This window comes from Rhodococcus sp. FW305-130, assembly GCF_058788335.1.
Genome location: NZ_JBYTAP010000002.1, coordinates 342,616 through 400,286, shown reverse-complemented (window position 1 = coordinate 400,286; position 57,671 = coordinate 342,616). Strand labels below are relative to the sequence as shown.

General features: G+C 63.4%; 52 protein-coding genes and 1 tRNA gene (2 of these 53 only partly in view). 22 read left to right on the top strand and 31 right to left on the bottom strand.

Annotated elements, in window-relative coordinates; all coding sequences use genetic code 11:
• Positions 1-1,044, bottom strand: the 5' portion of a protein-coding gene (locus AC3WQS_RS08000) for an SDR family oxidoreductase (RefSeq protein ID WP_020969261.1). 495 nt of this gene lie to the left of the window's left edge; only the first 1,044 of its 1,539 coding nucleotides appear in the window; its start codon is at positions 1,042-1,044; the stop codon falls past the left edge of the window.
• Positions 1,045-1,064: 20 nt separating this feature from the next.
• Positions 1,065-2,012, bottom strand: coding sequence for an NAD(P)/FAD-dependent oxidoreductase (locus tag AC3WQS_RS07995; protein ID WP_492712697.1), 948 nt, complete (start codon positions 2,010-2,012; stop codon positions 1,065-1,067).
• Between the two features lie 65 nt (positions 2,013-2,077).
• Here AC3WQS_RS07995 and AC3WQS_RS07990 point away from each other — a divergent pair, with 65 nt between their 5' ends.
• Positions 2,078-2,662: a helix-turn-helix domain-containing protein gene (locus AC3WQS_RS07990; RefSeq protein WP_007731290.1), complete on the top strand. Its 585-nt coding sequence runs from the start codon at positions 2,078-2,080 to the stop codon at positions 2,660-2,662.
• Between the two features lie 36 nt (positions 2,663-2,698).
• On the opposite strand, the gene AC3WQS_RS07985 is transcribed toward AC3WQS_RS07990, so the two are convergent.
• The 7 genes from AC3WQS_RS07985 to prfB all read right to left on the bottom strand — a co-directional run bounded on the left by AC3WQS_RS07985 (position 2,699) and on the right by prfB (position 8,346).
• The gene (locus tag AC3WQS_RS07985) at positions 2,699-3,568 is read right to left on the bottom strand and encodes an EamA family transporter (RefSeq protein WP_483407283.1); all 870 of its coding nucleotides are present in this window, start codon (positions 3,566-3,568) and stop codon (positions 2,699-2,701) included.
• Positions 3,565-4,038, bottom strand: a complete 474-nt coding sequence (smpB, locus tag AC3WQS_RS07980) for an SsrA-binding protein SmpB (RefSeq protein ID WP_003942330.1) — start codon at positions 4,036-4,038, stop codon at positions 3,565-3,567. The genes AC3WQS_RS07985 and smpB overlap by 4 nt, the downstream gene beginning before the upstream one ends.
• Before the next feature lie 76 nt (positions 4,039-4,114).
• Positions 4,115-5,020 (bottom strand): permease-like cell division protein FtsX, encoded by a 906-nt coding sequence (gene ftsX, locus AC3WQS_RS07975; RefSeq protein WP_003942367.1) that lies wholly within the window; start codon positions 5,018-5,020, stop codon positions 4,115-4,117.
• Positions 5,021-5,101: 81 nt separating this feature from the next.
• Positions 5,102-5,782 carry a cell division ATP-binding protein FtsE gene (gene ftsE / locus AC3WQS_RS07970; protein WP_020969258.1) on the bottom strand — a complete coding sequence of 227 codons (681 nt, stop codon included), beginning with the start codon at positions 5,780-5,782 and terminating at the stop codon, positions 5,102-5,104.
• A gap of 71 nt (positions 5,783-5,853) precedes the next feature.
• A complete protein-coding gene (locus tag AC3WQS_RS07965) occupies positions 5,854-6,336 on the bottom strand; it encodes an Rv3103c transmembrane domain-containing protein (protein ID WP_046378360.1) in 483 nt (160 codons plus the stop codon).
• Entirely contained in the window at positions 6,333-7,217 is an 885-nt protein-coding gene (locus tag AC3WQS_RS07960) for a mechanosensitive ion channel family protein (RefSeq protein ID WP_019747849.1), read from the bottom strand. The genes AC3WQS_RS07965 and AC3WQS_RS07960 overlap by 4 nt, the downstream gene beginning before the upstream one ends.
• 22 nt (positions 7,218-7,239) lie before the next feature.
• On the bottom strand, positions 7,240-8,346 hold the full coding sequence (prfB, locus tag AC3WQS_RS07955) for a peptide chain release factor 2 (RefSeq protein ID WP_003942364.1): 1,107 nt from the start codon (positions 8,344-8,346) through the stop codon (positions 7,240-7,242).
• A gap of 133 nt (positions 8,347-8,479) precedes the next feature.
• Between prfB and AC3WQS_RS07950 the strand changes: the two genes are divergently transcribed.
• The 3 genes from AC3WQS_RS07950 (at position 8,480) to AC3WQS_RS07940 (ending at position 11,446) form a co-directional block, all read left to right on the top strand.
• Positions 8,480-8,974, top strand: a complete 495-nt coding sequence (locus AC3WQS_RS07950; protein ID WP_019747848.1) for a beta-class carbonic anhydrase — start codon at positions 8,480-8,482, stop codon at positions 8,972-8,974.
• 19 nt (positions 8,975-8,993) lie between these two features.
• Positions 8,994-9,776 (top strand): histidinol-phosphatase, encoded by a 783-nt coding sequence (hisN, locus tag AC3WQS_RS07945; protein WP_019747847.1) that lies wholly within the window; start codon positions 8,994-8,996, stop codon positions 9,774-9,776.
• Positions 9,777-9,913: 137 nt separating this feature from the next.
• On the top strand, positions 9,914-11,446 hold the full coding sequence (locus AC3WQS_RS07940; RefSeq protein ID WP_492712696.1) for a multicopper oxidase family protein: 1,533 nt from the start codon (positions 9,914-9,916) through the stop codon (positions 11,444-11,446).
• Here the strand turns inward: AC3WQS_RS07940 and AC3WQS_RS07935 are convergent.
• Positions 11,440-12,078 (bottom strand): response regulator, encoded by a 639-nt coding sequence (locus AC3WQS_RS07935; RefSeq protein WP_046378358.1) that lies wholly within the window; start codon positions 12,076-12,078, stop codon positions 11,440-11,442. The two genes, AC3WQS_RS07940 and AC3WQS_RS07935, sit on opposite strands and share 7 nt — an antisense overlap.
• Complete coding sequence (locus AC3WQS_RS07930) at positions 12,075-13,181, bottom strand: sensor histidine kinase (RefSeq protein WP_046378357.1); 1,107 nt, start codon at positions 13,179-13,181, stop codon at positions 12,075-12,077. The genes AC3WQS_RS07935 and AC3WQS_RS07930 overlap by 4 nt, the downstream gene beginning before the upstream one ends.
• 142 nt (positions 13,182-13,323) lie before the next feature.
• Between AC3WQS_RS07930 and AC3WQS_RS07925 the strand changes: the two genes are divergently transcribed.
• The 3 genes from AC3WQS_RS07925 to AC3WQS_RS07915 all read left to right on the top strand — a co-directional run bounded on the left by AC3WQS_RS07925 (position 13,324) and on the right by AC3WQS_RS07915 (position 17,830).
• On the top strand, positions 13,324-14,772 hold the full coding sequence (locus tag AC3WQS_RS07925; RefSeq protein WP_029255064.1) for an acyl-CoA dehydrogenase family protein: 1,449 nt from the start codon (positions 13,324-13,326) through the stop codon (positions 14,770-14,772).
• A 27-nt stretch (positions 14,773-14,799) separates the two neighbouring features.
• Positions 14,800-16,005 (top strand): acyl-CoA dehydrogenase family protein, encoded by a 1,206-nt coding sequence (locus AC3WQS_RS07920; protein ID WP_003942363.1) that lies wholly within the window; start codon positions 14,800-14,802, stop codon positions 16,003-16,005.
• A gap of 190 nt (positions 16,006-16,195) precedes the next feature.
• Positions 16,196-17,830 (top strand): acyl-CoA synthetase, encoded by a 1,635-nt coding sequence (locus AC3WQS_RS07915; RefSeq protein WP_492712695.1) that lies wholly within the window; start codon positions 16,196-16,198, stop codon positions 17,828-17,830.
• Between the two features lie 6 nt (positions 17,831-17,836).
• Here AC3WQS_RS07915 and AC3WQS_RS07910 read toward each other — a convergent pair whose 3' ends face one another.
• Genes AC3WQS_RS07910 through AC3WQS_RS07900 form a run of 3 tightly spaced genes read right to left on the bottom strand, consistent with a single transcriptional unit; the run spans position 17,837 to position 21,389 of the window.
• Positions 17,837-19,165, bottom strand: a complete 1,329-nt coding sequence (locus AC3WQS_RS07910; protein WP_492712694.1) for an amidohydrolase family protein — start codon at positions 19,163-19,165, stop codon at positions 17,837-17,839.
• A 40-nt stretch (positions 19,166-19,205) separates the two neighbouring features.
• Entirely contained in the window at positions 19,206-20,183 is a 978-nt protein-coding gene (locus AC3WQS_RS07905; RefSeq protein ID WP_020907141.1) for an isopenicillin N synthase family dioxygenase, read from the bottom strand.
• Between the two features lie 15 nt (positions 20,184-20,198).
• Positions 20,199-21,389 carry a nitrate ABC transporter substrate-binding protein gene (locus tag AC3WQS_RS07900; RefSeq protein WP_264614218.1) on the bottom strand — a complete coding sequence of 397 codons (1,191 nt, stop codon included), beginning with the start codon at positions 21,387-21,389 and terminating at the stop codon, positions 20,199-20,201.
• A gap of 250 nt (positions 21,390-21,639) precedes the next feature.
• Between AC3WQS_RS07900 and AC3WQS_RS07895 the strand changes: the two genes are divergently transcribed.
• From AC3WQS_RS07895 to AC3WQS_RS07880, 4 genes are read left to right on the top strand one after another with little or no spacing between them, the layout of a single operon-like run.
• On the top strand, positions 21,640-22,422 hold the full coding sequence (locus AC3WQS_RS07895) for an ABC transporter ATP-binding protein (protein ID WP_019747838.1): 783 nt from the start codon (positions 21,640-21,642) through the stop codon (positions 22,420-22,422).
• Complete coding sequence (locus AC3WQS_RS07890) at positions 22,419-23,324, top strand: ABC transporter permease (protein WP_172933463.1); 906 nt, start codon at positions 22,419-22,421, stop codon at positions 23,322-23,324. The genes AC3WQS_RS07895 and AC3WQS_RS07890 overlap by 4 nt, the downstream gene beginning before the upstream one ends.
• Positions 23,321-24,388 carry an isopenicillin N synthase family dioxygenase gene (locus tag AC3WQS_RS07885; RefSeq protein ID WP_172933462.1) on the top strand — a complete coding sequence of 356 codons (1,068 nt, stop codon included), beginning with the start codon at positions 23,321-23,323 and terminating at the stop codon, positions 24,386-24,388. Before AC3WQS_RS07890 ends, AC3WQS_RS07885 begins: the two co-directional genes overlap by 4 nt.
• A gap of 47 nt (positions 24,389-24,435) precedes the next feature.
• Complete coding sequence (locus AC3WQS_RS07880) at positions 24,436-25,080, top strand: GntR family transcriptional regulator (protein ID WP_020907137.1); 645 nt, start codon at positions 24,436-24,438, stop codon at positions 25,078-25,080.
• A 4-nt stretch (positions 25,081-25,084) separates the two neighbouring features.
• Here AC3WQS_RS07880 and AC3WQS_RS07875 read toward each other — a convergent pair whose 3' ends face one another.
• Together AC3WQS_RS07875 and AC3WQS_RS07870 are read right to left on the bottom strand one after the other, a co-directional pair.
• Entirely contained in the window at positions 25,085-25,861 is a 777-nt protein-coding gene (locus tag AC3WQS_RS07875; protein WP_069145909.1) for an esterase/lipase family protein, read from the bottom strand.
• A gap of 73 nt (positions 25,862-25,934) precedes the next feature.
• Positions 25,935-26,008, bottom strand: a tRNA-Met gene (locus AC3WQS_RS07870).
• A gap of 450 nt (positions 26,009-26,458) precedes the next feature.
• Between AC3WQS_RS07870 and AC3WQS_RS07865 the strand changes: the two genes are divergently transcribed.
• Positions 26,459-27,013, top strand: a complete 555-nt coding sequence (locus AC3WQS_RS07865; RefSeq protein ID WP_019747833.1) for a transglycosylase family protein — start codon at positions 26,459-26,461, stop codon at positions 27,011-27,013.
• Positions 27,014-27,101: 88 nt separating this feature from the next.
• Here AC3WQS_RS07865 and AC3WQS_RS07860 read toward each other — a convergent pair whose 3' ends face one another.
• Entirely contained in the window at positions 27,102-30,017 is a 2,916-nt protein-coding gene (locus tag AC3WQS_RS07860) for a UPF0182 family protein (protein ID WP_241896055.1), read from the bottom strand.
• A gap of 174 nt (positions 30,018-30,191) precedes the next feature.
• Between AC3WQS_RS07860 and AC3WQS_RS07855 the strand changes: the two genes are divergently transcribed.
• The gene (locus tag AC3WQS_RS07855) at positions 30,192-30,794 is read left to right on the top strand and encodes a PPA1309 family protein (RefSeq protein ID WP_019747831.1); all 603 of its coding nucleotides are present in this window, start codon (positions 30,192-30,194) and stop codon (positions 30,792-30,794) included.
• Between the two features lie 41 nt (positions 30,795-30,835).
• On the opposite strand, the gene AC3WQS_RS07850 is transcribed toward AC3WQS_RS07855, so the two are convergent.
• Positions 30,836-31,858: a YlbL family protein gene (locus tag AC3WQS_RS07850; protein ID WP_492712693.1), complete on the bottom strand. Its 1,023-nt coding sequence runs from the start codon at positions 31,856-31,858 to the stop codon at positions 30,836-30,838.
• Positions 31,859-31,981: 123 nt separating this feature from the next.
• Between AC3WQS_RS07850 and AC3WQS_RS07845 the strand changes: the two genes are divergently transcribed.
• The 3 genes from AC3WQS_RS07845 (at position 31,982) to AC3WQS_RS07835 (ending at position 35,743) form a co-directional block, all read left to right on the top strand.
• On the top strand, positions 31,982-33,382 hold the full coding sequence (locus AC3WQS_RS07845; protein ID WP_019747829.1) for a zinc-dependent metalloprotease: 1,401 nt from the start codon (positions 31,982-31,984) through the stop codon (positions 33,380-33,382).
• Between the two features lie 101 nt (positions 33,383-33,483).
• Positions 33,484-34,395 carry a hypothetical protein gene (locus tag AC3WQS_RS07840; RefSeq protein WP_053062054.1) on the top strand — a complete coding sequence of 304 codons (912 nt, stop codon included), beginning with the start codon at positions 33,484-33,486 and terminating at the stop codon, positions 34,393-34,395.
• Positions 34,396-34,399: 4 nt separating this feature from the next.
• Positions 34,400-35,743, top strand: coding sequence for an ABC1 kinase family protein (locus AC3WQS_RS07835; protein WP_208604987.1), 1,344 nt, complete (start codon positions 34,400-34,402; stop codon positions 35,741-35,743).
• A 47-nt stretch (positions 35,744-35,790) separates the two neighbouring features.
• Here AC3WQS_RS07835 and AC3WQS_RS07830 read toward each other — a convergent pair whose 3' ends face one another.
• Together AC3WQS_RS07830 and AC3WQS_RS07825 are read right to left on the bottom strand one after the other, a co-directional pair.
• Positions 35,791-36,114 (bottom strand): WhiB family transcriptional regulator, encoded by a 324-nt coding sequence (locus AC3WQS_RS07830; RefSeq protein WP_003942321.1) that lies wholly within the window; start codon positions 36,112-36,114, stop codon positions 35,791-35,793.
• 512 nt (positions 36,115-36,626) lie between these two features.
• Complete coding sequence (locus AC3WQS_RS07825; RefSeq protein WP_029255055.1) at positions 36,627-38,765, bottom strand: ATP-dependent DNA helicase UvrD2; 2,139 nt, start codon at positions 38,763-38,765, stop codon at positions 36,627-36,629.
• Positions 38,766-38,868: 103 nt separating this feature from the next.
• On the opposite strand from AC3WQS_RS07825, the gene AC3WQS_RS07820 reads away from it, so the two are divergent.
• Positions 38,869-39,126, top strand: coding sequence for a mycoredoxin (locus AC3WQS_RS07820; RefSeq protein WP_003942350.1), 258 nt, complete (start codon positions 38,869-38,871; stop codon positions 39,124-39,126).
• Positions 39,127-39,156: 30 nt separating this feature from the next.
• On the opposite strand, the gene nudC is transcribed toward AC3WQS_RS07820, so the two are convergent.
• Positions 39,157-40,056 (bottom strand): NAD(+) diphosphatase, encoded by a 900-nt coding sequence (gene nudC / locus AC3WQS_RS07815; RefSeq protein ID WP_007731249.1) that lies wholly within the window; start codon positions 40,054-40,056, stop codon positions 39,157-39,159.
• A 38-nt stretch (positions 40,057-40,094) separates the two neighbouring features.
• Positions 40,095-41,162, bottom strand: coding sequence for a potassium channel family protein (locus AC3WQS_RS07810; protein WP_003942296.1), 1,068 nt, complete (start codon positions 41,160-41,162; stop codon positions 40,095-40,097).
• Positions 41,163-41,318: 156 nt separating this feature from the next.
• On the opposite strand from AC3WQS_RS07810, the gene AC3WQS_RS07805 reads away from it, so the two are divergent.
• Positions 41,319-41,720 carry a DoxX family protein gene (locus tag AC3WQS_RS07805; RefSeq protein WP_019747824.1) on the top strand — a complete coding sequence of 134 codons (402 nt, stop codon included), beginning with the start codon at positions 41,319-41,321 and terminating at the stop codon, positions 41,718-41,720.
• Here AC3WQS_RS07805 and AC3WQS_RS07800 read toward each other — a convergent pair.
• Together AC3WQS_RS07800 and AC3WQS_RS07795 are read right to left on the bottom strand one after the other, a co-directional pair.
• Positions 41,717-45,109 carry an ATP-dependent helicase gene (locus AC3WQS_RS07800; protein WP_492712692.1) on the bottom strand — a complete coding sequence of 1,131 codons (3,393 nt, stop codon included), beginning with the start codon at positions 45,107-45,109 and terminating at the stop codon, positions 41,717-41,719. The genes AC3WQS_RS07805 and AC3WQS_RS07800 overlap by 4 nt on opposite strands.
• A complete protein-coding gene (locus AC3WQS_RS07795) occupies positions 45,110-48,472 on the bottom strand; it encodes an ATP-dependent helicase (protein ID WP_477994303.1) in 3,363 nt (1,120 codons plus the stop codon).
• Positions 48,473-48,524: 52 nt separating this feature from the next.
• On the opposite strand from AC3WQS_RS07795, the gene AC3WQS_RS07790 reads away from it, so the two are divergent.
• From AC3WQS_RS07790 to AC3WQS_RS07780, 3 genes are read left to right on the top strand one after another with little or no spacing between them, the layout of a single operon-like run.
• The gene (locus AC3WQS_RS07790) at positions 48,525-49,313 is read left to right on the top strand and encodes an alpha/beta hydrolase (RefSeq protein ID WP_031333161.1); all 789 of its coding nucleotides are present in this window, start codon (positions 48,525-48,527) and stop codon (positions 49,311-49,313) included.
• Between the two features lie 10 nt (positions 49,314-49,323).
• Positions 49,324-49,620 (top strand): MGMT family protein, encoded by a 297-nt coding sequence (locus AC3WQS_RS07785; RefSeq protein WP_019747820.1) that lies wholly within the window; start codon positions 49,324-49,326, stop codon positions 49,618-49,620.
• A 49-nt stretch (positions 49,621-49,669) separates the two neighbouring features.
• Entirely contained in the window at positions 49,670-51,421 is a 1,752-nt protein-coding gene (locus AC3WQS_RS07780; RefSeq protein ID WP_477994304.1) for an NTP transferase domain-containing protein, read from the top strand.
• A 5-nt stretch (positions 51,422-51,426) separates the two neighbouring features.
• On the opposite strand, the gene AC3WQS_RS07775 is transcribed toward AC3WQS_RS07780, so the two are convergent.
• Both AC3WQS_RS07775 and AC3WQS_RS07770 read right to left on the bottom strand, forming a co-directional pair.
• Positions 51,427-51,780: a hypothetical protein gene (locus tag AC3WQS_RS07775; protein ID WP_378667157.1), complete on the bottom strand. Its 354-nt coding sequence runs from the start codon at positions 51,778-51,780 to the stop codon at positions 51,427-51,429.
• Complete coding sequence (locus AC3WQS_RS07770) at positions 51,777-52,355, bottom strand: hypothetical protein (RefSeq protein ID WP_477994305.1); 579 nt, start codon at positions 52,353-52,355, stop codon at positions 51,777-51,779. Before AC3WQS_RS07770 ends, AC3WQS_RS07775 begins: the two co-directional genes overlap by 4 nt.
• Before the next feature lie 89 nt (positions 52,356-52,444).
• Between AC3WQS_RS07770 and AC3WQS_RS07765 the strand changes: the two genes are divergently transcribed.
• On the top strand, positions 52,445-53,212 hold the full coding sequence (locus AC3WQS_RS07765; protein ID WP_003942311.1) for an 8-oxoguanine DNA glycosylase OGG fold protein: 768 nt from the start codon (positions 52,445-52,447) through the stop codon (positions 53,210-53,212).
• A 35-nt stretch (positions 53,213-53,247) separates the two neighbouring features.
• Here the strand turns inward: AC3WQS_RS07765 and AC3WQS_RS07760 are convergent, their stop codons facing one another.
• From AC3WQS_RS07760 to nirB, 5 genes are all read right to left on the bottom strand, one after another.
• Complete coding sequence (locus AC3WQS_RS07760) at positions 53,248-53,895, bottom strand: maleylpyruvate isomerase family mycothiol-dependent enzyme (protein WP_020907123.1); 648 nt, start codon at positions 53,893-53,895, stop codon at positions 53,248-53,250.
• A complete protein-coding gene (locus tag AC3WQS_RS07755) occupies positions 53,840-54,589 on the bottom strand; it encodes a sirohydrochlorin chelatase (protein WP_046378346.1) in 750 nt (249 codons plus the stop codon). Before AC3WQS_RS07755 ends, AC3WQS_RS07760 begins: the two co-directional genes overlap by 56 nt.
• The gene (locus tag AC3WQS_RS07750; protein WP_019747814.1) at positions 54,576-55,736 is read right to left on the bottom strand and encodes a uroporphyrinogen-III synthase; all 1,161 of its coding nucleotides are present in this window, start codon (positions 55,734-55,736) and stop codon (positions 54,576-54,578) included. Before AC3WQS_RS07750 ends, AC3WQS_RS07755 begins: the two co-directional genes overlap by 14 nt.
• Positions 55,733-56,146: a nitrite reductase small subunit NirD gene (gene nirD, locus AC3WQS_RS07745; RefSeq protein WP_019747813.1), complete on the bottom strand. Its 414-nt coding sequence runs from the start codon at positions 56,144-56,146 to the stop codon at positions 55,733-55,735. The genes AC3WQS_RS07750 and nirD overlap by 4 nt, the downstream gene beginning before the upstream one ends.
• 90 nt (positions 56,147-56,236) lie before the next feature.
• Positions 56,237-57,671, bottom strand: partial view of a nitrite reductase large subunit NirB gene (gene nirB / locus AC3WQS_RS07740; RefSeq protein WP_477994306.1) — the 3' portion only. 1,067 nt of this gene lie beyond the right edge of the window; only the last 1,435 of its 2,502 coding nucleotides appear in the window; its start codon lies off the right edge, out of view — the gene reads right to left on this strand; the stop codon is at positions 56,237-56,239.

Genomic DNA, 57,671 nt, shown 5'->3' with positions numbered 1-57,671 from the left:
CGCAGCACAGTCACGTTCGCGGTGGTCTACGTAAACTGCCTCCCCTGCCCAGTCCGGGTCGGACGGAAGAGGATCGGACGGCGCTCCCGCGATCGTCGCACCGGACCACGCCGTTTCCACCTCACCGGTCTCGATCTTGCGAAGCGCCAAACGCACAGCTTCCCGGTACGGCGTAAGGCCACCGGCCGGAGGCGGGATGAAGTCGTCGATGTCGTGGTTGTGCATCACCGCGTCGTTCTGCAGTGATTCGATCAGTGGCATCGCCAAGCCCCGTGGGATCGGCGTGACCAATCCCACCCAGTGACCTGCCAGACGCGGGGTGAGGACAGGCAAGACGAGGATGCGTCGGCGTACCAATCCTGCGACGTCGGCGTAGGTGTTCATCATCTCGCCGTACTGCATGACATCTGGCCCACCGATGTCGAAGGCGCGGTTGACCTCCGGCGTTGTCGCCGCGGCTGCGATCAAATAGTGGAGTACGTCACGCACCGCGATCGGCTGAATGTTGTTGTGCACCCACTTGGGTGTGGTCATCACCGGAAGTCGATTGGTCAAGTGGCGCACCATTTCGAAGGACGCCGAACCCGATCCGATCACCACCCCAGCTTGAAATACAACTGTCGGAACCTCGGAGTCGAGGAGGATCCGACCGACTTCGAGCCGAGACTGCAAGTGAGTCGACAACTCTCGGTCGGACGGATGAAGCCCGCCCAGGTACACGATCCGGCGCACCCCCGCATCGCGGGCAGCGGCGGCGACGTTCTCCGCGCTTCGCTTGTCGATATCCGAGAACGACCCTCCACCGCCCATGGCGTGAACGAGGTAGTAGACCACGTCGATATCGTCGAAAACACCTGAGAGGGAGGCACTGTCGGTCAGATCCCCACGCTTGATCTCCACGGAATCATGCCAGGGAACATCGCGTAGTTTCTCCGGGCTGCGCACCACAACTCGAACTCGATGGCCCTCTTCGACCAGGCGAGGGGCAAGACGTCCGCCGATGTATCCGGTCGCACCCGTGATCAACACTCTCACTGCGTCCATCACCCCACGCTACGCACAATTCAACTGCGAAGCGCCAGTGCAACCTCGAGGTCGTCGTTGGTCAACATCATGTTGATCCCCGCTCCAGCCTTCGCCCCGGCGGCTGCGGCCATGATGACCTGGGCACCCGGGTCGACGACGTTGCCCGCAGCGAACACGCCGGGCACGCTCGTCGCCCCCATCATGTCGACTGTGACGAAATCGCCCATCATCGTCTCAGCGCGCTGCGCGCCGAATGCGCGCAAGATCGCATCGTTGGGGTCCATCGTGAGAGCGCCACCGACAAAGACCGCCGAACGCGCGACCACAGTGCCGTCGGCCAACCGCACGCCCACCAACCGATCCACCTCGACGACGGGACCAGCGACCTCACCCTCGACTATCGAAATATCGCGAGCTGCAAGCTTTTCCCGATCTTCGGAACTCAGTTCGGTGATTCGATGGAGGAAGAGAACTACGTCGTCGGACCACTGGCGAACCATGAGGGCCTGGTGCATCGCAAATTCCGCGCTCTTGGCCATCACGCCAAGCGGCTGATCGCGCACGCTGTACCCGTGGCAGTACGGGCAGTGCAACACGTCGCGGCCCCAACGCTCGCCGAAGACTTCGAGTTCGTCCGGCAGGCGGTCCGTCAGACCCGTTGCAACGAGGACCTTGCGCACCTGAATCTTGCTGCCGTCAGCCAGTTCTACCGAGAACTTCTCGCCGTCCCGTGTCACGGAGACAACGGTGCCGTCATGGAACTCGCCGCCGAATTTGCGGACCTCACCTCGGCCGATGGTCAACAGTTCGGCGGGGTTCATGCCGTCGCGGGAGAGGAATCCGTTCATGTGATCGGCGGCCGCGTTCCGTGGTGATCCGTTGTCGAAGACGATCACGGACCTGCGTGCCTGACCAAGGATGAGTGCGGCGTTCAGCCCCGCCGCGCCGGCTCCGATTACTGCTACGTCGAATGAGTTCTGCGTCATGAATCCAGAATGACAAGAGATCGCGTTCTTGACAAACACTGTTGCCACTTTGGCAAAATAGATCCATGACCGAAACATCGTTTGAAGCCGTTCTAGCCGGCATCGGCCCTCGCCTACGTGCGTTGCGCCAGCAGTCCGACATGACCCTTGCCGACCTGTCGGAGACCACCGACATCAGCGTCAGCACACTCTCGAGACTCGAATCCGGTACTCGGCGAGCCAACTTGGAGTTGCTGCTGCCGATCGCCAAGGCACACGGCGTCCCGTTGGACGACCTGGTGAACAGCAAGATCAAGGACCCCCGCGTTCGAGAAGAACCGCGAACGGTCGGATGCATGACGGTCATTCCGCTGACCAGTCAGCCCGGCAACCTCCAGGCCTACAAGATGATCATCTCCCCCACCGACGACGATCGCGAACCGGGATCCCACGAGGGCTACGAGTGGGTCTACGTTCTGTCCGGGCGCATCCGACTCCAACTCGGCGACCGAGATTTCATCATGGGGGCAGGTGAGGCCGCCGAGTTCGACACCCACATTCCGCACCGCATCAGCGCTGCCGACGGCCGACCTGCGGAGGCGATCAGTCTCTTCGGGAAACAGGGCGAGCGTGTTCACCTACGCGCAGCGCCGGCCGACAGACGCGGCTGAAACACTAGGACTGAAAACGCTGGAACTCGAAAGAATCTAGGCGCCCGCGACGGCAATCATGCCGACCGCCGCCAGCGCCAACAGCATTCCCGCTTGTTGCACGCGGCTTACCCGCTCGCCCAGCATCACCATGGCGAGCAGAACCGTCGCAGCCGGATACAGCGAACCGATCACGCTGACCAGTGAGAGCATTCCGCCTTGGAAGGCGTAGATCATCGTCCCGTTCGCGACGACGTCGAGGACGCTGACGTACACCGCGAGCTTGAGTGGCTCGCCTCGTGGGAGAACGAAGTGACCGGCCGCCAGCGCGACCAACCACACCACGACGGTCGCGGCGCCTCGAGATACGGCCAACGCCCACAGCCCGCTGCCCTCGCCGATCTGGTGAAGTGCGATGAACGAGAGAGCAAAGGCGCCACCGCTTCCGACGGTCAGAAGAGCCACTTGCCTGGTGAAGCGGAGAGTGATTCCGCCGGCAACCTCACCCGCGGTGTCGTCAGGTGACTCGCGGCTGACCAGGACGACGGCGACCAGCGCGACGGCAATACCCAGGTACGCGATCAACCCCGGCCGCTCACCGAAAGCGAAGCCGACGAGCACCGGAATACCCGCCACCAGAACAGCTGTCAGCGGCGAGACCACCGACATGGGGCCAGTTGCCAGCGCGAGATAGAACCACCACACCGCCAGACCACTCGTGACGCCCGCGATCGCGCCCCAGATCAAACCGTTCAGCGTCAGCGTCCCGGATACGAAAGGTGCTGCGATCAGAACGATGACGAGCGAGAGCGGATACGAGACGATCACCACACGCAGTGCGGCAACTCGTCGTGATGCAACTCCCCCGACGAAGTCGCTGACTCCGTAGGCAACTGCCGCCACGAGGGCAAGCAGGATGGAGGTCAGCGCATGCCCTTGATACGACGACCGAGCTCGCGGGTCACCTCGCGCTCGGCGGTCCGCTTGGCCATGTCCTGGCGCTTGTCGTAGTCCTGCTTACCCTTTGCCAGCGCGAGTTCGACCTTGACCTTGCCGTCGTTGAAGTACATCGACAGCGGAACCAGTGTCTGGTTTCCCTCGCGGGTCTTGCCGACGAGGTGCTCGATCTCACGCTTGTGCAGCAGGAGCTTTCGGGTGCGGCGCGGTGAGTGGTTGTTCCACGTGCCTTGCGTGTACTCCGGAATGTGCAACGAGCGCAACCACACTTCGCCGTTGTCCACGGTGGCGAACGCATCGACGAGCGACGCCTTGCCTTCACGCAGACTCTTGACCTCGGTCCCGACTAGCGCGATACCGGCCTCGTAGGTGTCGATGATCGTGTAGTTGTGGCGTGCTTTGCGATTGGTCGCAATGACCTTGCGGCCCTTTTCCTTCACTGTCCGGGCCTCTCAGTCCGCTGTCTTGCTGTCGAATGGTTCTTGCTGTTCCAGCATAGAAGCTCGTGCAAACCGATTATTCGCGGACGTACAGACGCAGTGTCACGTACGCCGTCACCGCGGCCATTCCGACGCCGGCAAGCACGAGGATCGGCGAGACGAACAGCACGTCACTGTTGGAGATCCGCGCCACGATATTGGCTTCGTAGACATCGGACAGGACCCCGTCGATGAAGACGTTCTTCGCCGTGAACAGTCCGGCAATGGCGAGCACCGCACCGATCAAGGCCGCCACGACGGCTTCGAGGAGGAACGGAAGCTGGGTGTACCACCGCGTCGCGCCGACCAACCGCATGATGTTGACCTCGGTACGACGCGTGAACGCGGCGATCTGGACCATGTTGGCGATCAGCAGGATGGCCGCGATCGCCTGGACGATCGCGATCGCGAACGCTGCGTTGCGCACTCCACCGAGCACGCTGAACAGTCGGTCCACCAACTCGCGCTGATTGAGCACACTCTCGACGCCGGGCCTCGAACCGAAGGTGTCGTTGATGACGCCGAACCGCTCCGGGTCACTGAGCTTGACCTTGAACGACGCCGGGAAGCTGTCCGGGCTCACCAGCGCTGCCAGCTCGGGCTGGTCCTTGAACACGCGCTCGGTGGCGTCCTTCACGGCGTCTTCGCGGTTGAGGTACTGAACCGCGACGACGGACGGAGTCTGCTCGAGTTCCTTGCGCAACGAACTGCAGATCTCCTGCTCGCAACCGGGATCAGCCGAAGAGATGTCGTCGGTCAGGAAGATCTGCACCTCGACGCGTTCGAGGAAGATCTGCTGGGTCTTGCCTGCCATCTGCACGACCAGCAGACCACCGCCGAAGAGACCGAGGGAGATTGCCGTCGTCAAGATCATGGCGATGGTCATCGTGATGTTGCGGCGTAGGCCGGTCAGGACTTCGCTGAAAATAAAGCTGGCGCGCATCGGGGAATCCGATTCCTTTTCGAGAGGCCGGTTGTTTCACGACAACCGGTGGGCGTACGGGACGTGTGGTCGTAGTCGGCGCTACCTGCCGACGCCGTACACACCCCGCGCTTCGTCTCTGGTCACCTTGCCGAGATCGAGTTCGATGACGCGTCGACGCATGGAGTCGACGATGTGGTGATCGTGGGTCGCCATCACGACGGTGGTGCCTGTGCGGTTGATCCGCTCGAGCAGCAGCATGATGTCCTGGCTCGTTTCGGGGTCCAGGTTGCCGGTGGGCTCGTCGGCGAGCAGCACGAGCGGGCGGTTCACGAATGCGCGGGCGATGGCGACGCGCTGCTGCTCACCGCCGGAGAGTTCGGTGGGCAGTCGATCGGCTTTGCCGGCCAGACCGACCATGTCGAGGACCTCGGGCACAGTGCGCGCGATGACGTTGCGGGGCTTGCCGATGACTTCCAACGCAAAGGCGACGTTCTCGGACACCGTCTTCTGCTGAAGCAAGCGGAAGTCCTGGAAAACACAGCCCATGCTCTGGCGAAGCTTCGGCACGCGGCGGGCCGCCAACTTGTTGACGTGGAAATCCGCGACCTCGATGTCACCGGACGTGGGCGACTCCATCTTGAGCAGCAACCGCATGAACGTCGACTTGCCGGAGCCGGAGGGGCCGATGAGGAAGACGAACTCCCCCTTCTCCACCTCCACGCTGACTTTGTCGAGCGCCGGCCTGGTGGAGGCCTTGTAGGACTTCGACACATTCTTCATGCTGATCACAACTAGCCAGTCTAGCCGTTATCTAACGGTGACCTTGGCGCCACGCGCGAGCACCCTCGTCCTTATCCGGTACCGGTGGTCGCAGGTGACTGTGGCACCGACGTCGGTGCCTGCATTGCCGCACCAGGTTGCGGGACGGTCGTCGTCGCAGGAGTCGTCGGCACCGTGGTCGCGGACTGTTCGGCGTTTCCCGGAGCAGGCGCAGGACCAGAAGTCGGCGTCGGAGAACCGGAGCTGCCCGTACTCGATTCCGAGGACGGAGCCTCGGAGGTGGTCGTCTGCTCGGTCGAGGACGGCACGGGGGTCGTCGTCGAAGGTTTGACCGATGGAGCGATGTACGGCTCGGTGACGGACGTGTCGACGCTGGGCGGCGGAGTTGCTGCCGTTTCCTCCGGATTGAGGTACGTGTGCAGCAGATACGTGAGGATCCAGGCGACCACGAGAATGAACGTCGAGGTGCGCATCCGGCCACCGAAGATCCGTGACGGAAGCCAGTCCAGGTGAATCAGGCGGTCGAGTCCGCGGCGCGGTTCCTGATCGGTCATTCGCTCGCCTCCTCGGTCCGTGCGGTGTGCAGATCCGGTGACACCGTGATCCCCTGACGTCGCAGTGCTGCGGCGACGCGGACACGAAGTGCTCGCCCGACCTGGAATTGTTTGCCAGGCAGCGTGCGCGCAACCATCCGCACGTTGACCTGATCGACCTCGAGGCTTTCGACGCCCATGACAGTGGGCTCGTCGAGCAGCAGTTTCTTGAGTCCACGGTCAGCCATCGCGTCGACTCCGACCTGACGAAGTACCTCGTTGACCCGGGTGAGGTCGGCAGTCGCCGGAACCGGAACGTCGATGACGGCGCGTGCCCAGTCCTTGGACAGGTTGGTCGCTTTCACGATCTGGCCGTTGGGAACGGTGATGACCTCGCCGTCGGAGTTTCGCATCCGCGTCACGCGCAGGGTCACGTCCTCGATGACACCTTCGGCGTCGTCGGAGGAGCCGGTGATCGCAAGTCGCACGGTGTCACCGAAGCCGTACTGGCGTTCGGTGATGATGAAGAAACCGGCAAGAATGTCCTGCACGACGCGCTGTGCACCGAAACCGAGCGCCGCACCGAGAACAGTTGCCGGCGCCACGAGACTGCCGATCGGCAAATTCAGTTGGTCGAGAACCTTCAGCGTCGCGATCACGTAGATGAACGTGATGACCACCCAGGTGATGACCTGCGCGACCGAGTGGCGATGCTTGGTCGCCTCGGAGCGAACCAGCGCATCGCCCAACTGATAGTTGGAGTCGATCTGGTCGGTGACCTTGTTGCCGCCCCAACTGACCAACCGGGCGAGAATCATCGCGCCGAGCACGGTCATGAGGACGGACAAACCGGTGGTTTGAAGCCAATCGAGCAGGTTCTGCCCAGGTCGAAGTAAAGTCATCGTGCCTTTCGGTATCCGAACGCTATGCGGACTGGTTCTCGCTCATGCGCCAGCGGATGCCGGCCTCGAGGAACCCGTCGATGTCGCCGTCGAGCACTGCCGACGGGTTGTTGACCTCGTACTCGGTACGCAGGTCCTTGACCATCTGGTACGGATGCAGAACGTAGGAACGCATCTGGTTGCCCCACGAGCTGCCGCTGTCGCCCTTGAGCGCATCCATCTCGGCGCGCTCTTCCTGACGCTTGACCGCGAGCAGCTTGGCCTGCAGGACGCGCATCGCCGACACCTTGTTCTGGAGCTGCGACTTCTCGTTCTGACAGGTGACGACGATTCCCGTCGGGATGTGTGTGAGTCGAACGGCGGAGTCAGTGGTGTTCACGGACTGGCCACCCGGACCGGACGAGCGGTAGACGTCGACGCGGATGTCGTTCTCGTTGATCTCGATGTGGTCGGTCGTCTCGACGACCGGCAGGACCTCGACCTCGGCGAACGACGTCTGGCGACGCCCCTGGTTGTCGAACGGGCTGATTCGGACGAGCCGGTGGGTGCCCATCTCGACGGACAGCGTTCCGTAGGTGTACGGGCCCTTGATCGCGAACGTCGCGCTCTTGAGTCCGGCTTCTTCGGCGTACGACGTGTCGTAGACCTCGACGCCGTAGTCGTGCTTCTCCGCCCAGCGGATGTACATACGCATGAGCATCTCGGCCCAGTCTGCGGCGTCGATACCGCCGGCGCCGGAGCGGATGTTGATGAGTGCGTCGCGCTCGTCGTACTCGCCCGACAGCATGGTCTTGACTTCCATCGCCGCGATGTCGTCACGCAGGCTCGCTCGCTCGGCGTCGGCATCGGCCACCGCGTCGGGGCCTTCGTCTTCTGCCAGTTCGTAGAGGATCGGCATCTCGTCGAGCCGCTCGCGCAGTGCAACGATGCGGCGAAGCTCCGCCTGGGCGTGGGAGAGCTGGCTGGTGACCTGCTGGGCGTGTTCCTGGTCGTTCCACAGACCGGGGTCGGCCGCCTGGTGCTCGAGCTCGTCGATGCGTCGGCGCAGCTCCTCGACGTCCACAACCGATTCGCAGGTGCGAAGGGTGGTGTCGAGGGCGTTCAGGTCTGCAATTACGTCGGGATGCACGGTTCTCAAGGCTACCGGGTGCCGACCTGGGCTCTGCTGTGCGTCACCCTGTCCGCTCCCCCGTGCGTCACCTATTGGGATCACCGCGACTGGAAGCCTTGCCAACCAGGGTCCGAGGGAACCTACTGGAGTGATGACTGTCACCGACGAATACCTGCAGAACAACGCCGCCTATGCCGAGCAGTTCACCGGTCCGCTCCCCCTCCCACCCAGCAAGCACGTTGCCGTTCTCGCCTGCATGGACGCCCGCATCGACGTCTATCGGGTGCTGGGGATCCAGGAAGGTGAATCGCACGTCATCCGCAATGCGGGTGGAGTCGTCACCGACGACGAGATCCGATCCCTCGCCATCAGCCAGCGTCTGCTGGGAACTACCGAGATCATCCTCATCCACCACACCGACTGCGGAATGCTGACGTTCACCGACGACGACTTCAAGCGATCCATCCAGGACGAGATCGGCATCAAACCAAACTGGGCTGCCGAATCGTTCCCCGACATCGACGAGGACGTCCGTCAGTCGTTGAAGCGCATCGAGAACAGTCCGTTCGTCACCGCGACGACCTCCCTACGCGGATTCGTCTTCGACGTCGCCACCGGAAAGCTGAACGAAGTCCTCCCCGTTTGAGCCGGTAGGTTGTGTACCCGTGACCGATCGCGCATCCGACCTCGCACTAGCCCTCCGTATCGCCGACGAGGCTGACGCGATCACTCGCGCCCGCTTCGGTGCGCTCGATCTTCGAGTCGACGACAAGCCGGACCTCACCCCTGTCTCGGACGCCGACCTCGCTGTCGAGCGTGCAGTGCGCGCGACACTCGGTGAGCACCGACCGGAGGATTCCGTACTGGGCGAAGAATTCGGCGGCGACGCAGTCTTCGAGGGCAGGCAGTGGGTGGTCGACCCCATCGACGGGACCAAGAACTTCGTCCGCAACGTACCGGTGTGGGCCACGCTGATCAGCTTGCTCGAGGACGGCGTCCCCGTTATCGGCGTCGTGAGCGCACCCGCCCTGAATCGGCGATGGTGGGCTGCAACAGGTTTGGGCGCACATACGTCCTTCGGGGACAGTGATGCGCGGGCGATCCAGGTATCCGCCGTCGATCGCAGCGAGTCAGCGAGCCTGAGCTTCTCGAGCCTCTCGGGGTGGAAGGACCGCGGAATTCGCGATCAGTTCGTCGAACTCACCGACCACGTATGGCGCGTGCGCGGTTACGGGGACTTCTTCTCCTACTGCCTAGTGGCCGAAGGCGCCGTCGACATTGCTGCCGAACCCGAGGTTTCCCTGTGGGATCTGGCAGCGCTCGACGTATTGGTCCGTGAGGCCGGCGGCGCGTTCACCGATCTGGACGGCGGCGCAGGTCCGCACGGCGGCAGCGCGGTCGCCACCAACGGACTGCTGCACGAAGACGTTCTAGCCCGCCTGCGGTAACCACCCGGATACCAGAACATCCCACCCGCCGCAAGGGTCCGAGGGAGGAGTTCCGACAGGCCCGTCGGCAGGATTCGGCACGACATCTCGGCCCGTTGACTGGAAGTAGTTGATCACGCACTACTTCCAGGAGAACGATGAACCGGATTTCCAGGCGCACGATTCTGTTCGGTCTGGCCGCAGCGCCCCTCGGGCTCGCGGTGGGCTGCGGCGCCGACCCGGCAGCGAAGAGCGCCACGTTGGCGGAGGCCGGAACTTCGCGTCCGCTACCGATTCCGCCGCTTGCCGAATCCACCGTCGACGACGCAGGTGTTCGCCACTTCACACTTCGTGCCGGTGCCGGGACCACCGAGATCGTCGCGGGAAAACTCACCGACACTTGGGGTTTCAACGGATCCATTCTGGGGCCCACCGTCCGCGCCGAACGCGGAGAATCTGTCGCATTCACGATCGACAACACACTGGCAGAGCCCACGACCGTCCATTGGCACGGCATGCATCTGCCCGCCAGATACGACGGTGGCCCGCACCAGACCATCGAAGCCGGCGGACGCTGGGAACCGGCGTGGACGATCGGTCAGCCGGCGTCGACGCTCTGGTATCACCCACACCCGCACGGATCCACCGAACGGCACGTGCAGCGCGGTCTTGCCGGACTGTTCCTGATCGACGAAGCCGACACCCGGGCGTTGGACATCCCCAAAACCTATGGTGTCGACGATGTTCCGCTGATAATCCAGGATCGTCGATTCCTCGCCGACGGCAGCTTCGACGAATCAGATCCGACCGACATCGGCCTGCTCGGCGACACGATCGTCACCAACGGCATCTCCGACGCCTACCTCGACGTCACCACCGGAGTCGTCCGGTTGCGCATCCTGAACGGCTCTTCCGGCCGTCTCTACAACCTGGGGTTCCCCGACGACCGCACGTTCGATCTGATTGCCACCGACGGCGGACTGCTCGAATCACCGATTGCGATCAAGCGGATTCAGCTCAGCCCCGGCGAACGAGCCGAGATCGTGGTTCGCGTCGACCCCGGTGCGACGACCACACTGGTGTCGTTCCCGATCGAGGACGGCGGTGGCGTGAGTTCCTCCGACGCCGAGAACTTCGGCATGAACGACCGCTTCGACATCATCGAGCTGCGGGGGGTTGCCAGCCGTGCGTCACGGTCGACTCTCCCGGCGCAGTTGGCCGTACTGCCGCGTCTCGATCCGTCGAAGGCAAGCGTTTCCCGAACCTTCGATCTGCAGTGGTACATGATCAACGGGCAACGAATGGACATGAACCGCATCGACTTCGAGGCCGAGGTCGGCGCGATCGAGGTGTGGACGATCACCAACAAGGACAACTGGCCACACAATTTCCATGTCCACGACGTACAGTTCCAGATCCTCGACGTCGACGGTCGCACTCCCCCGCCGCACTTGCGCGGACTCAAGGACACCGTCTACACACCGCCGGGCAGCAGGGTTCGCGTCGCACTGCAGTGGTCCGAGTACACCGATCCCACGTTCCCGTACATGTTCCACTGCCACCTGCTGATGCACGAGGACCAAGGGATGATGGGCCAATTCCTCGTCCTCGAACCGGGACAGAAGGCGGCTCCGATGCAGATGGACATGCCGATGGACATGCCGATGCCCGGTTCGCACTCCGGTCACTGAAAGTTCTGCAAGTAGTACACAGCGAGGCGAACCCGATTGTCGCAACCGGTCTTCGACATCAGGTTCGCCACGTGCGTCTTCACCGTGGTCACACCCAGATGCAGCGTGTCCGCGATCTCCTGATTGCTCTTCCCTTCTGCCACCAGTGCGAGGACCTGCGATTCGCGATCGGTCAGCGGAACCCTCTCTGTCACCGCAGTGTCTGCGACACCACCGATCACCGCGCGATCCACAACGCGGCGGAGAAGTTCCGGAGTGAACACCATCTCGCCCTCGGCGATCCGCCGAATGGCGCCGAGCAGCTCGGCGGGTTCGGTGTCCTTGACGAAGAACCCCGAAGCCCCCGCGGCGAGTGCGGGATACAGATGATCGTCGTCGTCGAAGGTGGTCAACACGAGAATGCGCGCTCGACGACCGGCCTTGACGATCTGCTGCGTGGCACCGATCCCGTCCAGCCCGGGCATTCTCAAGTCCATCAGAATCACGTCGGGGTCCAATTCGGCAGCGAGTGCCACCGCCTCGACGCCGTTCGACGCCTCACCGGCAACGGCCATGTCCTCGGCTGCCGCGCACAGCATCCGCAAACCGGCGCGCACCAGTCGCTGGTCGTCGACGATCAGCACGCTGATCACGAGACACCGCCCGAGACAACCAGTGGAATACTCACGTGCACTTCCCATTTCCCGTCACTGTTCGTGCCGGCGGTCATCTCGCCGCCGACCAACTCCGCGCGCTCCTGCATTCCCACCAGGCCATGACCTGCATTCCGGGGCGATCCCTCGACGTCGTTGACAACCCTGACATGGACCCGGTTGTCATCGCGACCGACCGAGACCGATACCAGCCCCTTTTTGTCGCCATGCTTCATGACGTTGGTCAGTGATTCCTGAATCACCCGCAACAGCGTCAGCCTGCCGATCGCATCGAGATCGGCTGCGCCTGACTCGGCATTCCCCTGCGTGTCGAAGACCGACTGCACCTCGAAACCCGCCGCACGCACACGATCTATCGCCGCCCCGATTTCCGCGTCGACGGCATCCGGCTCGACCAGAGCGACCTCACCGAGCGAAGGATCACGAAGTGCGACCAGAAGCCGACGGATATCGGCCAACGCATCCGACGCCGTCGCACGCACATCCGCGAGGACCTCACGCACGGCCTCATCCTGGGGCGCCAAGACATGTTGAGCCACGCCGATTCTCAGGACGATCGATGCCATGTGGTGTGCAACCAGGTCGTGCAGTTCGCGGGCGAGCGCACTGCGCTCCGCAGCGCGGGTCTGCGCAAGATTGTTCGCGGCCAATTCACGCTGCGAGCGCAGATACAGTCCGAGCAGCAGTGGCAACCCCACGTACGCAAGCACTTTCACAGCCGTGGTGACCGAGAAGAATGCTTCGTGAGATTCGAACCAGATCCCCGCGAGCACCGAACCGCACCATCCTGCTGCCGATACGGCAACCATTTCTCTGCGCTCGGCCCGCATCGTGACGTCGACGACGGCGACAGCCCCGAGATACGGAACAAGTTCGGACAGCCCCCAGGCGTCGGCGACGAACATCGGAACGGCGAGCGCCGAGATGGCCAGGGACGCGAAGACCGGCCATCGACGGCCGGCGACGAAGGCGAGCGCCGACAGCATCGACAGTATCCAGTAGGTGACGGGAACTCGATACTCCCCCGGATACGTGCTGGCGATCAACAGGCACGGGACCACCACCAACGGCGCGTAGCGCATATATCGCTGTATCCGATCTGGCACCTCTGTCCGGCTCACCCCTCGAGCCTATGACGCGCATCATTTCGCGGTTTCTCGACAACAGACCTTACTGATGAGTAAGATAAAAATCGTCCAACGCCCCAACACCGAGAAACAGCTGGTGATCATGACCAAGCAAGACAGTGTTGCCCCCGACAAGAGCGCTCAGCGCAGCGAATCGGGCGCGCAGCGCGGCGGCGCCAAGGGTGCGCCCCGCGACACGTCCGCCGTCGGCCTGAACCCGATCAAACGCGACGCCATGGGCGCAGCCATGCGTGTGCTTACCAAGATCACCGGTTCGGAACTGGCCGAGAAGTTCAATCTGCGTCAGACCATCGATCGCGTGACCTACGAGGGCACCAAGACGGGCTTCAAAACCCTGGGTGCCGCCACTCGAGGATTCCAGAAGGTTTCGGGCAACGGTGCACCCAAGCGCCTGCCCGACAACCCGAGCAAGAACGCCGACTACTTCGATCTCACCCCGGACGACGACCAGAAGATGATCGTCGAGACGGTGCGTGAGTTCGCGGCCGAAATCCTGCGTCCCGCGGCCTACGACGCCGACGGCGCAGCTCAGGCCCCCGCCGATCTCTCCAAGCGCGCGGCCGAGCTCGGTATCACGCTGATCAACGTTCCCGAAGAACTCGACGGAGCAGCCGCCGATCGCGGCGCAGTCACCAATTCTCTTGTTGCCGAGGCACTTGCGCACGGAGACATGGGACTTGCACTTCCGATCCTCGCACCGAGCGGTGTTGCAGTTGCACTGACGCAGTGGGGCACCGACGCGCAGCAGAAGACCTACCTTCCGGCCTTCACCGGCGAGCAGGTCCCCGGCGCAGCAGTGGTGGTCAACGAACCACGCGCACTGTTCGATCCGTTTGCCCTGCAGACCAAGGCAGTGCGCTCCCCCAGCGGCTACAAGCTCAACGGCGTCAAGAGCTTGGTGCCCGCCGCGGCTACGTCCGAACTCTTCGTCATCGCCGCGGAACTCGACGGCAAGCCGTCCTTCTTCATCGTCGAATCCGACACCAAGGGACTCGTCGTCGAAGCAGATCCCAGCATGGGTCTGCGCGCCGCCGGCCTGGGTCGCCTGATCCTCACCGACGTCGCTGTGTCGGAGTCCGCACTGCTCGGCGACGGTGACGCCGAGCAGCGTAAGGCCGAATACGCCGACGCGATTCGCCTGGCTCGCCTCGGTTGGGCGTCCATGGCCGTCGGCACCAGCCAGGCAGTTCTCGACTACGTGATTCCGTACGTCAACGAGCGCGAAGCGTTCGGCGAGCCGATCAGCCACCGCCAGGCGGTTGCCTTCATGGTCGCCAACATCGGCATCGAACTCGACGGACTGCGTCTGGTCACGCTTCGCGGCGCTTCACGCGCCGAGCAAGGCTTGTCCTTCGCTCGCGAATCCGCTCTGGCCCGGAAGCTGGCTTCCGAGAAGGGCATGCAGATCGGCCTCGACGGTGTACAACTCCTCGGTGGACACGGGTTCACCAAGGAACACCCGGTCGAGCGCTGGTACCGCGACCTCCGTGCCATCGGCGTTGCCGAGGGCATCGTCCTCATCTGACGCCGCTGAACTTCCAGGAGAACCACGATGATCAACCTCGAACTTCCCAAGAAGCTCAAAGCATCAGCGAACCAGGCACATCAGGTCGCGGCGCAGATCTTCCGACCCATTTCACGTAAGTACGATCTCGCTGAGCACGAGTACCCCGTCGAGCTCGACACCATGGCCGCCATGGTCGAAGGCCTCTCCGATTCCGGTGGAGACATCGGCGGTGCCAGCGGCGGACGGTCCGACGCGAGCGCCAAGGGTGGCAACGCCAACGGCGGCAACATGTCTGCGCTCCTCAACTCGCTCGAAACATCTTGGGGCGACGTCGGACTCATGCTCTCGATCCCCTACCAGGGGCTCGGCAACGCCGCGATCGCCGCAGTGTCCACCGACGAACAGCTCGAACGTTTCGGCAAGGTGTGGGCCTCGATGGCCATCACCGAACCGAGCTTCGGTTCCGACTCCGCCGCAGTGACCACCACCGCCGTTCTCGACGGCGACGAGTGGGTTCTCAACGGCGAGAAGATCTTCGTCACCGCCGGTGAGCGTTCGACGCACATCGTCGTGTGGGCGTCGGTCGACAAGTCGAAGGGCCGAGCGGCCATCAAGTCGTTCGTCGTTCCGCGTGACGCACCGGGCCTGAGCGTTGCTCGCCTCGAGCACAAGCTGGGCATCAAGGCCTCCGACACCGCAGTACTCCTGCTCCAGGATTGCCGCATTCCCGCGGACAACATCCTCGGCAGCCCGGAGGTCAACGTCGAGCAGGGCTTTGCCGGCGTCATGCAGACGTTCGACAACACCCGGCCCCTCGTTGCAGCCATGGCCGTCGGCGTCGGACGCGCGGCTCTCGAAGAACTGCGCGGCATCCTGACCGAAGCCGGTGTCGAGATCTCCTACGACACACCGGTCTACAACCAGCATGCAGCTGCAGCCGAGTTCATCCGTTTGGAAGCCGACTGGGAGGCCGCGTACCTGCTGTCTCTGCGCGCGGCGTGGATGGCGGACAACAAGAAGCCGAACTCGCTCGAAGCGTCCATGTCGAAGGCGAAAGCCGGCCGCACCGGCACCGACGTGACGCTCAAGGCAGTCGAGTTGGCCGGAACTTACGGCTACTCGCAGCGCCCGTTGCTCGAGAAGTGGGGCCGCGACTCGAAGATTCTCGACATCTTCGAGGGCACCCAGCAGATCCAGCAGCTGATCGTCGCACGCCGCCTGCTCGGAAAGTCGTCCGCCGAACTGAAGTGACGGTCGAACTGAAGTGACGGTCGAATTGAAGTGACGGTCGCACAGACCCGATCCCGAAACCCTCCGCCCCGCCACCTTTCGAGGTGGCGGGGCGGACTGCTCGGTCGCCATCGTGAAACTTCACCACCGAAACCTGATTGCCCATTAGTGTGTAATCAGTCCTACAACGACGCTCGGAAGAGGTTCACGTATGCCCGGATTGGTCACCAAGGTCACTGACACCATCGGCGCGGCGGGGGTCATGTTCCGAGCCGGACTCGTCCCGTTCCCTCGCCTTGATCGCGGGCTCAAATCCATTGCAGCCGTGGACAAGTACGGACCCTTTGCCGGGCCGGTCCATGCACACGCCGAGAACGGCTACGACGCGGTGGCGATCATCGACGAGCGCGGACCCATCACCTATGCCGAGCTAGAGCGTCAGAGCAACGCGTTGGTCCGGGCGTGGCAGGCCGACGGCATCACGTCCGACTCCGTCATGGGTGCGATGTGCCGTAACCATCGAGGCTTGGTCCTGACCATGCTGGCGGCAGCGAAGAACGGAACAAAGCTCGTTCTCATGAACACGGGCTTCGCACGGCCCCAACTCGTGGACGTCGCCGCGCGTGAGAAGGTGGTCGCCTTCGTCTACGACGACGAGTTCGCTGACATCGCCGATGCCTTGCCGGACGACGTCGTCGTCTATCGTTCCTGGCCAGAGGGCACGGCCGCGGACGGTTCCACGGCAGCTACTCTCGACGAGGCCATCGCCGGACGCACCACGTCGTCGGTGCCGGCACCCGAGAAGAACGGTGGCTTCGTCCTCCTCACCAGCGGCACAACGGGAACTCCCAAGGGTGCGCCGCGTGGCCACACCTCCCCTCTCGCGTCGGCGCAGTTCCTCGACCGCGTGCCGTTGCGCCGCGGACAGACCATGATGATGGCGGCCCCCGCCTTCCACGGAACCGGCGTCTCGCAGTTCGCTCTCGCGTTGGCGCTCGGCCAGTCCGTCGTCATGCATCGAAAGTTCGACCCGGAGAACACGATCAAACTTGTCGCACAATACAAGTGCGACAGTCTGGTCGTGGTCCCGACGATGCTCACTCGCATCATCGACCTCGGTCCCGACGTGCTGTCCAAGTACGACACGTCGAACCTGAAGATCATCTTCTCGGCAGGTTCGTCACTCTCACCCGACCTGTGCAAACGAGTCACGGCCTCGTTCGGCTACGTCCTCTACAACCTGTACGGATCCACCGAGGTCGCGGTGGCAACAGTCGCGACTCCCGAGGATCTGACCATTGCGCCGGGAACCGCGGGCCGCGCGCCGGTAACCTGTCACGTCGAACTGTTCGACGAGAACAACAAGAAGATCACCACCCCACACACGATCGGCAGAATCTTCGTCGCCAGCGGGCTGAGCTTCGAGGGATACACCGACGGGCGTGACAAGGAACGTATCGACGGACTTCTCTCGACCGGCGACGTCGGACACTTCGACGCCAACGGCCTCCTCTTCGTCGACGGCCGCGACGACGACATGATCGTCTCCGGTGGCGAGAACGTCTACCCGCTCGAAGTCGAGAACCTGCTCGCCGATCGAGAGGACGTCTTGGAAGCGGCAGTCATCGGAGTCGAGGACGCCGACTTCGGGCACCGCCTGCGAGCGTTTGTCGTCGTCGCCCACGGCGCCGACCAGAACTCCGACGAGCTGAAGGATCACGTCCGGTCGAATCTCGCGCGCTACAAGGTTCCCCGCGAGATCGTCTTCATCGACGAACTTCCCCGCAACGCCACCGGAAAGCTGTTGCGCCGCGTCCTGATCGAGATGGAGATCAGCGAAGACTGAGCACAGTCACAAAGCGCTGAGCGTCCGGATCAAATCCGCCTCGTCGACGCGAGTGGAGTGCCCCTCGCGGAGCACGACCTCGCCCGCAACCAACACCGTGTCCACGATCTGACGACTGCCCGTCGTGAGAATGGACGCGCCCGGATCTCGCACCGGGAGGCAACCGAAGTCGCGTTCGAACCGAATCATGGTGAGGTCGGCGGGATCGCCCACGGAGATCCCGCCAGACCTGGCCGGCAGACCGAGTGCTGCGTTCGCACCGCCGGATGCGATGTCGATCATGGCTTCGAAGCCGAACAGGTCGGCGCAGCCACGCGCGGCTCGCTGCACGTAGGCGCCGGTGCGCAGAGTCTCGAGCATGTCCTGAGTATCGTTGCTGGCTGCGCCGTCCACACCCAACCCCACCGCGATCCCCGCGTCGAGGAAACTCGGGACGGGCGCGATTCCGCTACCGAGGCGCATGTTGCTGACGGGGTTGTACGACACTCCGACGCCGCGCTCCGCCAGCACCTTCTGACCACGGTCGTCGAGTTCGACGCAGTGGACCGCCAGCACCCGGTCCCACAAGAACCCATGGGAATCCAGGTAGTCGACCGCGTTCATGCCCGCGTGTTCGGTACACATCGTGTTGTCGGTCTGCGTCTCGAGCAGGTGAATCGAGACCGTCAGGTCGCGAGCCCGCGCGAACTCACGCACTTCCGACATCCCGTCCGGGGTCAGCGAACGCGGGTTCGGTACCGCGACTGCCACGTCAATGCGGGAACCGGCGACGTCGCGCATCATCTGATCCGTATGTGCGAGAACATCTCCGAGTGGTTGCATGAGCCGCGGATCGAAGCCCCACTTCCTCGTCTTGTCCGCCCGGTCTGCGGTTCCGCGTCCCAGCACCGCACGAATCCCGGTGTCGTGCAACGCCCGGATCACAGCGTCGTGAACCTCGCTGGACGGGTGCGGCCACATGTGTTCGACCAGGGTCGTCGTACCGCTGCGCAATGCCTCCAGCGAGGCTGCGACAGTGGCCGTGTATGCGCGCTCCGGCGTGATCTGAACCGACTCTTCTGCGACCGCGAGTAGCCATTCGAGAAGCGGTGTCCCTTCGGCGATCCCACGCATCAGTGACTGCTGAAGGTGCGTATGGGTGTTGACGAACCCAGGGATCAGATACGCCCCCGATCCGTCCACACTTCCAGGTGTGGCGGTGCCGGTCGACTTCTCGATCGATTCGACCACCCCATTCGAGACGACGACGTCGCGGCCGGTCAGCCATTGCCCGCCGCTGTACAACGTCACGTCCCGGATGATCGCGTCGGTCATGTTCTTGGGCGCGGTAGTCATCGCCAGTTCTCCTGAAAGTGTGTGACGGAACGGATACGGATCAACGCGCGAAGTTCGCGCGTACTCGCTGGTCGATGTAGTCCTCGGCAGTGATCGGCGGGTATTTGCCCGCCGGCCCCTCGATGGTCACGTCGCGGTTCGCCTGAGCGAAGAACGCGAGGCTGTAGCGGGCTCCCCGATAGTCGGTGACTCCGGGACTCTTGACCCGGTGGAAGTTCGACGGCAGGACATCATCACTCCATCTCATCAGCATGTCGCCGATGTTGCAGGTGATCGCTTCCTCGGCCGGCACCACCGACGTCCATTCCTGGGTGTCCATCTCCTTGCCCGGGCACAGTTGCAACCCGCCCTGACCGTCACGCTGGAAAAGCAATGTCAGGCAATCGAAATCGGTGTGCGCTCCGGCACGCCACATCCCTTCGACATCTGCGTCGGCGGCAAGGGGGAAGTAGTGGAGTAGTCGCAGTGTGCTCTGGTAGGTGGCCACCGACGGGTCATGTGCCCTGGTGAAGAAGTCTCGTTCGAATCCCAGCTTCTCGGCGAAGCACGACAACAGGTCCATCGCAATGCCCCAGCACTTGGCTTCGAAGTCCAGGATCGTTTCGCGGAATCCACCCAATTCGTCTGCAGTGGGCCACAGATCACCCATATGCGGGCGGGTCACCTGGTAGGACTCTTTCTGATCAGGTGTTCCGATGGACGGACGCACCTGCGTCATGCTCTCCCAGCCGGAGTTGAAACCCTTCTTGAGCGGGTACTGCGCTTTCACCTCGGTGGGCAGTGCAAAGAATCGCTCGGCCGCCGCGAAAGCCTCGCGGACCTGGTCCAGATCGATTCCGTGATTGACGATTTGGAAGAATCCGATGTCGGTCGCTGCCGACCACAACTCCTCGGCGATCTCGCTGCGCCGGTTTTCGAAATCCGAGAGATCGATTCTTCGGACCTCGCGGTCGGTGGTCTCCGTGCCCAGGCCACCCATGCGGGTCTCGCGGTTGAGTTCTGTCATGTCGTACGTCATTTGCTGTGAGCTCCTTCAGCGGATTCCGATGGACCGATCGGTGAACTTGTCGGTGTAGATCTCTTCTGCAGTCAATGACTGCGGTATCGACGCACCCCCGGCGTTCAGGATGGGCTTCAGTTCTTCGACGGTGTGAGCGACTCGCGTCATGTCGAACGTGCCGACGGATCCGTCTGCCTCGTTCGCGATCAGGCCTTTCTCCTTCAGGAGCTGGGCACTGAACGCTGCTTCGCCCTCGGTGTAGGGAGAGAACGACACGTCCTGCGAGACGACGTCGACAATGGCAGCATTCGCCGCATCCGGCGCAGTGATGTAGTCCGCGGTGGCCTGCTGAATGATCGGAACCAGCTTGCTCAAACACGGCGAGAGTGTCTCGACCTTGTCGGCACGAACGGAAACATTGGACGCGTAGATGTCGAAACCCGAATCTTTCAGCAGGTCATAGGAAACCGGCTTGTCCCACGCCGGCGTCTCCTTCTCGTACGTGTACGGTTCCGAATTCGCGAATCCTTGCTGAGCGATGGTCGGGTCACCGACAAATCGCGAGGGAGCTCCGTCGTAGCTCGTGTCGAGCTGAGACTGCTCCAGTAGTCCTTTCGCCACGAGCCACTGCGGAAAGAGTTGTTCCTTGGAAACGACGACACTCGCGTCGGACTTGCCGATATCGGCAACACTCGTCCAGTCCGGATGAGACTCATTGTCCCACATGAGGATTGCCGGGCTGTATTTGAGCAATGGCGTGACGGCCACAACGGGCTGACTTGCCGCTGCCGCGATCACCTGATCCCCGTGCACCAAGCCGAGAGTGATGGAATCGTCGACGTACATCTGGGAGCTGACGGATTGGAACCCGATTGCCGGTCCCCCGGCCCGCAAGGTCAGGTCGACTCCGGTGTCCTTCCCTCCGGCGACAAGAGTCCCACTGACGGACTTGTCGTCGGTGTCGACCGAGTAGCCGGGACCGAGCATCTCGAAGAGCGCTCCCATATCCGACTGTGGCTGCCATTGGAGTTGAACCACAACGTTTTCCGGACAGAGACCCGCAAGGTTCTGCGCCTCGGCAGCTGGTTCGAGAGATTCCGCTTTCGCCGTCTCAGCCTCACTGGAGCTGCACGCAGTCAATCCGATGGCTGCACACATGGCCAGTGCCGCGCCCGCCGCTCCCACACTTCTGCGATTGGAATGCACCTTGCGATTTGAATACACAGCGTCTCCTTCGTGAAAACAATTGGGATGTGGGCGAACCAAGAAGGGTGATCCGATGAGCACACTCTGCAGCACGTGGATTACATGCAATCGCCTCGTTGTTTCCATCAGGTAACGCGCGCCAGTATTCTCGCTTCACCTGCAATGTCACCTCACATTTACATTCAGAAATCTAGGCGACATACATGCAATTCAAGATAGTTCCTACATATTGAAGAACTTTTGCATGCATTACCGACCGGAGGCTCAGATGGAACTCGCGAACACGATGCAGGATGCCGACGCTCGCAAGCTCACCGCGCCGATGCAGATGGTCTTTTCCGATGTCGTCAAGAAGTTCGATACCGGCACTGTCGCGCTGGACGGCATCGATCTGGACGTGGAGCGAGGAGACTTCGTCGCCGTGGTCGGACCCTCAGGCTGTGGCAAGTCGACTTTGTTGCGCATGGCGGCCGGCCTCGAGCGACCGACCAGTGGTGCGGTTGCCCTCGACACCGAATCAGTTGGCTTCATCTTCCAGGAGCCGACTCTCCTCCCCTGGCGAACCGTGCAGGCCAACGTCGAATTATCGGCTGAACTCGGTGGCGGCGACAAAGCAGCGCGAAAGTTGCGCGCCGACGAGGCAATCCGCGCAGTCGGCCTTGCGGACTTTGCGAAACAACTGCCCAATGCGTTGTCAGGCGGAATGAAGATGCGTGTCTCGTTGGCGCGTGCGCTCACCCTCGCACCCGCTGTGATGCTGCTCGACGAACCTTTTGGTGCGCTCGACGAGATGACACGACTGGAGATGCAGGTAGAACTCCAAAGGCTCTACACCGACAAAGGGTTCACCTCGATGTTCATCACGCACTCGGTATCCGAGGCCGTGTACCTCGCAAACAAGGTGGTCGTCATGACCGCCAGGCCTGGACGAATACATTCGGTCGTGGACATCGATTTCCCGTACCCGCGTAGCCCGGAACTGCGCTACGACGCCCGATACACCGAACACGTCGCCGAGATCTCGGCCAGCCTCCATGGGAGCTCACGATGACCGAAGTCCTTGCAGTACAACAGGGCACCACCGTACGCAATACCGCCGTTCGTACTGATTCTGCGACCACGGCGCAAGCACAGGCACAGTCCGGACGGCCCTCTCGAATGAGAGCGCTCGGCACCTTCCTGCTCTATCCGCTGCTCTCACTTGCCGGCGCGGTCGCAGCGTGGTCGGTCGTCAGCTACCTCGTTCTCTCCCCGGAACGTCGATTTCTCCTTCCGCCGCCGAGTCAAGTACTGACGAAGTCGCTACTCGACTGGAAACACCTCTCTCCCATGCTCGAAGCCCTCGCAGTGACGGCACAGGTTGCGCTGGTCGGCTTCGTCGTCGCGGTGGCAGTCGGCGTCGGAACCGGCGTGCTGATGAGCCAGGCCAAGTGGATCGAGCGGATCGTCTATCCATATGCCGTTGTGCTGCAGGTCATTCCCATCCTCGCCATCGTCCCCCTCATCGGACTCTGGTTCGGCTACGGCATGACCGCGCGCACCCTGGTGTGCGTTCTCATCGCGGCCTTCCCGATCATCACCAACACACACTTCGGGTTGCAATCGGTCGATCGCGGACTGCACGAACTCTTCACCCTCGGCCGCGCCTCGCGTTGGGATCGACTGGTGAAACTCGAACTGCGAGCGGCAATGCCGGCCATTCTCACCGGCATCCGCACCGCCTCCGGCCTTGTTGTCGTCGGTGCCATCATCGGCGACATGTTCTTCGCCAAAGGACAACCCGGGATCGGGACCCTGCTCGACGTCTACCGAAGCCGCCTTCAGTCCGAGGATCTGATCGCCGCGATCGTGATCGCGTCGGTGTTCGGCGTCCTCGTCTTCTCTGCCTTTGGATTCCTCTCACGTGTGCTCGTCGGTAAGTGGCACACGTCCGGCCGCAAGGACTTTAAATGACCCACGAAATTCCCGCCTTCGAAATCCCTACGATCGATATCAGCCCGTACCTCCGCGGCGAGGCGGCTGCAAACGCCACCAACAGCACTGCCTGTGCGGAAGTGGCAGCTCAACTCGATCGCGCGTGCCGGGAGGTCGGATTCATACAGATTGTCGGACACAGCATTCCACGATCGGCGACCGACGGACTGGCCGACGCTCTCGACGAGTTCTTTGCTCTCCCACTGACGGTGAAGAACAACTATCGCCGTCCCTCGTCCGAGAACCGTGGCTACTCGCCACCGAAGTCGGAATCACTCAGTATGAGCCTGGGCGTCGCCGCTGCGAACCAGATGAACGATTTCTACGAAGCAATAGTCGTGGGCACAGAGGTGAGCGACTATCCGGGCGTCGACCTACCCGAGTCCAGCTACGCCGCCAACACTTGGCCCGAGGCCGCGCCCGGATTCCGACCGGCAATCGAAGAGTATTTCCGTCATGCCCAGGGCTTGGCACGAATCCTGATGTGCGCCTTTACCGACGCCCTCGGATTGCAGCCCGAGTACTTCGATTCGATGCTCGACCATTCGATCGACGCGATGAAGATGAACAACTACGCACTGCCTGAGGGCGAGATCCGCATCTCCGGCGACATGACGGGAATGGGCGCTCACACCGACTTCGGAATCTTGACCATCCTGTGGGCAGATCAAGTTCCGGGCCTTCAAGTTCTGAGCACCGATGGCATATGGCACGACGTCCAACCTGCCGACGGCGCACTCTTGATCAACCTCGGCGACGCGATGGCACGATGGACGAACGACCGATGGCGCTCGACAGTGCACCGAGTCGACCCACCTATCGTCGATGGTCAGATCATCCGACGTCGCTCTGCCGCATTCTTTTTCGACGGAAACTACGACGCCGTCATCGAAGCACTGCCAGGGACTCTCGAACCGGGCGAGGTGGGATACCCGCCGATCACGATCGCCGAGAACATCGCGGCCAAAGTGGCCGGGCTGAAAGGCGCGACGGCGCCCGACGTCGACAGTCGCAGCGCTGACCGGGTGCGCGCCGCCGGATAGCGCTCCCGGGTACCGTCGATATCGTGCAGGATCGAAGTGAGGACAAGATGACCACCACCGAACGAGCTTTGCTCACCGAGTCCGTGCACGAGACGCTTCGCGAACTGATCTTTTCGGGAGAGCTGGCGCCGGGGACACCACTGAGTGTTCCCGCGCTGGCGAGCAAGCTCAATGTCAGTCGAACGCCGGTCCGCGAGGCCGTGCAGCAGTTGATCTACGAGGGCATCGCGGTCCACACCCGAAATGCGGGTGCAAAAGTCGATTCGCTGGACGCAGAGTCTCTGCGCGCGGTCTTCGAGGTGCGTGAGGTACTCGACGGTCTCGCGGCGTTCAACGCGACGGCCAATGCCACGCATGAAACCGTGTCACAGCTGAACAAGATGGTGCAGGTGCAACGCGAACTTCTCGAGAGCCCGCCGGATCAGCGTCGCGATTCGACGCTGGACCTCGAGTTCCACACCTTGATTCGTGAGACTGCATGCAATCACCCGCTCAGTGAAGCCCTACATCGTCTCGACGGACAGTCACATCTCTACCGTTCGGACATGTGGAGCCTCGAGCTCAATCGACGGATCGCCGTCACCGAGCACGCTCGTATAGTCGCGGCCATCGAATCGGGTGACGCCTTGGGAGCCAGAACTGCCGCGAGCGCACACGTAGCCGGGCTACTCGTCCGAACAACCCGGACCTGAAGCTTTACCGAAATGACGGGAACAACGTGTCAGGCCAGGTGATGTCGCCGTCGTTCTCGTCCACGAACGTACCGACACAGTCGCGCCCCAAAGCGCTGATCGCTCCCGAGATGACCTCTGGATGCTCGAGCTCGGTGAGATGGTCTGCTCCGGTTCCGGCCCCGGGAACGCCATCGACGTACACCCGGCACTGGCCCCCGTCCAACCGACCGTCCGCCCACTCGCCTGAGCTCTGCACCACCGAATAGTAGGCAGATCCAGGAGTGTCCTCACCGGCATTGAGCTTGGTGAGAACTTCGGAGAACATGCAGGTGTCGTAACCGTCGGCAGGGCCTTGTACGCAGCCACCGGGGCTACCGTACTGCGGAGCACCGATGGCGACGAATGAATCCACTACTTCGGAGCCACCGAGGAACTTCGCGTAGTACCGGGAGCTCAGTCCACCCGCACTGTGCGCGATCACCCCGACGGAGTCAGCGCCGGCAGCGTAGGAGCGAATCGAATCGGCAATCAGCTCGGCGTCGGCCGCAATCATCTTGCCGGGTGCGTCGACGAAGTGTGTCTCGTAGCCAGCAGCGCTCAGTGCCTCGTCGAGGGCGCGGTAGGTCGCCTGGTGCGTTTCTCCCGAGTTGTAGAGCTGCTGCCCTGGAACGATGAAGACCACGCGCTTCGCATCGGTGATCCGCCCACCGGCGGCAGCGCTTCCTGCCGAGAACGCCAGAGCGGTGGCCACCAGCGAAGTAGTCACCGCCATCGCCAAAAGAATCTTCGAGAGTCGCACGTCGCCACCCTACGACGGCTGCGCACAAAAAAGGACCGCCGCACTGGAATCCAGTGCGGCGGTCCTTTTCTAGTAGCGGGGACAGGATTTGAACCTGCGACCTCTGGGTTATGAGCCCAGCGAGCTACCGAGCTGCTCCACCCCGCGATGCATTGACAAAGTTACACGAGCAGATGAACGGAACGCAAATCGCCTGCGCTGGAGCGAAATACACGCCTGAAAGTCGAAGAATCGGGTGACTGGGTTCACAAAATGCCCGTGAGCATCAACACATAACAAGCATGTAACGAACGTACCTCGAAACGGCATCGGAAAGGCTCTACCAGCACAAACGCCGAAAATCCTGGATGGGAGAAGACCAGGTGGTCCGGAAAATCGCGAATCGACCCTCGTTCAGCGCTCCCGTACGGTCGGTCCCGGCCCGAATCAACCGGGCGAACGCCGACCCGCCGCTGCTCCACTCTGCCCCGCGGGATCGGAACCCCCGAAACCTTCGAGGGGCAGAGACACGGAGAGACAAGCGCCCGGGAAAGTCAGCATCATCGCCGACCCGCAGGCCCGCCGATGTCAGCAAGCGCGGAGAGGATTTACCCCGACATGACGTACACCAGCATCAGCAAGCGTGCATTCGGCACATTGGCAGTAGCCGGCGCACTTGTCGCAGTGCCCCTCACCATGAGCACCGGCACCGCTTCCGCAGCCACCCACAACTGGGACGGCGTCGCACAGTGCGAGAGCGGTGGCGACTGGAACATCAACACCGGAAACGGCTACTACGGCGGCCTGCAGTTCTCGCAGAGCACCTGGACCGCCAACGGTGGCACCGGCTCGCCCGCCAACGCTTCCAAGGAAGAGCAGATCCGCGTCGCCGAGAACACCCTGCAGAGCCAGGGCCCCGGCGCATGGCCCGTCTGCGGCCAGCGTCTGACCGTCGCAAGCGAGCCGGCAGTCGAAGAGGCTCCCGCCGCAGCACCGGCTCCCGTCGCCGAGGCACCCGCAGTTGCTCCCGCCGTCGAAATCCCGGCCGAGCTCAAGCCCGCCGCACAGCAGGCTTACGACACCGCTCGTGACCTCGCCGGCCAGTACGGATTCGCCGCACAGTTCCAGCAGCTCTCCGATGCCAACGCACCGATCGTTGCAGCACTGCGCTGATTCAGCTCATACAGCTTCACTGAGCACACAAGAAGGCCCACCATCCGATCGGATGGTGGGCCTTCTGCTATTCATGAACTGACGCCGCTTACCTCGGCAGCGCCTGGTACGCGTCGACAGCCTTCTGCAGGCGGTCGAGCGCAGCACCGTAGCTGGTGAAGTCACCGCTCTGTTGCGCCGACTTCAATGCCGCCATTGCCGAATTGACCTCGGCCAGCGCCTTCGTGACGTCATCCGAAGAAGCCGGCGGGGCCGGTGCCGTCGGAGTAGTCGGCGTTTCCGGTTGCGCTCCGGTATCCGGATCGGGTGCCGGCTGGGTGACAGTCGCTGCCGAACCTGCGCCCGGCCAAATCTGACTGATCGCCTCGGAGACGGTCGGTGCATAACCGATCCGAATGCCGTTGGTGTCGCTGAAGCTCACCAGCACACGCGCCAACTGAGGGAACGCGTTCTGCGAGTTTCGCTGCGAGTACAAAGGTTCGACGTAGAGGATTCCGCCCTCGGCAATCGGCAGAGTCAGCAGGTTTCCGTACTGAATCTTGTTCGACTGCTTGAGCAGTGACACTTCCGAAGCAACACGCGAATCCGACGTCATCGCAGACTGAGCCTGCTGTGGACCCTGAGTCTGCGTATCGGTCGGCAGCTGCAGCACCGTGAACTTGCCGTAGTTCTCCTTGTCGTTCGCCACCGAGATGTAGGCCGACAGCAACTCACGACTGAACCCGACCATCGGACTGGTCAGACGGAAATCCGCCTTCGCGGTGTCCTTGTCGCCCACCAGCACGTAGTACGGCGGCTGGTTGGCCGACGTGTCGATCGTCGGATCGCTCGGAACCGACCAGAACGCGTTGTTGGTGAAGAACTCACTCGGATCGTCGACGTGGTACTTCGCCAGCATCTCTCGCTGAACCTTGAACATGTCTTCCGGGTAGCGGAAGTGTGCCTGCAGGTCGTCCGAGATTTCGCTCTTCGGCTTCACCGTGTTCGGGAAGACTCCCATCCACGCCTTCAGAACCGGATCCTGCTCGTCGACCTGGTACAGCGTGACCGTGCCGTCGTAGGCGTCGACCGTGGCCTTCACGGAGTTGCGGATGTAGGAGAACTCCTGGCGCGGAATGAGGCGCCCGGTCGTCTGGTCGATACTGTCCTCGACCAACCCGTCGAGCGAACTGCGCTGCGCGTACGGGTAGTCCTGGGCGGTGGTGTAGCCGTCGATGATCCACTGCATCTTGCCGTCGACCACTGCCGGGTAGGCAGCGCCGTCGGTCGTCAGCCAAGGCGCGACCTCCTCGACCCTTTCCTTCGGATCACGCTTGAAGATGATCTTCGAGTTCGAGCCGATTGCACTCGAGAACAAGATGTTGCGCTCGGTGTACTTCGCCGCGAATGCAAGACGGTTGAACCAGTTGCCGATCGAGACACCACCCGAACCGGTGTAGGTGTACTTCGAGGTGTCGGTGTCGTACTCACGAGGTCCCTCGCCGTCGACGGAACCGACGATCGAGTAATCGGCGTCCGACTGGCTGATCACCTCGCCGTAGTACGACCGAGGATTGTCCACCTTGAGGTTCTCGTTCTCGGGCGTGGTCGTCAGGTCGCTGACCGAGTAGATCGGGTAACCACCGGTGTTGTTCTGACTGTCGCCCTGCACGGCCGTGACTTCGTTCGCCTGGGCCGCGACGAAACCGTTGCCGTGCGTGTAGACCGTGTGCTTGTTGATCCAGTCCGTCTGGTTCCCGGAAAGGTTGTTCGGCGACAGCTCACGCGCTGCGACAACGAAGTCGCGCAGCTGGCCGTCCTGTTCGTAGCGGTCGACGTTGAGCGTCTGCGGGAACCCGTAGAAGTTCTTGAGCTGACGCTGAGCGGTGAACGTCGGCGACAGGATCGTCGGATCCAACAGTCGGGTATTCGCGATCGTGGTCCGGTCGGCCGGAACGTCCTGGGGCTGCTTGGTGCCAACTCCCGGATAGTCGACGTAGTCGACGTTTTCTTCCGTGATCCCGTACGCCTGACGGGTCGCTTCGATGTTTCGTTCGATGTACGTGCTCTCCTTCTGCGCCGCATTGGGCTTGACGGAGAACTGCTCGACGATCATCGGGTAGACCGCACCGACGAGCACCGACGAAAGAACCAGTAGAGCGACTGCCATGGCCGGTATCCGAAGATCCCGCGTGAAGATCGAGGCGAAGAACGCCAAGGCGCAGATGACCGCAATGGACAACAGAATCAGCTTCGCCGGCAGAACCGCATTGATGTCGGTGAAGCCCGGACCGGTGAACGTCGGTTCCTTACGACTACTCGACATCAACGAGTACCGATCGAACCAGTACGCCACCGCCTTGAGGAGCACGAAGGTGCCGGCGATGACAGCCAGTTGAACACGTGCGGCAGTCGTGAATGTGCCAGCGCGCCCGGCCAACTTGATCCCACCGAAAACGTAGTGGGTAACCAGGTTTGCCACGAAGGCAAGCAGAATCGAGACGAACAACCAGTTCAGAACGAAGCGGTAGAACGGCAGATCGAACGTGTAGAAGCCGACGTCCAAGTTGAACTGAGGATCGGTGATGCCGAACGGCTGACCGTTGAGGAACAACTGGATCGTGACCCAGTTGGCCTGCGCGATGAGACCGGAGAGAATGCCGATCGCGACCGGAATGATCACGCCGAACAGACGAAGTCGCGACATGACGGTCGTGCGGTAGCGCGCGATCGGATCATTGGGTCCGGAGACCGGAACGAACACCGGACGTGCGCGGTACGCGAGAACCATCGCGAGCCACACGATGGCTCCGACGACAATTCCGACCACGAGGAAGAGCACGAATCGCGTCAGCAGAACCTTGGTGAAGACACCGCGGTAGCCGACTTCTCCGAACCACAACCAGTCCGTGTACATGCCGATCAGTCGCGGCCCCACGAGCAGCAAGGCCGCCACTACGACAGCCACCACCAACAAGATTCGACTGCGTCTGGACAGAGAGGGTAAACCTGCGGGGGGCCGCATGCCCACGTGCCACGCTCCAAGATTTGGCGACGCCGTGGCGTCGCAACCGATTGCATCGATCACTGCGGCCACGCCCGAGTGGACTTGGCCGTTTCCGACCACTCTACGTAACAACGGTCACGGGTTGACAACACGGAGAGCAGGGAGCCGGACAGAAGGTGGGAGGATGAACGTGTGAGTGAAGAGAATATGAGCAGATCACCGAGTGCCCTCGCCCGGTGCGTTCATGAAGTTGTCGACCACATCGACGCCGAAGGCTGGGATCAACCGCCGAAGCTGTACGCGTTGGTGCCTACCGAAATGCTCGCCGCGGCCGAACCCGGACTGCTCGACCAACTCGCCGAGGGCGCCGAATACACACCGATCGAACAGGAATCGCTTCCCGAGGACATCATCGGCGGTTCACGGGCACTCGACGAGTTCCTGGCAACGACGCATTGGCCCGAGTCGGTGCAGGGTTGCATCCTGGTTCAGGAGATCGTCGTCCTGCCGCCCGAGGCGGAATCGGATCTCGATCACGCCACGGCGCCGGTATTGACCGATCAACATGCTGCCGACGAGGTCGCGCGACTGACGGCCAACGCGCATCCCGATCGACGCGAGGCTCGACTGTTCGTCGGCGTGCTCCGTGACGGTCCTTCGCTGTCGCTTTTGCAGATGCGTCCCGACGAAGATGCGGATCCGTACGGCGACCTGGAACTGCTCACCTACGACGGTCTTGCACCTCACCTGGTTCACGCGTTGTACGCGACGCTCGACGAGGTCGAAGAAGACTGAAAGAAGAAGACTGACCGAGCCTGTCTTCGGCAAGGCAGGTTTCAGCAGCGGGGTGCGTCGCCGCCCGTGTTGAGGCTTTCGAGTGAGTCCACTGCGCCGGGCAGGTTGTCGACCTTGACGAGTCGAAGCCCGTCCGGCGCATTCTGTTTCGCCTCGTCACAGTTCTGGGCCGGCACGAGGAAGGTCTCAGCACCGGCTTCGGAGGCGGCGATCAACTTGTACCTGATACCGCCGATCGGACCGACCTCGCCGTCGGAGTCGATGGTGCCCGTTCCGGCCACGAACTTTCCGCCGTTGAGCTCCCCTGGAGTCAGCTTGTCCACCAAGGCCAGTGTGAACATCAGTCCGGCAGAAGGACCGCCGATGTCGGCAAGGTTGAACTGCACGGTGAAGGGAACGTCCGGGACCTCGTTGGGCGTGACGCCGAGGTAACCCGATTCGGGCTTGTTGGGCCGCGCCCCGACGGTGACCGGCACAACGGTCTCCACACCCTCGCGAAGGACGGTGACGTCGATCGCGGTGCCGGGCGCGCTCGCACCGACCGTGTCCTGAACGCCGGTGATGGTGGTTACCGGAGTGTCGCCGATCTTGACCAGGACATCGCCTTCTTGCAGGGCACCCGCGGCGGGGCCGTCCGGGGTCACCTTCGAAACAGTGAGTGCCACCGGCTTACCGAGAAAGTGCAGTGCAGCCAACTCGGCACTGTCCTCGGACTGCTGGAAGTCGGCGGTGTTGGCCTGCTGAATCTCTTCCTTCGACTTCTCAGGCGGATAGATCTCCGAGCGAGGGACGAGTCCGTTGCTGCCACTCGCCCACAGTCCGAACGCTTCGAAGACGTTGAGGCCGTCGCGAACCGACACCGTTGTCATGTTGAGGTTGCCGTCGGTGGGATCGACCTCGGTCCCCTGGATGTCGACGACGGGCTTACCGTCGACGTCGCCGAGGGTGTTGAAGGTGGGGCCAGGACCGAGTGCGACATAAGGAACAGTGACCATTGTTCCGACGACTCCCAACACGACGATGGGTGCGAGTGCGGCCAAGAGCGTCACTATCCGTCGATTCACCTGATCCAGAGTAAAGCGCGAAGGCGCCGGAGCACCGATCGCACCGCCTGAGCGCCGTGCGTGTTCGCCGTCAGCGTGACTCGGAGGGCGACTCCGACCGCTCGAGCCTTGTACCGTTGAGGTATGAGCAATATGCCGTTCGGCTTCTCCAACTCCGACGACGATCCCGATCGCGACAAGAACGCGGCGGGTGGCAACCCGTTCGGGGGTGGTGACACGCCGTTCGGGTTCGGCGCGGGCGGTGAGGGATTCGATCCGGCTCAGCTCGGCCAGATGCTCACCCAGTTCGGTCAGATGCTGAGCGGGATGGGCTCGTCGATGGGCCAGGGCGGTACTTCCGGTCCGGTGAACTACGACATCGCCAAGAAGTTGGCACGCCAACAGATCGGATCGGTTACACCGATCACCGAGGGCAATGTCAAGGCGATCGCCGACGCCGCACATCTGGCCGAGATGTGGCTGGACGCCGCAACGACGCTTCCTGCCGGAGCGAGCCGCACTCTCGCCTGGACTCCGAACGACTGGCTCGACAACACGATCGACACGTGGAAGCGACTCTGTGATCCGGTGGCCGAGAAGGTGGCGGGCATGTGGGTCCAGGGACTTCCCGCCGAAGCACAGCAGATGGCGGGCCCGATGCTGGGCATGCTCGGCCAGATGGGTGGACTCGCGTTCGGCTCGCAATTGGGCCAGGCACTCGGCCAACTGTCCACCGAGGTGCTCTCCTCCACCGACATCGGCTTGCCCCTCGGACCAGAGGGCACCGCGGCCCTACTCCCCGCTGCGGTTCAGGCGTTCAGTGAGGGTCTCGAACAGCCGCATCAGGAAGTTCTGGTGTTCCTCGCCGCGCGGGAAGCAGCTCATCAGCGCCTTTACAGTCACGTTCCGTGGCTGCGACAGCGCGTTCTCGCCACAGTCGAGGAATACGCCCGCGGGATCACGATGGACTTCTCGGCGATGGAAGAATTTGCCAAGGACCTCGACCCGTCCGCTCTCACCGATCCGAGCAAGCTCGAAGCATTGATGCAGCAGGGCACGTTCGAGCCGCAGAACACCCCGGAGCAGAAAGCCGCTCTCGAACGGCTCGAGACTCTGCTTGCGCTGGTCGAGGGTTGGGTGGAGACGGTCGTCACCGCCGCACTCGGCGAGCGACTGCCTGGTGTTGCCGCGATGAGCGAGACGTTGCGGCGTCGCCGTGCCACCGGCGGCCCCGCCGAACAGACCTTTGCGACGCTGGTCGGACTGGAACTTCGTCCTCGCAAGGTCCGTGAAGCGGCCGGGTTGTGGCAGAAGCTCACCGCGGAAGCCGGTATGGACGTTCGTGACGGCGTCTGGTCACATCCTGACCTCATGCCCGATTCGAGCGATCTCGACGCACCGGACGGGTTTGTCGCCCGGGTCCTCGGCGGCGGCGAAGCCGGCAATTTCGACGACCCGATCGCCCAGCTCGAAGCCGTCGAGGCAAAAGAGCGTGCGGCCGAGGCAGCGATGGACAAGACCCGCGAGGACGACGAAGAGAAGTAATTCCTTCTCGACACATTTTCGCAGTTCAGCCATTCTGACGTCCTGTGGATAACTGTCACTGACGCGGACTCGCCGACGGCCCGCCGTGCCAGCATCGAACGATGACCGGTGACACGCAAGACGACACCACACAGAACAGCACTTCACAGCGATCCGCGGGACCCCGATGGGACCCGCGGATCGCTGTTCTGTCGCGCCCGGACGGTCGGCTGCAGCTGGGATGGACACCCGGACGTGCCGTCCTGCTGACGCTGCCTGTCGGGGTCGATGCGCGCGCGGTGAAGTCGATCCTCCGCAAAATGGACGGCTCCAGATCCCGCGCGACCATCCTGTGGGAAGCATCGACGCGCGGGATTTCGACGTCGGTGACGGAGAAGTTGCTCGAGCAACTCACCGATTCCGGATTCGTCCACACTGCCGCCAGGAGGACCGTGTCCGTACGGATCCACGGTGTCGGTCCACTCTCGGACGCCGTCGAGCGCGCCCTGGTCACCGGCGGGGTAAGCACGCGTCGCTCGCGCGGGTATCGCAACACCGACGTCGTGCGCACGTGGAACGAACAACTGGTGGTCCTGGCCGACGACGTTGTCACTGATCCTCGCCTGGTCAGCGATCTCGTTCGCTGCGGACTCCCCCACCTTTCCGTCCGCATCCGCGACGGCAACGGCGTGATCGGTCCTCTTGTCGTGCCGGGCCAGTCGAGTTGCCTGCGATGCGCCGACATCATCCGATCCGAACTCGACCCTCATTGGCTTCATCTGTCCGCGCAGCTACTCGGCAGCGCCGGCCACGCGGAATCGGCGATGATCCATGCAAGTGTCGCGCTGGCCCTGGCCGAGATCGACTCCGCATTATCCGAGACAGCGGCGACGCATGCGGCGAGTCTGTCGTCGACGCTCGAGATCGCGCTCCGTCCGTATCGGATCACAACCAGGCGCTGGCCTCGGCAAATATCTTGCAGTTGCCAATACCTGGCACCTGTTTCGGGCAAAGGACGCCCCAGTCAGACATGATGGTGTGGTGTCCGAGATCCCACGCAAGAGTTCTGCCCGTACTGCCAAACTCGCGAGCATCCCCCTGGGGATGGCCGGTCGCGCCGCCATGGGCTTCGGACGCAAGCTCGCCGGCGGCGACAAAGGCGAGATCGACGCGCAATTGAGCGCGAAGGCCGCCGAGCAACTGTTCGCGGTGCTGGGCGAACTCAAGGGCGGCGCGATGAAGCTGGGCCAAGCGCTCAGCGTCATGGAGGCGGCGATTCCGGAGGAATTCGCGGAGCCGTACCGCGAGTCGCTGAACAAGCTCCAGGCCGCCGCCCCGCCGCTGCCGACCAAGCAAGTACACAAGATGCTCGATCAGCAACTCGGAACCAAATGGCGCGACCGATTCCAGTCGTTCGACGACGAACCGACCGCGTCGGCAAGCATCGGGCAGGTTCACCGTGCGGTCTGGGCGGACGGCCGCGACGTGGCCGTGAAAGTTCAGTACCCCGGCGCCGACGAAGCTCTACGCGCCGACCTCAAGACCTTGGGCAGATTTGCCGGTCTCTTCGGTTCGGTCATGCCCGGTGTCGATGTGCGCCCCGTGATCGAGGAGTTCACCGCGCGCACCGAGGAAGAACTCGACTATCGGATCGAGGCGAACAATCAGCGAGCTTTTGCAAAAGAATTCGACGGCGATCCCCAATTCGTGATCCCGCACGTCGTGGCGAGCGCGCCGAAAGTGGTCGTGACCGAATGGATGACGGCAACCCCGTTGACCAGAATCATCGAAAGTGGAACGCCGGAGCAGCGCAATGCTGCCGGTGCACTACTCGCCGAATTCCACTTCGCGTCTCCGGCCCGTGTCGGCTTGCTCCACTGCGACCCGCACCCCGGCAATTTCATGCTTCTCGCGGACGGCCGACTCGGCGTCATCGACTTCGGTGCGGCTGCGCCGTTCCCGAACGGACTGCCACGGGTTCTCGGCACGATGGTGCGCTTGGCTGTCGAGGAACAATTCGACGAATTGACGGAGTTGTTGCGCGCCAACGGTTTCGTGATTCCCGGACGCACGGTGACCGACAAGGAGATCGCGGATTACCTGCGACCCTTCACCGACCCGATCCAGACCGAGTCATTTCATTTCACTCGGTCGTGGCTGCAAAAGGCCGCCGGAACCGCCACTGACTTCAACAGTGCGCAGTTCCGAACGGCCCGTGCACTCAACCTTCCGGCCGAGTATTTGATGATCTTCCGAGTTCTTCTCGGTTCGGTCGGCATATGCGCCCAGTTGGACGCATATGCCCCGTACATGGAAATCCTGACTCGTTGGTTGCCAGGGTTCGCGGAGCGGGTTCTGGATGACACCGGCTCCGCCGAATAAGACGCCGGCGCCGTCGACTAAGACACCGGCTCCGCCGAATAGGGCTCTCACGCGCACACGAGTTGCTTGCGTGGGCGCCCCCTCGGTCTCTTGCGCGCTATGACGGCCCCCTGATCGAGGATCTCGCCTCCCCACACCCCCCACGGCTCGGCGCGGTCGAGAGCCGCACTGAGACAACGGGAACGGATGGGGCACTGCGCGCACAGTGCCTTCGCCTGCTCGAGTTCGGCCGGAGCTTCGGCGAACCAGAGATCGGGGTTGGATGCCCGGCACGGCAGGTCGCGGCGGGTGGACGCAACCTCGATGAACGTGACTGCAGCCGAAGTGACGTCGGTGGAAGTTACTGCAGTGGTGGAGTTTTCGGATTCCACGCGGATTGTCTGGGCAGACAACTCGGTCTCCTAGTGCTCGGATGCGAAACTGTGTCGCACGATATGGGTTCGATGGGTGCGAACCTGAGCCGAGTCGGAAACCGGATAAAGAGGGGTATCCAACACAAAGGCCACGGTCCGCAGGGGCTGCGGGTCCGTGGCCGTAAGTGAACGGATGTGTCCTACCGAGAAATACCTCGATGGCTTAAGAACACGGACTCGACAGCTGCTTTCTTTGCTGCTGCTTGAGGGCGCAGGCGGAACGCATGCTGCGCCCATCCCGCTGCACGCGGCAGCATGGGGGCGGCAACAGCGAACTTTGCGCTTGCGCACGCTTCATACGAGATCAAGTTCGTCATTTTTTTGCCACCTCCATTTCGTGTCGGTCCGGATAGTTTCTGCGCACAGGTTGCCCCGTAACACTGAAAACCAGAGTAGAGAATTCGTCGAATCTGCACAACCTATTTTTGACCTGCGGTTATGTAACTCACCGTTGTCGATTCGGATGCATTTCAGATATCGAGTGTTGCCGCACGCAGTTCGCCGCGAATGACAGCTAGTACGTCTTCTCCGAAGTTGTCGAGTTTCTTCGGCCCGATTCCAGGGATCGAAACCAGTCCACGATTGTCTTGTGGTCGTTGTTCGGCAATAGCCATCAGTGTGTTGTCACTGAAGACGACATAGGCCGGAACTTTGAGTTCTCGGGACTTGTCCAGACGCCAGGCCTTGAGGTGCTCGAGCAATTCCAGGTCGACATTGGACGGGCATTTTTCGCAGCGCCCGAGCATTGTCGCCGACGTCCCGATCAACGGTTTGCCGCAGACGCGGCAGCGCGGACGCTTCTTGTTCCCCGACGACGGCGCGGCAACGCGCGAAGCCGGTGAGTCCTCGGGGATGAGCCCGTTGAGGAACCTCGACCGGCGACGGGACTTGCGTCCCCCCTCATTGCGAGCCAATGCCCAAGACAGCTGCAGATGCTCGCGGGCGCGGGTAACACCCACGTACAGAAGCCGACGCTCCTCCTCCACCGCGACGTCGTCGGCGCCCGAATTGGCGTCGCCGAGAACGTGTTGGATCGGCAGGGTGCCGTCGTTGAGGCCGACCAGGAACACCGCATCCCATTCGAGCCCCTTGGCCGCGTGAAGCGAAGCCAGCGTCACGCCCTGCACGGTCGGTGGGTGCCGCGCCTCGGCTCGGGCTGTGAGCTCTTGCAGCAGCCCGGTGAGCGACAGTTCGGGTTCGTGGACGAGTTGTTCTTCGGTCAGCGCCACGAGAGCCGAGAGCGACGCCCAGCGCTCGCGGGCTTGCGTGCCCGAAGGTTCTTCGTTGGTCAGACCGAGTGGCGCGAGTACAGCGCGAACCAGTGAAACCAGCGCTTCGCCGTTGTCTGCGCCTTCGGGGAGGTCGTCTCGTCCGGCGGCCTGACGCAGTGCCGCCACTGCCTGACGGACCTCGGTGCGGGTGAAGAAGCCCTCTCCACCACGCACCTGGAACGGAATGCCGAGCTTGGTGAGTGCCTGCTCGTGAGCCTCCGACTGAGCATTGATCCGATACAGAACAGCGATCTCGGCCGCTGGAGTGCCTGCCGCGATCAGCCGTTTGATCGCCCGCGCAACGCCGAGCGCTTCGGCAGGCTCGTCGTCGAACTCCATGAACTCCGGCTCAGGCCCCGGAGCGCGTTGCCCGATCAACTGAAGACGCGTCCCGGCGATCCGTCCGCGCGCTGCACCGATCACGCGGTTCGCCAGCGACACGACCTCAGGGGTGGAGCGGTAGTCCCGTTCGAGCCGGACGACGGTCGCTTCGGGGAATTTCCGCGAGAAGTCCAACAGATAGTTCGGGGTGGCGCCGGTGAAGGAGTAGATGGTCTGATTCGCATCGCCCACCACGGTCAGGTCGTCGCGGTCGCCGAGCCAGGCGTCGAGCACCCGCTGTTGCAGCGGGGTGACGTCCTGATACTCGTCGACCACGAAGCAGCGGTACCGCTCGCGGAACTCGTCGGCAACCGTCGAATGCTCTTCGAGCGCAGCCGCGGTGTGAAGTAGGAGATCGTCGAAATCGAGGAGCATGCCGTCCTGGCCACGTGCCTTCAGCTCTTCGTATGCCGCGTAGACCTGCGCAACCTTGGTGGCATCGACCGGCGCCTCGCGATGAATCTTGGCTATCGCGCGTGGGTAGTCCTCGGGCGCGATCAGTGAGGCCTTGGACCACTCGATTTCGCTGGCGAGGTCGCGCACGCTTTCCGTACTGGTGGACAACCCGACACGAGCGGCGGCACTGCTGACAACCGCGAACTTTCGATCGAGCAGACGCCACGGGGTGTCACCGATCACCTGCGGCCAGAAGTACTTGAGTTGACGAAGAGCGGCGGCGTGGAAGGTGCGAGCCTGTACCTGCGGCCCACTTCCACCAACCCCCAGCTCACGAAGCCGTCCACGCATTTCGCCGGCCGCTCGCGCTGTGAATGTCACGGCAAGCACCTGCCCGGCGGAGACATGACCGTCGGCAACCAGATGCGCGATCCGGCGGGTAATGGTGCGGGTTTTGCCTGTTCCAGCGCCCGCGAGGACACATACCGGGCCGCGTGGCGCGAGCACGGCGGCCGATTGTTCTGGATCCAGTCCGGTGTCCGCAGGCATGGGGACCATCATGGCAGGACGTTCCGACACTCCATTCGCCGCGCCCGACGGTATGTGGGCAAGAGAACACGGGCCGATACGGAACAACGCTCTCGGTCGTGGTGTTATATCGGCCGTGACTTCTACCGAAAATGCGCCTGCCCTGACCATCTACTCGACCACGTGGTGTGGCTACTGCCGCCGCCTCAAGACGCAGCTCAACGCGTCGGGAATCGAGTACACCGAGATCGACATCGAGAACGATCCGGCAGCAGCCGATTTCGTCGGCAGCGTCAACGGTGGAAATCACGTCGTTCCGACCGTGAAGTACGGCGACGGCAGCGTCGCGACCAACCCGTCGCTCAACCAGGTCAAGCAGGCCCTGGGTCTGTAGAGCCTTTCAGGCTGCTGTCTGACCCAGCTCTTATTTGACCCAGCTCTCGAGCATTCCGCGAGCGATGGAGATCGAGCCGGGCAGCAGCAGTGGCGCGTCCGCTTCCGAACCCCAGTCGCCGAGTTCGAGAGCGGCACGCACCTCGTCCTTCGTGAACCAGGTGCCCTCGGCGATCTCGCCGTCCGCGAACAGAAGCGGAGCGGCGGGGTCGCCGATTGCGGCGAAGCCCAACATCACCGAGCGAGGGAACGGCCAAGGCTGGCTCCCGAGGTATCGAACGCTGTGCACGTCGATGCCGACTTCTTCCTTGATCTCGCGGACAACGCACGTTTCGAGCGACTCCCCGGCCTCGACGAATCCCGCGAGAATCGAGAAACGTCGCTGCGGCCAGGTCGGCTGACGAGCGAGTAGAACTCGATCGCCGCCGTCGTGCACCAGGCAGATGACCGCCGGATCCGTTCGGGGAAACTCCTCGTGGCCGGTGGACGTGGAAATGCGTGACCAGCCGGACATGGTGGGTTCACTCGGTGCGCCGTCGATAGCGCTGAATCCGGCACTGTCGTGCCAGTTGAGAATCGCGACGGCACCGGTCAACAAACCGGCGTCGGCGTCGTCGAGTGTTCCGCCGAGCATGCGCAATTCGGACAACGTGCCCGCCAGCAGCGACACCCGCACCGCCCAGACGTGGCGATTCTCCCGAATTCCCAGGAACACTGCACCGCGCACCGGTTCCGGACCCAGTTCGGTTGCCTCGGCGAAGACCAACTGACCTTCCGGTGAGACCTTGACCTGACCCCGTGAATTCACACGGAGGAGCAGCGCGTCCGCCCAACCCGTGGTCAGTGCGGCGGCATCCGACCGCAATTCCTCGGCGCGGCCGACGCTCGAGCGTGAGAGCAGCGGTGTTTCGGTCAGCTGGAAGTCGTTCACGCTCACGACATTACTGCGCGCACGAAGCTCGGCAGCACTCAGTTCGTGACGCGGCGGATGTAGAGCAGGCGATCGTTCTCCTCGACGGCGTCCACCTCGGGCGAACCGACGCGAACCAGACGGCCGTCGCGAACTACCCCGAGCACGATGTCGGAGAGATGACGCGGAGAGCCGCCGACCTCGTCACGTTCGACTGCGCGCTCGGCGATCGCGAATCCGGCTTCCGGGGTCAGAAGGTCTTCGATCATCTCCACGACAGTGGGCGTTGTGGTCGCGATGCCGAGGAGTCGACCTGCCGTCTCCGAGGACACGACCACCGAGTCTGCGCCGGACTGACGCAGAAGATGCGCGTTGTCGGCTTCACGGATGGCTGCGGCGATCTTGGCTTTCGGCGCGATTTCGCGGGCTGTCAGTGTCACGAGCACTGCGGTGTCGTCACGATTCGTGGCGACGATGATCGACGACGCATTCTGCGCGCCTGCCAACCGGAGTACGTCCGATTTCGTCGCCGAACCGAACACCGTCACCAGGCCCTTGCTCGCCGCGGAGTCGAGGACTGTCTGATCGGTATCGACGACCACGATCTCCGACGCCGGTACACCGTCACCGAGCATTGCTTCGATTGCCGTCCGCCCCTTGGTCCCGTATCCGACGACGACGGTGTGATTACGCACGTGCTGCCTCCAACGCTGAATTTTGAACGCCTGACGCGAACTCTCGGTCAGAGCTGAAAGTGTGGTTCCGACCAACACGATCAAGAAGAAGATTCGAAGTGGCGTGATCAACAGGACGTTGACCAGGCGCGCCGACGGAGTGAACGGAGTGATATCGCCGTAGCCGGTGGTCGAGAGCGAAACCGTCGCATAGTAGATGCAGTCGAGCAGCGAAAGCTCGTTGTCCTGTGCGTCTCGGTATCCGGCGCGATCGATGTACACGATCAACACGGCGGCACCGAGAGCACCCAACGCGATGAGAACTCGCTTGTAGATAGCCCGCGCCGGACTTGTCTGTAGCTGGGGAATGCGCAGCACCCCGACAAGGGCGAAGTCAGGCTGATCGGTCAATGCTTCCGACCTGGTCAAACGCGCCCGGAGCTTACCGGCCATACATCGACTCTCTCACTCGAACTTACGAAATACCTACACGGACATCGGCAGGCAGCGTAACCCTCGAAGATCGACTTCGGAACTCGGGCGCCGAATAGCGCGCGGGTCGTGGCGCCGGTAGTGGCAAGAAGGTCCACCGTGAGGCAGGCTGGGCAAATGCCTTTCACCGGTTCGACGTCCACTCCCAGCCAAGCAGCCGCTCTTCGTTTGTCGGCCCTCCTTCTCGGCGCCGGCACCATGCATTTTGCAGCGCCCTCGTTCTTCGACAGCACCGTTCCCCGCCAGCTTCCCGGACAGGCCCGCACCTACACCCAGGTGTCCGGCGTCGCGGAACTGGCGATCGGCGCTGCCTTGGCCGTGCCGAAGACCCGCAAGCTCGGCGCGGGCCTTGCCGCCGCGCTCTTTGTTGCCGTGTTCCCCGCCAACATCCAGATGGCGATCGACTGGTGCCGAAGCCCGAAGACGTCCACACCGCAGAAGATCGGTTCGATCGCACGTCTCCCCCTGCAGGTCCCGCTGGTGACCGAAGCACTCAAGGCTCGTCGAAACGCAAGCTAATCTTGCGCGCCTGCCGTTCGGATGAGGCGAGCGAGAGCCTCACCGTCCGGCAGGTTCTCGGGTGCGATGGTGCGACCCGATCGAACGTAGTGAAACGCCGCCCGCACCTTGTCGGCCGGAAACTGTTCGTTGCGCCCCGCCGAACGAGCTCTGGCTGACATCAATTCGGCCCAGGCCACCCGATACGCGGCCAACTGCATCACAACAGCGTCCTCGTTGGCGGCCGACGGTTCGGCACCGGTCTTCCAGTCGATCACCGTCCATCCGCCGTCGGGATCGGCGAACACAGCGTCGATCCGACCGCGCAAAACCGTTCCGGCAATGGATGTTTCGAAAGGAACTTCCACTTCGATCGGGCTGCGATTGGCCCACGGGGACCGCAAGAACGCATCCTGAAGTTTCACCAGGTCGGTCTCGGGACCCGCGCCGGTATCCGCGGCGCCGGGTAGCTCGTCGAGATCCAACAGCCGAGTCGCACCGAACCTTCGCTCGATCCAGGCGTGAAAAGCGGTTCCGCGACGAGCCAACGGGTTGGGCGGATACGGCAACGGACGACGTAGGCGAGCCGCCAGTTCATCCGGATCTGCCTTGAGGTCGACGAGCTGAGTCACCGAAAGCTGCGCCGGGAGAATCACTTCGGCACGCGCGTTTGCGCGGGCCTCGCGCTCGGCCAGGAGAACGTCGACGTCCGAGGCCCAGTTCTCCGGATCGTCCTCCGGTTCTTCCGCCTCTTCGCTGTCTTGCGGCAGCGAAGCGAGAGCGGACAGGACGCTCGCGGCTCCGCCCTCGACGGCGCCGCGCCGCGCACCCAGCGGATCCGGCGGCCACTGCGCCGTACGGGGAGTGGCGGCCAACGGGTTCTCGGTGTCGGGTTCCGGTGCAGGCGCCCATTCCTCCACGACGCCGATCGCACCGCGTGAGTCTTCCTCATCGGCATCGTTGTCGGCCGTGACCATCTGATGCAGCTCGTCCAGGAACTCCGAAGGCCCCTTCGGTTCCGCACCGGATTCCGCCCAGTGATGCGCCGAGATGAACAGCGCCCGTTCGGTTCTGGTCAGCGCGACGTAGAACAACCGCCGGTCCTCGTCCAGTCGACGGTTGGACAAGGCCTTCTTGTGCGCCGTTATCGCGTTCTCGAGGTCCTTGCGGTTGTAGAGCTCCTCGAGGTCGAGCACCGGAACTCCGTCGGCCGAATCCGCGTCGACCGCCCGGTCACCACGCAACGACGGTGGCAGTTCGGCGAGCGCCCCGAGCCACGATCCGGACGCGGTGGACGAGGGGAACACCCCGTCGCTGACATGCGGGATCGCCACTACTTCCCATTCGAGCCCCTTCGCCGAGTGCACGGTCAGGATCTGGACCCGATCCGGCGCCACCTCCACTTCGCCTGGCGTGAGGCCCTTTTCGATCTGTTCGGCTGCCGCGAAGAAAGCCAGCATCCCGGTCAGATTGGCAGTTGGACGCGTCGCGTAGTTGGCGACAACGTCGGCGAAGGCGTCGAGATGCTCGCGGCCCGCGGTCCCGACGACGCCGACTCGGGTCCGCGCGCCCGCCTCGATTCCGATCCCGAGCACCCGCTCGACCTCCGCCACCAATTCGGTGAGCGGCTGGCCGATACGTTCGCGCAACGACGCCAACTCTGCCGCTATCGCGTTGATGCGTGTGTACCCGAGAGCCGAATAGCGTTCTGCCGGGCCTGGATCGGAGATCGAGTCGACCAATCCTGCTTGCTCGGCGTTCTCCCCGGGCAGCGCATCGTGGACCGCCGAGGTAAGCGCCTCGGCGTCGGTGACCGCACCCGCCGTTCCGTATCCCGCGGAGATGGCAAGTTCGCGGGAGCGTTGAGAGAGTGCGGCGAGATCCTTCGCGCCGATCTGCCATCGCGCGCCGGTGAGCAGCCGAACGGCAGCGCTTCCTGCAAGCGGATCGGCGACCACCCGGAGCATGGCGATCACGTCCGCAACCTCGGGTGTGTGCAGGAGCCCACCGAGCCCGACAACTTCGACCGGCAGACCTTTGGACCGCAAGGCCTCGGCCAGCGGAGCGGCATCGGCGTTCCGGCGGATCAACACCGCTGCCGTGGGCGTCGGGCGGTCTTCGGCACGTGCCGCCTCGTATTCTCCGGCGATCTTCTCCGCCACCCACTGACGTTCCTGTTCGACGTCGCCCAGCAACGCCAGTCGAACGTCTCCGGCGACGGCTCCCGGCCGCGCACGAAGGGTGCTGACCGCCACACCGCGTCGACGCAACGGTGCCGAAGACAGGTTTGCCAGTTCGAGAGCCTCCGGCGGGTTACGCCAACTGGTGAGCAGTTCGAGCGTCGGAGCCGGCTTTCCGTTGGCAAGCGGGAAATCGGTTGCGAACCGTGGCAGGTTGGCCGCCGACGCGCCGCGCCAACCGTAGATCGACTGCATCGGATCGCCGACGGCCGTCAGTGCCAAACGGCCGTCGGCTCCCCCACCGAACAACGAGGACAACAACACTCGCTGAGCGTGACCGGTGTCCTGGTACTCGTCGAGAAGAACCACCCGAAAGCGCTCACGCTCGGTCTGCCCGACCTCGGGATGCTCGGAGGCGACCCGGGCAGACAGCGACATCTGGCTGCCGAAATCCAATGCGCCTTCACGCCGCAGCGTCTCACCCAGCCGGGCGACGAGAGGCAACAGTTCGATGCGCTTATGTTGCACATCAAGGTAATTCAACAACTCCTTGCTCGGTCCACCCCGCTGTTTCGGGCCGGCGGGCAGAGTGTGAATCAGCTTGTCCAGCTCGGTGTGTGCCTCGAGCAACTGCTCGGGATCGACCAGGTGCTCCGCCAACTGACCGGCAAGGGCCAGAACGGTCTCGGTGATCGAACCCGGATTCTTGTCGGTGTCCAGATCACTGTCCCAGCCGCTCACGACGCGGTGCGCAACCTGCCACAGTTCGGTCTCGGACAACAACGTCGCCGAGGGTTCGATGGGCAACAGCAGTCCATGTTCGGAGAGCAACCGTCCCGCGTAAGCATGGTAGGTACTGACTTCGGGTTCGCCGGCCAGAATCCGGGAACGCACTCCGCCGGTCGGGTCGAGTGCCCGCAGAACGTCCGAACCCGCCAGCCGCGCCAACCGCTTGCGGATTCGCGACGTGAGTTGTTGCGCCGCTTTGCGCGTGAAGGTCAGGCCGAGAACCGCCTCGGGATCGACGAAGCCGTTGGCAACCAGCCACACGACGCGAGCAGCCATCGTCTCGGTCTTTCCGGCACCGGCGCCGGCGACCACCAATGTCGGACCGAGCGGTGCGGCGATCACTGCTGCCTGCTCGGGCGTCGGAGGGTGCTGACCGAGCGCGACCGCCAGGTCGACAGGGTCGATCTTCGGTCGGCGTGCCTTCTGCGTCGCGGCAGCCACTTAGTTACTCACCTGTCGTCCCTCGTCGTGTGCCGGGCAACTCGAACGCACCGGGCAATGTCTACATCCGTCGTTGACCCTGGCCAGGTACTGCGGTCCTTGGGTCGCTGCGGCAGCGTTGTGAATGACGTCTCGCCACATCTCGACGGCTTCGGCCGTCAGCGGCGGCTGAACTCGCTGCGCCGCACCGTCCTTCTTGTTGGACTTGGCCACGAATACCAGGCGTGCACCGCCGGGTTGTGTGGCCGGTTCGCCGGCAATCGCACCTTCGGCCGCTGCGACCTGGTACGCCGCCAACTGCGCATGAGATTGCGCGGCCTCGTTGCTGACGGGGTTTCGCGCAGTCTTGACGTCGACAACCACTGGACGACCTTCGGTGTCGCGCTCGAGCCGGTCGATCCGGCCACGTAGCTTGACCGCAGGCGCTCCTTCTTCGCGCGGTTCGAGGACCCCCTCGACCGCGACCTCGACGCCGACTTCGGTCAGCTCACCGCGAGTTGCGTTCATCCAGGCCGTGAACGTCGCCAGCATCTCCCGAGTTCGATTGAGTTCACGGCGCGAGTACCACTGCGATCCCAGATCGATGGATTCCCAGGCATTTTCGAGTGCCTTCTCGACCTGATCCGGTGGAATCCGGCCGGCCAGTGCCTGCACCAAGGTATGGACCAGCGTACCGGCGATCGCATGAGTGTTGTCTCCGTCGCTGCCACCGTGACGCTCGAACACCCATCGGAGAGGACATGTTTCGAGAAGCTCGATGGTGGACGGGGACAGTGAAACCGGTCCGTCCTCGGGTTGCCACATGGGAGCAGCGGTACTCGGCTCGGCTGTGCCGTACCACTGATCCGGATGCGCGCCTCGTACTCCGGCCGCAGCCAGACGGGCCAACTGGCGAGCAGCCCGAGAATGCTTCTCGGGGTCGAAATGCGCGATGTCGGGATCACACACCACGCTGCGAAGCTGTGCGACCAGTGCAGGCAGCGACAGAACCCGGGTATCCCCGGTCTCGGGTGCAACGACGTCGAGATCGGAGGACGGGTCGTCCGAGTACGCGTCACCACGGATCAATTCGTCCACGAACCGCGAAGGCACCAAGTCGGTGTCCCCCGAAGCCGATTCGACTGCGGTGATCAGCAGACGGCGACGAGCACGGCTACAGGCGACCAGGAACAACCTGCGTTCTTCGGCCAGAAGCGGCGCGGTTCGCGAGAGTCGTTCGGCAGCCGAGTCACTGCCGTCGGAGACTCCGTTGACCAGGTCGATAAGAGCTTCGGTACGCAGTAGCGAGCCGCGTGCCCGCAAACTCGGCCAGAGCCCCTCCTGCACACCCGCCACCGCCACCACCGCCCATTCGCGCCCCGCCGCGGCGTGAGCGCTGACCACGGTGACGGCGTCGGGAGCGATGACCGATCGGCTCCGCGAGTCGGTCGGTATCTCCTGGCTGGTCAGGTAGTCGACAAAACCGGAGAGTTGCGAACGCGGCAGCCGGTCGACGTAGTTGGCAGCCGCGTCGAAGAGTGCGACTACGGCATCGAGGTCTCGATCGGCTTGTGAGCCGATCGGTCCGCCGCGCGCCGACGCGGCCGCCCACCGCCGTTCCAGCCCCGTCGCCTGCCAGGCCGCCCACAGAACTTCTTCGACCCCGAGACCACGCTCGAGAGGCACTCGGGCCTTGCGAAGGACCGACAGCACGCGATTGAGGGCCGCAGCTTCGACGTCTGTCAGCTTGCCCATCAGGCGCTTGGACTGCGCACGATCCTCGTCGATCAGAATGAGCCGCAACAACTCCGAGGAGTCCCGATCACTTCCCGATGCCAACTCGACCCGGCGCAGGCCACGACGCAACCGGCGCAGGGTGACCGGTTCGGCGCCGCCGATGGGACCGGCCATCAGGGCAAGCGCGTCGTCGCCGGTGAACTGATCGCCGCCGAGCGCCCGAAGGACCAGCAGCAGGCCGGACACTCCGTGTTGCCGCGCGAGCGGCAATTCGGTGGCAGCGGTCGTGACGGGCACCCCCGCCGCGAGCAGGGCTCGCCGGAGAGGGGCGAGAGTGCGCGGGACCGACCGCACGATGACGGCCATGTCGGACCACGCAATCCCGTCCAGCAGATGCGCTCGGCGCAAGGTATCTGCGACGACTGCCGCCTCTTTGGCCGTCGTACCGAGAACCCGCACCGACGCCCGTCCCGGATTCTCATCGGTGAGATCGGATGGAACCGCGATGCGATGAGCCAAGTTGCCGGGCAGCCGCGCAGCGATCTTGGCCGCGATCGACGCGACGTCGGCGTTGTTGCGATACGTGACGGGCAGAACGATCTGGCGCTCGTCTCCGCGCTCGGCCAGTCCGAGCAGGAACGCCGAATCCGCACCGCGGAATCCGAAGACGGACTGATCCGGATCACCGGCGATGACCGTGCCCACAGTTCCGGTTCCGATCAACCGAACCAGTTGCGCCGCCTGCGGATCCAGATGTTGTGCGTCGTCGACAAGGAGGTGCCGGATCCGAGCGCGCTCGGAGCGAAGCAATTCGGGATCGGTGGCGAACGCGGTCAAGGCCGCACCGATCAACTCGGCCGCGTCGAGTGCCGGCGCCGTCGCCTCCGGAGCCTCGACACCGACACTGCCGCGCAGCAGCACGCCTTGCTCGTAGGCCTCGGCGAACCGCCCGGCCGCCACCCACTCCGGACGGCCACGCTTCTTGCCGAGCTTGACCAGATCTTCGGGGCCGAGCCCGCGCTCGTTGGCTCGCAGCATCAGATCTCGAAGTTCGACGGCAAATCCGTTCAAACCCAATGCGGGTCGCAGGCGCTCCGGCCACCGGAGGGCGCCGTCTTCGATGTCTCCGCGCAACATCTCTCGGAGCACCGAGTCCTGCTCGGCGCCGGTGATCAGGCGTGGCGGCGCATTGCCGTGTGCTGCGGCTTGAAGCCGGAGAACGGCAAAGGCGTAGGAGTGAACGGTGCGTACCAGCGGCTCACGGGTTGCCTGCGGTCCGCGTTCCTGTTGGTACCCGAGCAACCCAGCGGTGATCTGCTCGCGGACCTGCGTCGCGGCTCGGCGTGACTGGGTGAGCACCAGGACCGATTCAGGATCTTCGCCACCCGAGATCTTCTGCACTGCCAGATCCACGAGAAGGGACGTCTTGCCGGTTCCGGGACTGCCGAGTACCTGCCAGGGATTCCAAGCCGCTGCCGAACCGAATGAAACAGGGCCGAACGCGAGCTGGAACGGATCCTCGGACGGCGGCGCGAAGAGCCGCGTCGTCCCTTCATCCCACGTTCGGGGTATCGGAGACGGCGCAGTTCGGTGCACCAACCGCGCCCGCGGAATGGTGACCTTGCTGCGTGTTGCCGTCTCACTCACCCAGGCATTCCACCAGAGCGCACCGACAACTCACACATCGCCTGCTTCCGGCATGATTGACCTCGTGTCTGCACTCCATACGTATCTCTACGGACCCGTCGGGGCGCCGGAGATCCTTTCGCTGCACGGTCTGACCGGTCACGGCCGCCGTTGGCAGTCGATGGCCGAGAACCAACTGCCCCAAGCGCGCTGGATCTCGCCCGATCTGCGTGGTCACGGACGCTCGACCTGGGCTCCCCCGTGGAACATCGAATCCCACGTGGAGAGCCTGCTCGAGACACTGGACGAACATGCAAACGGACCGGTGGTGATCGTCGCGCATTCGTTCGGCGGAATGCTGGCGCTTCACCTCGCGGCCACCGCGCCGGAACGCGTTCGTGGGCTTGTTCTGCTCGATCCAGCGATCGGCTTGGATCCGACTTTCATGCAGGAAGTGGCCGAACTCACAATCGGCTCACCGGATTACACCGATGCGGCCGAGGCGTACTCCGAGAAGATTCACGGCTCGTGGGGTGAGGTTCCCACCCAGGACCTCGACGTCGAGATGGCCGAGCACCTGATTCAACTGGGCAACGGGCGCGTCAACTGGCGCCTGTCCACGCCCGCGATCGTGACCGGGTGGGGCGAACTCGCTCGCCCGATCGTGCTGCCACCGCCTTCGATGCCGACCGTGCTGGTTCAAGCAATGAAAGTCCAGCCTCCGTACGTCACCGACGAGTTCCGGGCAGCGCTCACCGAGCACCTCGGTGAAAATCTGACCAGCGTCGAATTCGACTGTGACCACATGGTCCCCCACGTGCGGGCCGACGAAGTTGCCGCCCTCGTTCGCAGCATGCTCTGAAGGAACCGACATGGCAGCCACCACCGAAGAGCAGATCGAAGAGGTACGGCGACTCATCGCGTCGATTCCGGCCGGTTTCGTGGCGACGTACGGCGATATCGCTGATGCTGCAGGACTTTCCAGTGCTCGCACGGTCGGTTGGATCATGCGGACGGACTCTGCCGACCTGCCGTGGCATCGGGTTCTCGGCGCCTCCGGCAAACCGTCGGCGCACCTGGCTCATCGTCAGATCGCCAAGCTCGAACTCGAAGGGGTACCGATCAAGGAGGGTCGGATCGACCTGAAGAAGGCACGGTTTCACTTCTGATCCCGTGTCACCGGTCGTCCTCACCCCGGCGATGGGGCAGCATGGAGGCATGACCACCACGCCGCCGACTGCCGCCGTCATTTTGGCGGGTGGTCGCGGGACCAGAATGGGTGGTGTCGACAAACCTGGCCTTCTCGTACACGGTCGCAGACTCCTCGACATCGCGCTTTCAGCAACGTCGCATCTCGACGCCGTCGTCGTGGTCGGCCCGCATCGACCTGAACTTGATCCTGGAATCACCCAAACTCAGGAATCTCCGGCCGGAGCCGGCCCTGTCGAGGCGATCTGGGCCGGGTTGTCTGCGACCCGGTTACCCGATAACGCCGTGGTGGTGGTGCTGGCGTCCGACCTGCCGCACATCGAGGCCGAATCAGTCGACGCCTTGATCGCTGCCACGTCGACGGACAATCCGGTGACGTGTGCCGTGGACGAGAACAACCGAACCCAATTCCTGTTCTCCGCATGGACATTTCGCGAACTCCGGCAACGCCTGTCCACATTGCGGGAGAGTTCGGGGCTGGAGAACCAACCTATGAAAGCGATTGTCACCGAGCCGTTCTCGACACTGAGTGTCGCTGGTACGACCGACTGCGACACACCGGAAGACATCGATCGCGCGCGAAGCCATCCGCGGCTGACGGTCGATCAAGCCCGCGCCGCCGTCAGGAACTCGCTGACAGCATTGCCGCCGCACCGTGCCGATCTCGCCGACAGCCTCGGAGCAACGCTCGCGCAGCCTCTGGTCGCCCTGGGTGATCTTCCCAGGTCAGACGTTTCGGCGATGGACGGGTACGCGGTCTCCGGCGAGGGCCCCTGGCGAATCCGCACCGAGATCCGCATCGCGGGCGCCGACGGACAACTCGAACTCGGCGAAGGTGAAGCGATTCGCATTGCCACGGGAGCACACCTGCCCCTCGGCGCCACCTCGGTAATTCGTGACGAGTATCTGTCCGTCGACGAGCCATCTCGGATGGTACGGAGACTGCCGGATTCGCCGCACCGCAACGACGCTCGACCACGAGGGGAAGATTGGACCACCGGATTCACGATCGCCCCGACAGGTACCGCGGTGACTCCGGCGGTGATCTCCGCAGCTGCCAGCGGTGAAGTGTTCGACGCCCTCGTCCGTGGTCCGGTACGGGCACGCCTGATAGTCACCGGCGACGAGATCCGGCGGACCGGTCCACTGCGTGAAGGTCAGACTCGCGACTCCGTCGGCGGGATTCTCCCCTACCTACTGGAAAGCAACGGCGTACAGTGCGTGGCGAATTCGCACCTGCGAGACACTGCGGACAGTTTCGAGCGGGTGCTCGCAGACGGAGTCGACCAGGAAGCCGATCTACTCGTCGTCATCGGTGCGACGGGAGGCGGCGCTGCCGACGAAATGCGCAGTGCGCTCGATCGACTCGGCGCTCGCACGATCGTCGGGCGAGTCGCCTCGCGCCCCGGCGGATCTCAGATAACGGCCGTCCTGCCCGGTGGTCTGGTGGTTCTCGGCCTCCCCGGCAATCCGTATGCCGCCGTGACCACCCTGTTGACGATGCTGCCCACCGTCGTGGCCGCCTTGACCGGAAGCGACACGCCGCCGCCACTACTCGGCATCATCGAGAACGCCGCTGCGGTGAGTTCCGATGCGGTACGCCTGTTGCCGGTGACACAATCCGAAGACGGTCGCTGGCGCGCCGATCCGTCTGTACGTACCGCGCACCTTGCGGGGTTGATCGAACGCTCGGCGTTTGCACTCGTACCGGCACACTCCGACGACGGCGCCGTCGCCGAATTGGTCGTCCTCCCACGCTGATCGGGTCAGCGGTTTCGGCGCCTGCGCCGGCCGACGTCCGCCAGCACGATCACGCCGACCACGATCGCGAGCACCAGCGAATACACGCCCCACAGCACCAAGAACGGCAGCAGCCAGCCGGCATCAACGGTCTGACCGCGCGGTCCGACGCAGTACAGCGTGAAATTGGTGGACGTACCGTCGCCGTCGGTAAAGGAATCCGAGACGACCATCGCGCTCGATGTCGGTTCTTCACAGAAGATCGGCGCCAAGTGCGCGACCTGGCCGGGCCAGATCACCGAAGACAGCAGTGCGGCAAAGATTCCCACGACCACGATCACCGCTACCGAGATCAGTAACGGAGCGATTCGGCGCCTCACAGCGGCTGCACCAGAAAGGGAGTTCCGTCAGACTCGAAGACCACAAGTACTCGCGAGCGTGGGGATTCCACCATCACGGAGGCGTGTATCGACTCGGTGCGACTGACCGAGATCCCGGAGACTTCGCCGTCGTCGACTCCGCTGCTCGCCAGCGCGTCGTCGACCAACTTCTCGACATTCGCCAATGCCGGCACTTGATCCAGCGTGAACGATCGCGCATCGAGATCGTCGGTGACACTGACTTGCACGGGGATGGGCTCGCCGAGAATGACGCCGTCGAAAGAGAATCTGTCGAGCTGTGACGGCTTCCCGGGGTCACGAACGGTGACGCCGAGCGTCTCGATCGGGCTGATGTCGATGCTGGTCACCGATATCGCGTCGACGCCGTATCTATGTGCGAGGCTGTCGAACCCGCCTCGCACCAACTCCGACGTCATCCCACCGCCACGTTCGCGCATCTGGTTGTCGAAATCCATCCGATCGACGGCACCGATGCATCCGCTCAGACCCGTGGCCGTCAAGGCGATGGCTACCGTCCACAGCGCCGGCCGCACCTGCGAGGACGCCAATTTCATGAGCGGAGCGTACCGCGAGTGTCCGGTTCCATCTCGGTGACCTGCGCGTCGGACGAATTCCTGTCGGCGACTCGTGGGATCATCGCGCCATGAATCGTGTCGACGAAGGATTCGAACCGCCGGACGCATTGGTCGAGTGGTGCCGCTCCCGCACCTTTCCACTGCACGTCCTCGACGACGAAGCGACCGTCGACCTGGATTGGTGGAACGCGCACCTGAAGGACGCCGGCCACACCATCAGCCTGCGCGGGCGTGACCTCGACGGCAAAGTGATCACCGAAGGCCGAGCCATCGTTCAACGCAACGACCTTCGCCCGTCGAGCGACCTCGTTGTCGCCCAGCACGACGGCCTCGGACTGCTCTTTCTCTGCGCGGCCTGGCAAGGCTCGCACGAAAGCAGACGGTTCACGCGGCGGTTCCCCAACGTCTTCAATCCGCATCACCGCGAAGACGAGGATCCGCTGACCCAGATCACAGCCATTCTCGATCACTGTTCGAAAAACAAGTCAATGCCGGTCGTGCGACGCGACACCTGGTCCGGGTGGCCACTCACCCCCGGCGTGGGGGTATCACTCATGGCCGCTTTCATGTGGGCGGTGGGCGTACAGGACGAAGGCCGACGCGCTCAGATGATCGATCAGTACGGCGTCTCGACACTCATCCACGAGGGCTGGCTCGAGGATCCTTCCGTCACGGGCTTCACGACGCGTCGCTACCGCCGGTACTGCGAACTGCTCGACAGTTGGGCCTATGCCGCCGGCACCCAACCCGAGATCGTCGAGATGTGGTTGGTGAAACGGTGGAGTGCGCGGTTGGCCCAAGCACGCAACGACGTCAGCGCCCCCACCCTGTTCTAACTCTCAGAAAGGCCGTGTCTCAGAAAGGCCGTGTCTCAGAAAGGCCAGGCCGGGAGGGTCGGCAGCCCCACCCTCGTCGGCCTCCCGACCAACCAGGCCAAGGTCTCCGCATCCGACAGCGAAGGAACACGTACACCCGGGACCGCTGTCTCCAGTGCGCCCAACTGACGGGCGAGAGTGAATTCCACGAACTCGGCAGGCCAGTCGTGGCAGGTGTAGCCGATGTCGAGGTCCATCAGGTGAATCTCGATCTCGTTCCAGCGCAGGATCGGTAGATCGAATGCCGTCACAGGTTTGCGCCACGGCACCGGCGTGTCCAGTCGATCTGCCTGGATCTCGCACAACGCGTCGACCAGTCTCGTTCCCGAGAAGCGGTAGTCGAGAGCCAACAACTCAGCCGGGCGATCTGCACCTTCCTCGATTGCAGCATTGCGCGCGTCCGGTCCCCCGGGATACATCTCCCCCGATTCGCCGCCCTGCACTCCGGCAACAAATCTGCCCAGCGCGTCGGCGTTGCGCGACATGTGCGTCACGACGTGTCCCCGACTCCACCCGGGGAGCCCGGAGGGCTCCCGCGCCTGCTCTTCGGTCAGTCCGCCGATGAGAGCCTGTGCCTTGACGTCGGATTCACGAACTGCGGCGACCAGGTCGGCATACGTCGGCGTTACGGAGTGAGACGTCATGCAGCGATACTAGTTCCCTTCGCGCACTCTCATACCGATTCACGACAAGGTCCACCACTCCCGGATCGACGCCGAGTGGTTCGGTCACACCATCGGCTCCTGCAGCGTGCAATCTTTCGTGAAACAGTCCGTGTGCGAGGAGGTACGAGGCAACGAACACTCGCTTCGCGCCGCGAACGCGTGCTGCTGCAACAACATCGGCTACCTTCGGTTGCCCGGTCGCGATGTATCCGATGTCCACCCGGATCCCCGCCGCTTCGGCGAGCATCAGCGCGGCACGCTCGACGTCTCGCAGCGCCCGCGCATCGGAGGACCCGGCGGCAGCAAGCACTATCGCGTCGCCTGGACTCCACCCCGCTTCGGTCAAGCGTCGGAGCAGCACGCGCGCAAGCGCCGGATCGGGTCCGAGTGCGGGCGTCACAGTCACAGCCGAGTGCTCACTGATCGCCACTTCGCGTCGAACATCGGTGTGAACGTGGTAGCCGGACGCCAGGAAGGCCGGTACGAGAATCGCTCGCCCCGGAGTGTCCCGGAGGACTTCAGAAGGTGACGGACCGAGCACATCGACGAAGGCAACGCGCGTGCGTCCGACGCGCGTGCCGACGGCTTCGGCAAGGGCGGCAACCATTTCCACGCCACGTGGGCTACGCGTGCCGTGAGCTACCAGTACGAGTACATCGTCATCGCGTTGCATAGTCACCTGGATTCTGTACGTAGTCGCCGGGGTCGAGGGCAAGTCGATAGCCCCGCTTGACCACGGTCTGAACGGCTTTGGGCGCACCGAGGCACGCGCGCAATCGGGCGACGGCGGTCTCGACGGCATGGGTGTCGCCGCCGCCTCCGGGAAGAGAAGCCAGAAGTTCGTCGCGGGAGACGACTCGGCCGGGGCTGGCACCGAGAGTGCGGATCAACGACATCGCAGCCGGCGGCAATTGCTTCACTTCACCGTCCACGACGACGCAACCGCCGCGGATGCTGATTTCGTGTTCGCCGGCTTGAATCTTGTTGGCTCGCTGCGGGAGTTCGTCGACGATGTGTCGCGCGAGCGCCCCGAGACGTGCCCGCGCCGGGGCTGTGGTCGGTACATTCAAGGCTTCGAGCGGCGCCGAGGTGACCGGGCCGACGCACATTGCCGCCACCGGACCCCGCATCGCGTCGAGAATGTCGCCGAGATCCCCGGTCTTGTCGGCGCGCATCAACATCGACGCAACGGCCGGTGCACTGGTGAAGCTGACGGCGTCGATTCCAGCTGAAGCGATGGCGTCGATCATCCGGTCGAGCAGCGTCGGATCCTCCGGCGGTTCCCATCGATAGACAGGGACCGCGATGACCTCGGCGCCCGCGTCGCGCAGCACCTGACAGAAATCGGGAATCGGCTCCCATTCGGTAGTGGCGCCGTGCAGTTGAACGGCGATTCGTTTTCCCGAGACACCTTCTGCAAGAAGATGTTCGAGCACTTCGGCGGAAGACTCGGATGCCGGAGACCATTCTTCACGAAGGTCGGCCGCGCGGATTGCCCCTTTCGCCTTGGGTCCGCGCGCGAGCAGACGAGCCGAGCCCAACGCGGATCCGAGATTTTCCGCCTCACCCCACCCGTCGGCTGCTTCCAGCCAACCCCGGAATCCGATCCCGGTGGTGGCGACAACCACCTCGGGAGGATCCGAGATGATCTGCTGTGTCACCCTTTCGAGCTCGCGGTCGTCGGCGAGAGGGATGATCCGAATCGCCGGAGCGTGAACGACGTCCGCTCCCCGACGAGTCAGCAACGTCGCGAATTCCTCGGCGCGGCGCGAAGCGGTGATACCTACCGTGAATCCAGCCAACGGCATGTCGTCACTCACGAGACTGCATCGGCGACAGTCGAGCGAACGCCCTGCATCTGAAGGCTGTGTACCTGAACGACGCCGGCCCACACGCGAACTCCGTATACCGGCAGCGCGACCGCGGAGTCGTCCAGCGCTCGGCCGTCGACCAGCGAGAACGCCTGCTTGAGCAGCGGCGAGACCACGATCGGTTCACCGTCCCGGTCGCCGACGAGTCCGCGTGACATCACCGCGGCGCGGCCGTACGGATCGAAGTTGCTGACAGCCCGCAGTGTGCCGTCCTCTAGCAGGAACAGCGCCACCTGCTCGCCGCCGCGAAGAAGCACGGCGACCCCGCGTCCAGGGATCAGATGGCTCAGCGGGCAGGCCGACGTCCATTCGAGTCGATCCGAATCCAGCTTGGCGATCTGCGCATCGATGACACTCATCGAAGTCCTCCTGTCGATCCGGCGACAACGTCGCGCGGGTTCTTGTCTACGTTTCTACGGACCCCGTGTTTCCCACGGGTTACGCGACTATTACCGGCGCGTAGGGATGCTCGGCATACCCATCAGGACTGGAACCTTGCGCACTCCGGTCTCGTCGAACACAACCGTCGGGTCGGCTTCTTCCGGTGCATTCACAAATGAGACGAACCTCGACAGCTTCTCCGGATCACCCAGCACACCAGCCCATTCGTCCTGGTAGCCCTCGACGTGCTTGGCCATCAGAGCCTCGAGTTCTTCGCCGATTCCCAGGCTGTCTTCACAAATAACGGCCTTGAGGTGATCGAGTCCGCCTTCGAGTGATTCGACCCACGGCGCCGTGCGCTGGAGGCGATCGGCGGTGCGGATGTAGAACATGAGGTAGCGGTCGATGTACTTGACCAAGGTTGCGTCGTCGAGGCCTCCGGCAAGCAGTTGAGCGTGTTTGGGCGACTGTCCGCCGTTGCCGCCCACATACAGATTCCAACCGTTCTCCGTCGCGATGACGCCGACGTCCTTGCCACGCGCTTCGGCGCATTCACGAGCACATCCCGAGACGCCGAACTTGATCTTGTGCGGCGAACGCAGGCCGCGGTAGCGGTTCTCGAGGTCGACGGCCATTCCCACCGAGTCCTGAACGCCGTAGCGGCACCAGCTCGAACCGACGCAGCTCTTGACCGTCCGCAGGGACTTGCCGTACGCCTGACCCGATTCCATCCCGGCGTCGACGAGACGCTTCCAGATCGCGGGCAACTGTTCGACACGAGCCCCGAACAAGTCGATGCGCTGACCGCCGGTCACCTTCGTGTACAAGCCGAAGTCACGCGCCACCTCACCGATGACGATGAGCTGCTCACCCGTGACCTCGCCGCCAGGCATACGAGGTACCACGGAGTACGTACCGTTCTTCTGGATGTTCGCGAGGAAGTGATCGTTGGTGTCCTGCAACGACGCCTGCTGGCGGTGCAGGATGTGATCAGAGTCCGTCGATGCCAGAATCGAAGCGACTACGGGCTTGCAGATGTCGCAACCGGCGCCCTTGCCGTACTTGGCGATCAGCGCCGAGAAGGTTCTGGTCTGCGTCGACTGGACGATCTGGAACAACTCGGCCCGCGATTGAGCGAAGTGCTCGCACAGTGCCTTCGACATCACGACGCCGGAATCGGCCAGCAGCTGCTTCACAGTGGGAAGGCAACCGCCGCAGGTGGTTCCGGCGCTGGTGCACGCCTTCACCGAAGCAATGTCGCATGCGCCGGCCGCGATTGCACCGCAGATGGCTCCCTTGGTCACCGCGTTGCACGAGCACACCTCGGCGTCGTCGGGCAGCGAGCCTGCACCCGGCTTCTCCCCCGCAGGCGAGATCAATGTCGCCGGGTCACCGGGTAGTTCGCGACCGACCAGCGGGCGCAGCGACGCGTAGGCCGATGCGTCACCGACAAGAATGCCGCCGAGCAGGATCTTCGCGTCATCTGAGACCACGAGCTTCGCG

Excerpts from the sequence above, each read along its gene's own strand:
- AC3WQS_RS07915 (WP_492712695.1), top strand. The coding sequence starts at position 16,196 with ATGCCCGGATTGGTCACCAAGGTCACTGACACCATCGGCGCGGCGGGG.
- AC3WQS_RS07885 (WP_172933462.1), top strand. The coding sequence starts at position 23,321 with ATGACCCACGAAATTCCCGCCTTCGAAATCCCTACGATCGATATCAGC.
- AC3WQS_RS07965 (WP_046378360.1), bottom strand. The coding sequence starts at position 6,336 with ATGACCGATCAGGAACCGCGCCGCGGACTCGACCGCCTGATTCACCTG.
- AC3WQS_RS07785 (WP_019747820.1), top strand. The coding sequence starts at position 49,324 with ATGGCAGCCACCACCGAAGAGCAGATCGAAGAGGTACGGCGACTCATC.
- AC3WQS_RS07755 (WP_046378346.1), bottom strand. The coding sequence starts at position 54,589 with ATGCAACGCGATGACGATGTACTCGTACTGGTAGCTCACGGCACGCGT.
- AC3WQS_RS07880 (WP_020907137.1), top strand. The coding sequence starts at position 24,436 with ATGACCACCACCGAACGAGCTTTGCTCACCGAGTCCGTGCACGAGACG.
- AC3WQS_RS07780 (WP_477994304.1), top strand. The coding sequence starts at position 49,670 with ATGACCACCACGCCGCCGACTGCCGCCGTCATTTTGGCGGGTGGTCGC.
- AC3WQS_RS07765 (WP_003942311.1), top strand. The coding sequence starts at position 52,445 with ATGAATCGTGTCGACGAAGGATTCGAACCGCCGGACGCATTGGTCGAG.
- AC3WQS_RS07990 (WP_007731290.1), top strand. The coding sequence starts at position 2,078 with ATGACCGAAACATCGTTTGAAGCCGTTCTAGCCGGCATCGGCCCTCGC.
- AC3WQS_RS07890 (WP_172933463.1), top strand. The coding sequence starts at position 22,419 with ATGACCGAAGTCCTTGCAGTACAACAGGGCACCACCGTACGCAATACC.
- AC3WQS_RS07845 (WP_019747829.1), top strand. The coding sequence starts at position 31,982 with ATGAGCAATATGCCGTTCGGCTTCTCCAACTCCGACGACGATCCCGAT.
- AC3WQS_RS07810 (WP_003942296.1), bottom strand. The coding sequence starts at position 41,162 with ATGGCCGGTAAGCTCCGGGCGCGTTTGACCAGGTCGGAAGCATTGACC.
- AC3WQS_RS07920 (WP_003942363.1), top strand. The coding sequence starts at position 14,800 with ATGATCAACCTCGAACTTCCCAAGAAGCTCAAAGCATCAGCGAACCAG.
- AC3WQS_RS07960 (WP_019747849.1), bottom strand. The coding sequence starts at position 7,217 with ATGACTTTACTTCGACCTGGGCAGAACCTGCTCGATTGGCTTCAAACC.
- ftsE (WP_020969258.1), bottom strand. The coding sequence starts at position 5,782 with ATGAAGAATGTGTCGAAGTCCTACAAGGCCTCCACCAGGCCGGCGCTC.
- AC3WQS_RS07825 (WP_029255055.1), bottom strand. The coding sequence starts at position 38,765 with ATGATGGTCCCCATGCCTGCGGACACCGGACTGGATCCAGAACAATCG.
- AC3WQS_RS07940 (WP_492712696.1), top strand. The coding sequence starts at position 9,914 with ATGAACCGGATTTCCAGGCGCACGATTCTGTTCGGTCTGGCCGCAGCG.
- nirD (WP_019747813.1), bottom strand. The coding sequence starts at position 56,146 with ATGAGTGTCATCGATGCGCAGATCGCCAAGCTGGATTCGGATCGACTC.
- AC3WQS_RS07930 (WP_046378357.1), bottom strand. The coding sequence starts at position 13,181 with ATGCGCTACGCGCCGTTGGTGGTGGTCCCGTGCCTGTTGATCGCCAGC.
- AC3WQS_RS07950 (WP_019747848.1), top strand. The coding sequence starts at position 8,480 with ATGACTGTCACCGACGAATACCTGCAGAACAACGCCGCCTATGCCGAG.
- AC3WQS_RS07805 (WP_019747824.1), top strand. The coding sequence starts at position 41,319 with ATGCCTTTCACCGGTTCGACGTCCACTCCCAGCCAAGCAGCCGCTCTT.
- AC3WQS_RS07760 (WP_020907123.1), bottom strand. The coding sequence starts at position 53,895 with ATGACGTCTCACTCCGTAACGCCGACGTATGCCGACCTGGTCGCCGCA.
- AC3WQS_RS07865 (WP_019747833.1), top strand. The coding sequence starts at position 26,459 with ATGACGTACACCAGCATCAGCAAGCGTGCATTCGGCACATTGGCAGTA.
- AC3WQS_RS07860 (WP_241896055.1), bottom strand. The coding sequence starts at position 30,017 with ATGCGGCCCCCCGCAGGTTTACCCTCTCTGTCCAGACGCAGTCGAATC.
- AC3WQS_RS07790 (WP_031333161.1), top strand. The coding sequence starts at position 48,525 with ATGATTGACCTCGTGTCTGCACTCCATACGTATCTCTACGGACCCGTC.
- AC3WQS_RS07905 (WP_020907141.1), bottom strand. The coding sequence starts at position 20,183 with ATGACGTACGACATGACAGAACTCAACCGCGAGACCCGCATGGGTGGC.
- AC3WQS_RS07770 (WP_477994305.1), bottom strand. The coding sequence starts at position 52,355 with ATGAAATTGGCGTCCTCGCAGGTGCGGCCGGCGCTGTGGACGGTAGCC.
- AC3WQS_RS07895 (WP_019747838.1), top strand. The coding sequence starts at position 21,640 with ATGGAACTCGCGAACACGATGCAGGATGCCGACGCTCGCAAGCTCACC.
- ftsX (WP_003942367.1), bottom strand. The coding sequence starts at position 5,020 with ATGCGCGCCAGCTTTATTTTCAGCGAAGTCCTGACCGGCCTACGCCGC.
- AC3WQS_RS07995 (WP_492712697.1), bottom strand. The coding sequence starts at position 2,012 with ATGACGCAGAACTCATTCGACGTAGCAGTAATCGGAGCCGGCGCGGCG.
- AC3WQS_RS07910 (WP_492712694.1), bottom strand. The coding sequence starts at position 19,165 with ATGACTACCGCGCCCAAGAACATGACCGACGCGATCATCCGGGACGTG.
- AC3WQS_RS07840 (WP_053062054.1), top strand. The coding sequence starts at position 33,484 with ATGACCGGTGACACGCAAGACGACACCACACAGAACAGCACTTCACAG.